The 57671-nt window shown below is 40.4% G+C and carries 59 protein-coding genes and 1 pseudogene (2 of these 60 only partly in view); 21 read left to right on the top strand and 39 right to left on the bottom strand.

Features of this window, described 5'->3' with window-relative positions:
- The 5 genes from rho to ABC371_RS06660 all read right to left on the bottom strand — a co-directional run.
- Positions 1 to 183: the beginning of a transcription termination factor Rho gene (gene rho / locus ABC371_RS06680; protein WP_116351984.1), read on the bottom strand. The gene continues 1110 nt to the left of window position 1, outside the view; 183 of the gene's 1293 nt are visible here — the first part of the coding sequence; its start codon is at positions 181 to 183; the stop codon falls past the left edge of the window.
- Positions 184 to 609: 426 nt separating this feature from the next.
- Positions 610 to 1572, bottom strand: a complete 963-nt coding sequence (gene glpX / locus ABC371_RS06675) for a class II fructose-bisphosphatase (protein WP_412896078.1) — start codon at positions 1570 to 1572, stop codon at positions 610 to 612.
- A 355-nt stretch (positions 1573 to 1927) separates the two neighbouring features.
- Entirely contained in the window at positions 1928 to 3214 is a 1287-nt protein-coding gene (gene murA / locus ABC371_RS06670) for a UDP-N-acetylglucosamine 1-carboxyvinyltransferase (RefSeq protein WP_412896077.1), read from the bottom strand.
- A 676-nt stretch (positions 3215 to 3890) separates the two neighbouring features.
- Positions 3891 to 4748, bottom strand: coding sequence for a class II fructose-bisphosphate aldolase (locus ABC371_RS06665; protein ID WP_412896076.1), 858 nt, complete (start codon positions 4746 to 4748; stop codon positions 3891 to 3893).
- A 342-nt stretch (positions 4749 to 5090) separates the two neighbouring features.
- Positions 5091 to 5462 carry a response regulator gene (locus ABC371_RS06660; RefSeq protein ID WP_136381208.1) on the bottom strand — a complete coding sequence of 124 codons (372 nt, stop codon included), beginning with the start codon at positions 5460 to 5462 and terminating at the stop codon, positions 5091 to 5093.
- Positions 5463 to 5737: 275 nt separating this feature from the next.
- On the opposite strand from ABC371_RS06660, the gene ABC371_RS06655 reads away from it, so the two are divergent.
- The gene (locus ABC371_RS06655) at positions 5738 to 6271 is read left to right on the top strand and encodes a DUF2529 domain-containing protein (RefSeq protein WP_412896075.1); all 534 of its coding nucleotides are present in this window, start codon (positions 5738 to 5740) and stop codon (positions 6269 to 6271) included.
- Positions 6272 to 6310: 39 nt separating this feature from the next.
- On the opposite strand, the gene ABC371_RS06650 is transcribed toward ABC371_RS06655, so the two are convergent.
- The 12 genes from ABC371_RS06650 to ABC371_RS06595 form a co-directional block, all read right to left on the bottom strand.
- Complete coding sequence (locus tag ABC371_RS06650; protein WP_412896074.1) at positions 6311 to 6640, bottom strand: hypothetical protein; 330 nt, start codon at positions 6638 to 6640, stop codon at positions 6311 to 6313.
- Positions 6633 to 7160 carry a hypothetical protein gene (locus tag ABC371_RS06645; protein WP_412896073.1) on the bottom strand — a complete coding sequence of 176 codons (528 nt, stop codon included), beginning with the start codon at positions 7158 to 7160 and terminating at the stop codon, positions 6633 to 6635. The genes ABC371_RS06650 and ABC371_RS06645 overlap by 8 nt, the downstream gene beginning before the upstream one ends.
- A gap of 3 nt (positions 7161 to 7163) precedes the next feature.
- Positions 7164 to 7364 (bottom strand): helix-turn-helix transcriptional regulator, encoded by a 201-nt coding sequence (locus ABC371_RS06640; RefSeq protein ID WP_412896072.1) that lies wholly within the window; start codon positions 7362 to 7364, stop codon positions 7164 to 7166.
- 152 nt (positions 7365 to 7516) lie between these two features.
- Positions 7517 to 9124: a CTP synthase gene (pyrG, locus tag ABC371_RS06635; RefSeq protein ID WP_412896071.1), complete on the bottom strand. Its 1608-nt coding sequence runs from the start codon at positions 9122 to 9124 to the stop codon at positions 7517 to 7519.
- Between the two features lie 284 nt (positions 9125 to 9408).
- Entirely contained in the window at positions 9409 to 9981 is a 573-nt protein-coding gene (rpoE, locus tag ABC371_RS06630) for a DNA-directed RNA polymerase subunit delta (RefSeq protein ID WP_412896070.1), read from the bottom strand.
- A 196-nt stretch (positions 9982 to 10177) separates the two neighbouring features.
- Positions 10178 to 13438: a fused isobutyryl-CoA mutase/GTPase IcmF gene (icmF, locus tag ABC371_RS06625; RefSeq protein ID WP_412896069.1), complete on the bottom strand. Its 3261-nt coding sequence runs from the start codon at positions 13436 to 13438 to the stop codon at positions 10178 to 10180.
- 21 nt (positions 13439 to 13459) lie between these two features.
- Positions 13460 to 14080: a TetR/AcrR family transcriptional regulator gene (locus ABC371_RS06620; protein ID WP_412896068.1), complete on the bottom strand. Its 621-nt coding sequence runs from the start codon at positions 14078 to 14080 to the stop codon at positions 13460 to 13462.
- A gap of 89 nt (positions 14081 to 14169) precedes the next feature.
- A complete protein-coding gene (locus ABC371_RS06615; RefSeq protein WP_412896067.1) occupies positions 14170 to 15309 on the bottom strand; it encodes an acyl-CoA dehydrogenase in 1140 nt (379 codons plus the stop codon).
- Positions 15310 to 15527: 218 nt separating this feature from the next.
- On the bottom strand, positions 15528 to 16661 hold the full coding sequence (locus tag ABC371_RS06610) for an acyl-CoA dehydrogenase (protein ID WP_412896066.1): 1134 nt from the start codon (positions 16659 to 16661) through the stop codon (positions 15528 to 15530).
- A gap of 69 nt (positions 16662 to 16730) precedes the next feature.
- Positions 16731 to 17585 carry a 3-hydroxybutyryl-CoA dehydrogenase gene (locus tag ABC371_RS06605; RefSeq protein ID WP_412896065.1) on the bottom strand — a complete coding sequence of 285 codons (855 nt, stop codon included), beginning with the start codon at positions 17583 to 17585 and terminating at the stop codon, positions 16731 to 16733.
- A gap of 265 nt (positions 17586 to 17850) precedes the next feature.
- The gene (locus ABC371_RS06600; protein ID WP_412896064.1) at positions 17851 to 19029 is read right to left on the bottom strand and encodes an acetyl-CoA C-acetyltransferase; all 1179 of its coding nucleotides are present in this window, start codon (positions 19027 to 19029) and stop codon (positions 17851 to 17853) included.
- A 207-nt stretch (positions 19030 to 19236) separates the two neighbouring features.
- Positions 19237 to 21357: a (Fe-S)-binding protein gene (locus ABC371_RS06595; RefSeq protein ID WP_412896063.1), complete on the bottom strand. Its 2121-nt coding sequence runs from the start codon at positions 21355 to 21357 to the stop codon at positions 19237 to 19239.
- A gap of 291 nt (positions 21358 to 21648) precedes the next feature.
- On the opposite strand from ABC371_RS06595, the gene cls reads away from it, so the two are divergent.
- Positions 21649 to 22854: a cardiolipin synthase gene (cls, locus tag ABC371_RS06590; protein WP_412896062.1), complete on the top strand. Its 1206-nt coding sequence runs from the start codon at positions 21649 to 21651 to the stop codon at positions 22852 to 22854.
- Between the two features lie 87 nt (positions 22855 to 22941).
- Here the strand turns inward: cls and argS are convergent, their stop codons facing one another.
- The 6 genes from argS to speE all read right to left on the bottom strand — a co-directional run bounded on the left by argS (position 22942) and on the right by speE (position 27808).
- Complete coding sequence (gene argS, locus ABC371_RS06585; protein ID WP_412896061.1) at positions 22942 to 24612, bottom strand: arginine--tRNA ligase; 1671 nt, start codon at positions 24610 to 24612, stop codon at positions 22942 to 22944.
- Complete coding sequence (locus ABC371_RS06580) at positions 24613 to 25044, bottom strand: YwiB family protein (protein ID WP_412896060.1); 432 nt, start codon at positions 25042 to 25044, stop codon at positions 24613 to 24615.
- A gap of 117 nt (positions 25045 to 25161) precedes the next feature.
- Positions 25162 to 25539: a heme-copper oxidase family protein gene (locus ABC371_RS06575; protein WP_412896059.1), complete on the bottom strand. Its 378-nt coding sequence runs from the start codon at positions 25537 to 25539 to the stop codon at positions 25162 to 25164.
- A 275-nt stretch (positions 25540 to 25814) separates the two neighbouring features.
- Positions 25815 to 25955 carry a hypothetical protein gene (locus tag ABC371_RS06570; protein WP_412896058.1) on the bottom strand — a complete coding sequence of 47 codons (141 nt, stop codon included), beginning with the start codon at positions 25953 to 25955 and terminating at the stop codon, positions 25815 to 25817.
- Positions 25956 to 26084: 129 nt separating this feature from the next.
- A complete protein-coding gene (gene speB / locus ABC371_RS06565; protein WP_412896057.1) occupies positions 26085 to 26966 on the bottom strand; it encodes an agmatinase in 882 nt (293 codons plus the stop codon).
- Positions 26967 to 26980: 14 nt separating this feature from the next.
- Positions 26981 to 27808, bottom strand: a complete 828-nt coding sequence (gene speE, locus ABC371_RS06560) for a spermidine synthase (protein ID WP_412896056.1) — start codon at positions 27806 to 27808, stop codon at positions 26981 to 26983.
- A gap of 460 nt (positions 27809 to 28268) precedes the next feature.
- On the opposite strand from speE, the gene ABC371_RS06555 reads away from it, so the two are divergent.
- On the top strand, positions 28269 to 30335 hold the full coding sequence (locus ABC371_RS06555) for a transglycosylase domain-containing protein (RefSeq protein WP_412896055.1): 2067 nt from the start codon (positions 28269 to 28271) through the stop codon (positions 30333 to 30335).
- 393 nt (positions 30336 to 30728) lie between these two features.
- Here ABC371_RS06555 and ABC371_RS06550 read toward each other — a convergent pair whose 3' ends face one another.
- The gene (locus ABC371_RS06550) at positions 30729 to 31241 is read right to left on the bottom strand and encodes a YwhD family protein (protein WP_136381884.1); all 513 of its coding nucleotides are present in this window, start codon (positions 31239 to 31241) and stop codon (positions 30729 to 30731) included.
- A 58-nt stretch (positions 31242 to 31299) separates the two neighbouring features.
- Positions 31300 to 31980 carry a site-2 protease family protein gene (locus ABC371_RS06545; RefSeq protein WP_412896054.1) on the bottom strand — a complete coding sequence of 227 codons (681 nt, stop codon included), beginning with the start codon at positions 31978 to 31980 and terminating at the stop codon, positions 31300 to 31302.
- A gap of 87 nt (positions 31981 to 32067) precedes the next feature.
- On the opposite strand from ABC371_RS06545, the gene thmT reads away from it, so the two are divergent.
- Together thmT and ABC371_RS06535 are read left to right on the top strand one after the other, a co-directional pair.
- Entirely contained in the window at positions 32068 to 32256 is a 189-nt protein-coding gene (gene thmT / locus ABC371_RS06540; protein WP_335394167.1) for a 2-hydroxymuconate tautomerase, read from the top strand.
- A gap of 130 nt (positions 32257 to 32386) precedes the next feature.
- A complete protein-coding gene (locus ABC371_RS06535) occupies positions 32387 to 33019 on the top strand; it encodes a LysE family translocator (protein WP_412896053.1) in 633 nt (210 codons plus the stop codon).
- A 45-nt stretch (positions 33020 to 33064) separates the two neighbouring features.
- Here the strand turns inward: ABC371_RS06535 and ABC371_RS06530 are convergent, their stop codons facing one another.
- Positions 33065 to 33634: a DUF4256 domain-containing protein gene (locus tag ABC371_RS06530; RefSeq protein WP_412896052.1), complete on the bottom strand. Its 570-nt coding sequence runs from the start codon at positions 33632 to 33634 to the stop codon at positions 33065 to 33067.
- A gap of 31 nt (positions 33635 to 33665) precedes the next feature.
- Entirely contained in the window at positions 33666 to 34196 is a 531-nt protein-coding gene (locus ABC371_RS06525) for a hypothetical protein (RefSeq protein ID WP_412896051.1), read from the bottom strand.
- Between the two features lie 115 nt (positions 34197 to 34311).
- Here ABC371_RS06525 and ABC371_RS06520 point away from each other — a divergent pair, with 115 nt between their 5' ends.
- Together ABC371_RS06520 and ABC371_RS06515 are read left to right on the top strand one after the other, a co-directional pair.
- Positions 34312 to 34722: a hypothetical protein gene (locus ABC371_RS06520; protein ID WP_412896050.1), complete on the top strand. Its 411-nt coding sequence runs from the start codon at positions 34312 to 34314 to the stop codon at positions 34720 to 34722.
- Positions 34723 to 34839: 117 nt separating this feature from the next.
- On the top strand, positions 34840 to 36141 hold the full coding sequence (locus ABC371_RS06515; protein ID WP_412896049.1) for an NCS2 family permease: 1302 nt from the start codon (positions 34840 to 34842) through the stop codon (positions 36139 to 36141).
- 220 nt (positions 36142 to 36361) lie between these two features.
- On the opposite strand, the gene ABC371_RS06510 is transcribed toward ABC371_RS06515, so the two are convergent.
- The 3 genes from ABC371_RS06510 to ABC371_RS06500 form a co-directional block, all read right to left on the bottom strand.
- Positions 36362 to 36868, bottom strand: coding sequence for a YwgA family protein (locus ABC371_RS06510; protein ID WP_412896048.1), 507 nt, complete (start codon positions 36866 to 36868; stop codon positions 36362 to 36364).
- 25 nt (positions 36869 to 36893) lie between these two features.
- Positions 36894 to 38186, bottom strand: coding sequence for an HD domain-containing protein (locus ABC371_RS06505; RefSeq protein ID WP_412896047.1), 1293 nt, complete (start codon positions 38184 to 38186; stop codon positions 36894 to 36896).
- A gap of 210 nt (positions 38187 to 38396) precedes the next feature.
- Complete coding sequence (locus ABC371_RS06500; RefSeq protein ID WP_136381893.1) at positions 38397 to 38624, bottom strand: DUF1450 domain-containing protein; 228 nt, start codon at positions 38622 to 38624, stop codon at positions 38397 to 38399.
- Positions 38625 to 39118: 494 nt separating this feature from the next.
- On the opposite strand from ABC371_RS06500, the gene ABC371_RS06495 reads away from it, so the two are divergent.
- Positions 39119 to 39811, top strand: coding sequence for an RsfA family transcriptional regulator (locus ABC371_RS06495; RefSeq protein ID WP_412896046.1), 693 nt, complete (start codon positions 39119 to 39121; stop codon positions 39809 to 39811).
- A gap of 55 nt (positions 39812 to 39866) precedes the next feature.
- On the opposite strand, the gene ABC371_RS06490 is transcribed toward ABC371_RS06495, so the two are convergent.
- From ABC371_RS06490 to ABC371_RS06470, 5 genes are all read right to left on the bottom strand, one after another.
- On the bottom strand, positions 39867 to 41447 hold the full coding sequence (locus ABC371_RS06490; RefSeq protein WP_412896045.1) for an ABC transporter permease: 1581 nt from the start codon (positions 41445 to 41447) through the stop codon (positions 39867 to 39869).
- A 15-nt stretch (positions 41448 to 41462) separates the two neighbouring features.
- Positions 41463 to 42482, bottom strand: coding sequence for an ABC transporter permease subunit (locus ABC371_RS06485; RefSeq protein ID WP_412896044.1), 1020 nt, complete (start codon positions 42480 to 42482; stop codon positions 41463 to 41465).
- Positions 42483 to 42915: 433 nt separating this feature from the next.
- Positions 42916 to 43743, bottom strand: a complete 828-nt coding sequence (gene lipL / locus ABC371_RS06480) for an octanoyl-[GcvH]:protein N-octanoyltransferase (RefSeq protein ID WP_412896043.1) — start codon at positions 43741 to 43743, stop codon at positions 42916 to 42918.
- 98 nt (positions 43744 to 43841) lie between these two features.
- Positions 43842 to 44381 carry a CarD family transcriptional regulator gene (locus tag ABC371_RS06475; protein WP_412896042.1) on the bottom strand — a complete coding sequence of 180 codons (540 nt, stop codon included), beginning with the start codon at positions 44379 to 44381 and terminating at the stop codon, positions 43842 to 43844.
- 135 nt (positions 44382 to 44516) lie between these two features.
- Positions 44517 to 45050: a CarD family transcriptional regulator gene (locus tag ABC371_RS06470; RefSeq protein WP_412896041.1), complete on the bottom strand. Its 534-nt coding sequence runs from the start codon at positions 45048 to 45050 to the stop codon at positions 44517 to 44519.
- 141 nt (positions 45051 to 45191) lie between these two features.
- Between ABC371_RS06470 and ABC371_RS06465 the strand changes: the two genes are divergently transcribed.
- Complete coding sequence (locus ABC371_RS06465; protein WP_412896040.1) at positions 45192 to 45620, top strand: MarR family winged helix-turn-helix transcriptional regulator; 429 nt, start codon at positions 45192 to 45194, stop codon at positions 45618 to 45620.
- Positions 45621 to 45782: 162 nt separating this feature from the next.
- Here ABC371_RS06465 and pta read toward each other — a convergent pair whose 3' ends face one another.
- Entirely contained in the window at positions 45783 to 46754 is a 972-nt protein-coding gene (gene pta / locus ABC371_RS06460; RefSeq protein ID WP_412896039.1) for a phosphate acetyltransferase, read from the bottom strand.
- 297 nt (positions 46755 to 47051) lie between these two features.
- On the opposite strand from pta, the gene hemQ reads away from it, so the two are divergent.
- The 3 genes from hemQ (at position 47052) to gerQ (ending at position 48979) form a co-directional block, all read left to right on the top strand.
- Positions 47052 to 47804, top strand: a complete 753-nt coding sequence (hemQ, locus tag ABC371_RS06455) for a hydrogen peroxide-dependent heme synthase (RefSeq protein ID WP_412896038.1) — start codon at positions 47052 to 47054, stop codon at positions 47802 to 47804.
- 214 nt (positions 47805 to 48018) lie between these two features.
- Complete coding sequence (locus tag ABC371_RS06450) at positions 48019 to 48441, top strand: cell wall hydrolase (RefSeq protein ID WP_412896037.1); 423 nt, start codon at positions 48019 to 48021, stop codon at positions 48439 to 48441.
- A 52-nt stretch (positions 48442 to 48493) separates the two neighbouring features.
- Positions 48494 to 48979, top strand: coding sequence for a spore coat protein GerQ (gene gerQ / locus ABC371_RS06445; protein WP_412896036.1), 486 nt, complete (start codon positions 48494 to 48496; stop codon positions 48977 to 48979).
- 224 nt (positions 48980 to 49203) lie between these two features.
- On the opposite strand, the gene ABC371_RS06440 is transcribed toward gerQ, so the two are convergent.
- Positions 49204 to 49575 (bottom strand): DUF423 domain-containing protein, encoded by a 372-nt coding sequence (locus tag ABC371_RS06440; RefSeq protein ID WP_412896035.1) that lies wholly within the window; start codon positions 49573 to 49575, stop codon positions 49204 to 49206.
- A gap of 80 nt (positions 49576 to 49655) precedes the next feature.
- On the opposite strand from ABC371_RS06440, the gene pxpB reads away from it, so the two are divergent.
- The 3 genes from pxpB to ABC371_RS06425 are packed head-to-tail and all read left to right on the top strand — an operon-like array spanning position 49656 to position 52055.
- On the top strand, positions 49656 to 50378 hold the full coding sequence (gene pxpB, locus ABC371_RS06435; protein ID WP_412896034.1) for a 5-oxoprolinase subunit PxpB: 723 nt from the start codon (positions 49656 to 49658) through the stop codon (positions 50376 to 50378).
- Complete coding sequence (pxpA, locus tag ABC371_RS06430; protein WP_412896033.1) at positions 50365 to 51123, top strand: 5-oxoprolinase subunit PxpA; 759 nt, start codon at positions 50365 to 50367, stop codon at positions 51121 to 51123. Before pxpB ends, pxpA begins: the two co-directional genes overlap by 14 nt.
- Before the next feature lie 5 nt (positions 51124 to 51128).
- Positions 51129 to 52055, top strand: coding sequence for a 5-oxoprolinase subunit C family protein (locus ABC371_RS06425; protein WP_412896032.1), 927 nt, complete (start codon positions 51129 to 51131; stop codon positions 52053 to 52055).
- A gap of 85 nt (positions 52056 to 52140) precedes the next feature.
- On the opposite strand, the gene ABC371_RS06420 is transcribed toward ABC371_RS06425, so the two are convergent.
- Both ABC371_RS06420 and ABC371_RS06415 read right to left on the bottom strand, forming a co-directional pair.
- Entirely contained in the window at positions 52141 to 52428 is a 288-nt protein-coding gene (locus ABC371_RS06420; protein ID WP_412896031.1) for a YwdI family protein, read from the bottom strand.
- 385 nt (positions 52429 to 52813) lie between these two features.
- A complete protein-coding gene (locus ABC371_RS06415; protein WP_116351918.1) occupies positions 52814 to 53092 on the bottom strand; it encodes an HU family DNA-binding protein in 279 nt (92 codons plus the stop codon).
- Positions 53093 to 53349: 257 nt separating this feature from the next.
- Here ABC371_RS06415 and ABC371_RS06410 point away from each other — a divergent pair.
- From ABC371_RS06410 to ABC371_RS06385, 6 genes and pseudogenes are all read left to right on the top strand, one after another.
- Positions 53350 to 53628 (top strand): annotated as a pseudogene (locus tag ABC371_RS06410) (alpha/beta-type small acid-soluble spore protein).
- 16 nt (positions 53629 to 53644) lie between these two features.
- A complete protein-coding gene (locus tag ABC371_RS06405) occupies positions 53645 to 53785 on the top strand; it encodes a hypothetical protein (protein WP_412896030.1) in 141 nt (46 codons plus the stop codon).
- A 140-nt stretch (positions 53786 to 53925) separates the two neighbouring features.
- Positions 53926 to 54894, top strand: coding sequence for a sugar-binding protein (locus tag ABC371_RS06400; RefSeq protein ID WP_412899291.1), 969 nt, complete (start codon positions 53926 to 53928; stop codon positions 54892 to 54894).
- On the top strand, positions 54891 to 56360 hold the full coding sequence (locus ABC371_RS06395; protein WP_412896029.1) for a sensor histidine kinase: 1470 nt from the start codon (positions 54891 to 54893) through the stop codon (positions 56358 to 56360). The genes ABC371_RS06400 and ABC371_RS06395 overlap by 4 nt, the downstream gene beginning before the upstream one ends.
- Positions 56353 to 57186, top strand: a complete 834-nt coding sequence (locus ABC371_RS06390) for a response regulator transcription factor (RefSeq protein WP_412896028.1) — start codon at positions 56353 to 56355, stop codon at positions 57184 to 57186. The genes ABC371_RS06395 and ABC371_RS06390 overlap by 8 nt, the downstream gene beginning before the upstream one ends.
- 419 nt (positions 57187 to 57605) lie before the next feature.
- Positions 57606 to 57671: the beginning of an ABC transporter substrate-binding protein gene (locus tag ABC371_RS06385; RefSeq protein WP_412896027.1), read on the top strand. Its footprint extends 1206 nt past the window's final position; only the first 66 of its 1272 coding nucleotides appear in the window; it begins with the start codon at positions 57606 to 57608; the stop codon falls past the right edge of the window.

Genomic DNA, 57671 nt, shown 5'->3' with positions numbered 1-57671 from the left:
TTGGATAATCTCAAGAACACCCTCCATAAATAAAAGGCCATCCTGTTCAGCACGTGCTTTTAAAATCGCAAAAATTAACTCTTTCTTCGTTAATTTGCTGTAGTAGGAAACCTTATATTCACGTGCTAATTCATATAATTCTTTTAGCTTCATGTTTTCCAAGCTTGAAATTGTAATACTCATTGGTACACCACTCTTTGATTTTTAGTTTATTTCTCGTAATGCTTTCCAATTGATTTGCTTTAAATTATTCAGCAGATACGCAAAGCCGCATTTGATGATTGGTTCATTCGTCCATCATATAAAAGCGTTTTCGCATTTTCTCCTCTTAGCAGTAAAGAGACATTATGAAACATTTTATATGGATAATTATGGATGGAATGATTTAGAAGCATTCTGAGGATTGCATTGAAGTTTTAACCGCTTAACGGTTGTGCAAAGGAAATCCTTATTTTGAAATTTTTAAGAAGATATAATGACCAGTCTAATCTCCTTTATTTTACCCTATTCTCGTATTTTTAATCAATACCCTTATTTTGATAGAGTTATACGTTTTCGTGTTAAAAGGCTTGATTATAAAGAGAGCGAGTACAAAGACTCGCCTCTACTCTATTTAATTACTAAATTTGGTTTTTTCTTCAAGCTATGTCTACCGTCTATGAATCTAACAGTTCCAGACTTTGCACGCATAACAAGTGAATGAGTTGTCCCGATTGAGCCTTTAAATTGAACTCCGCGTAACAGCTCTCCATCAGTGACACCTGTTGCTGCAAAAATGGCATCGTCACCACTGACTAAGTCTTCCATACGAAGAACCTTTGTAACATCAAGTCCCATTTTTATACAACGAGCAATTTCTTCATCGTTTTGCGGAATAAGTTTCCCTTGAATTTCGCCACCTAAACATTTCAATGCAACCGCTGATAAAACACCCTCAGGAGCACCACCAGAGCCAAATAAAATGTCCACACCTGTATGATCGAATGCTGTATTGATTGCACCAGCAACATCACCGTCATTAATTAACTTAATACGAGTCCCTGCTTCACGTAATTGCGCAATGATATGCTCATGTCTGGGACGATTTAAGACAGTTGCCACAACGTCTTCAATATCCTTGTTTTTTGCTTTTGCAACCGCTTTTAGGTTATCGATAATCGGTGCGTTGATATCGATTAGCCCGACTGCTTCAGGTCCCACTGCAATTTTATCCATATACATGTCTGGGGCATGAAGCAAATTCCCATGATCGGCTACCGCTAACACAGAAAGCGCATTCCATCCACCAGATGCTAATATATTGGTTCCTTCCAGTGGGTCAACTGCAACGTCCACTCTTGGTCCATAGCCATTCCCCAGCTTTTCGCCTATATAAAGCATTGGGGCTTCGTCCATTTCTCCTTCTCCAATGACAACTTGTCCCTTCATTGGGATTGTGTCAAATACATCTCTCATCGCAGAGGTTGCTGCTCCATCTGCTTCGTCTTTTTTACCACGACCCATCCAACGAGCTGATGCCAATGCTGCTGCTTCTGTAACACGTACAAGCTCCATTGATAAGCTTCTTTCCATGATCCTTCCCCCTAGCTGGTAGTAGTCTCTTTCTGGCGTGTGTTTAACATTCTCATATCATAAAAACGCTTTCTCTCTACTTTTCCATCTGTCTAGTTCCAGCTCGCAGCGACTAGCGAGACTTCCCTCACCCTTCGTACGATAAGCTCAACATCGAACCGCTGCGCTCTTCGTGTTTCCTTTATCTCCTTAAGGAACACAGACTAAAATCGCCACGTCCTGTGGCAACGTCTGTGTGACCCACATCCTGTGTGCCTCAGTCCGTACGTCGCTAAACGCTCGCTTGCACTTTTCTTCTTAAGAATACATGAAAACTCCCACTTTTTGTAGTGGGAGTTTGGAAATTATTACTGAATTATGAATTTTGCAGCTGTTCAATTTCGTCTTCTGTTAGGCTTTCTCTCCAAATGGTTGCGCCTAATCCTGTTAATTTTTCTTCCAAATGGCTATAGCCACGGTCGATATGCTCTAGACCTGTAATTTCTGTTACACCTTCTGCCATGAGGCCAGCCACAACAAGTGAAGCACCTGCACGTAAGTCACTTGCCTTCACTTTTGCCCCTTGAAGTTGAACAGGTCCAGTGACAATTGCCGAACGACCTTCAACTTTAATTTGTGCATTCATGCGACGCAGCTCGTCGATGTGCTTAAATCTTGCACCATAAATCGTATCCGTTACAACACCTGTTCCACTTGCTTTTGTAAGTAAGGATGTAAAAGGCTGTTGAAGATCCGTTGGGAAGCCTGGATACACAAGTGTTTTAATATCAACAGATTTCAAATCTTTATTTCCGGCAACCCAGATTTGATCGTCGCTTGTTTCAACGGTTACACCCATTTCGCGAAACTTGGCAATCAAAGATTCTAAGTGAAGTGGGATGACATTATCAATTAATACCCCTTCACCCATCGCGGCTCCAATAATCATATATGTACCTGCTTCGATACGATCAGGAATAATGGTATGGCGGCAGCCCTGTAAGGAATCAACGCCATCAATGCGGATGACATCTGTTCCGGCGCCTTTAATTTTTGCACCCATGCTTGTCAATAATGTCGCAACATCGATAATTTCCGGTTCTTTCGCGGCGTTTTCAATGATTGTACGTCCCTTAGCACGCACTGCTGCTAGCATGATATTAATGGTTGCACCTACACTTACAACGTCAAGGTATATACGAGCTCCTCTTAGTTCATCTGCACGAAGATAGATCGCACCTTGTTCGTTTGTTACTTTTGCTCCAAGTGCTTCAAAGCCCTTAATATGTTGGTCAATTGGTCTCGGACCTAAATGGCATCCACCAGGCAAACCAATTACAGCTTTTTTAAAACGACCGAGCATCGCACCCATTAAGTAGTAGGAAGCACGAAGCTTTTTTACTTTTCCGTTCGGTAATGGCATGGACACAATATTGGTTGGGTCAACATATATTTCTTCTTTATTTATCTCTACATGGCCCCCGATTTCTTCAAGCAAATCACCTAAAATTTGCACGTCTGATATATCAGGAAGACCTTCAATTGTAACTGGCGTTTCGGCTAGGATTGTTGCTGGAATGAGGGCAACTGCACTATTCTTCGCCCCACTGATTTTTACAGATCCTTTTAGTGGATAACCGCCTGCTATTTTAAGTTTTTCCATAAGTGGCTCCCTTCTAGCGAAGATGACGGTTAGTAAGGGAAACCTTGAATTGCCACGGGTAGACGCTATCCGGTGAACACTACTGGATGAAATCTAGCTTGTTAGGCAGTTCTATTCCCTTATTTACCTAAAAATGACATACGGCACTTCACTCGAGTTGGTATATTTTAACATAAATTTACTGCGTGATTGTACAAGTTTTAATTTTAGTTTTCACGAAAATATAAAAATCATGTTTCATTTTATACCTTTTCGCAAAAACAATCAAATCATCCCATTAAAGATATTTCTTTAGGGAACTGTTCATAGGACCTAAGTGATACTTTTTTCTTTTGGTTTTTGAGATACAGTTTACGTGAAGTTTCGTGTTGTTGAAGTGAATCTTGTTGAAGGACTTTTTTCTAAGTTGTTAAGTTCGTCTATGTTTTTAATTGGGTAAAGTTCACAAATCAGCTCCTTCCACTTTTTATGTGTTGTTGATCTGTAATTACCCCTAGACTCCCATATTACTGGCAAGTTTTTTAAAAAATCGTCTTGCGCTTTTCTTATTATAACGCAAGAAAACCGCTAATTCCAAATCATGTTATATATAACAGGAAATTAGCGGCTTTTCTATATGGTTTGGAGACGAATCTCCAATCTATTTAATTAGACGTTCGAAATTCAAAAAGGTTTCTTACGCTCTTCCAGAAGAACCGAATTCACGCATTTTGCCTTGTACAGTTTCACGAATCGCATCGCGAGCAGGTCCTAAGTATTTACGTGGATCATACTCATTTGGCTTTGCAGCAAGTGTTTCACGTACTGCTTTAGCTGAAGCAATTTGGTTTTCTGTGTTTACATTGATTTTTGCAGTTCCAAGAGAAATAGATTTTTGAATATCTTTAGTAGGAATACCAGTTCCACCGTGAAGTACTAGTGGTAAACCAGTTTTGTTTCCGATCTCTTCCATTTCTTTGAAACCAAGGTTTGGTTCACCTTTGTAAGGACCATGAACAGAACCTAGAGCAGGCGCTAAGCAATCAATTCCAGTACGGGTAACAAGCTCAACACACTCATTTACATCCGCATAGATAACACCCTCAGCTATTACGTCATCTTCTTGTCCACCAACAGTACCAAGCTCAGCTTCTACAGATACTCCGTGGAAATGTGCAAGCTCAACTACTTTAGAAGTAATCTCAATGTTCTCTTCAAATGGATGGTGAGAAGCATCAATCATAACAGATGTGAATCCAGCGTGAATTGCTTTCGCACAATTCTCAAAAGAAGAACCATGATCAAGATGGATTGCAACTGGAACGGTAATCTTAGATTCTTCCATGATTGCTTTAACCATCGCAACTACTACTTTGAATCCACCCATATATCGGCCAGCACCTTCAGAAACACCAAGAATAACTGGTGAATTTTCTTCTTGTGCAGCTTGTAAAATCGCTTGTGTGAACTCTAGATTGTTTAGGTTAAACTGACCTACTGCATACCCTTCTGCTTTTGCTTTTTCAAGCATTTCTTTCATTGAAACCAAAGGCATGTGAATTTCCTCCTTTTGTACCGTTTTTATTGTGTAAAATAAGGAATTAGTCCCTATACACATAGAACCACGGCAAAGAAACGCCGGGGTTAATTGTATACCTATTCCAAAGATTTCGTATCACCTAATAGAATGACCGAAACAAAAACATAATATGTAGACTTTTAGATAGAAATTAACAGACAAAAAGCACACAAAAATGCCCTTTGTGTTAAGGAATAGCAACAATACAGTACTAAGCATATCACAAGATTTTGATTTCGCAAGTAACCATTATTTCATGATTTTATCATGAAGCGTTTTCATCTTACTAATAATGCGGTTTTGTATTTTTTGTGATTTTTATTCGGATTTTAATGGGATATTTGCTCTAACCGCTTCACGTAGTTCATCAATGTCAAAAGGTTTTGCAAAATGGGTAATTGCTCCCAAATCCTTAGCTTCTTGGATCATATCCAGCTCACCATAAGCTGTCATAATAATAACTCGAATGTCCTGATTGATTTTTTTAAGTCTTTTTAAGATTTCTATCCCGTCCATACCAGGGATTTTCATATCTAGTAAAACTAAATCTGGAGAGTGTTTTTGAACGATTTCGATTGCTTGTACTCCATTAGCTGCTTGGAATGTCTTGTAACCTTCTTTTTGAAAAACTTCGTTTAACAGTATTCGTATTCCGTATTGGTCATCCACAATTAAGATTTTCTCTGACATTCTTGTAAAAACCCCCCTTAAAATAGATAAAAAAATTAGAATCATTGCTTGGTTTTTTACGATCGCTATTATACGTTCGTTTTTTCGAATATTATTATATCGTTATTCATTTTTAATTCTACCAATGGCAACATTTTTCCTTATTTTTACGCAGAAAACTTTTATTTCCAACACCGAAACAAGTTTTCTCAACAGAAATCGACATGATTTCTTATTTTTTTCGTATAACGTTATAATGAAAGTATGAGGAAAACGAATAGAAAGGAATTACGTGTATGCTGAAAATTTTCACTACCCAACTTCAGGGTCATTTTAACAGAATTATGGAAAAAGAGGAAATGAATATGGAGGATGGCGCAAGGATTCTTGCCCAGTCTGTTATTAGCAATGGCTCCATTTTCGTTCATGGTTTCGATGAAATGGCTGCTGTTGAAACGGAAGCTCTGTTTGGCGCTGAACCATTAAAATTAGCTAAGCCTTTATTTACGAATGGAAAAATGAATGAAGTTGAGGGTGTTGACTCTGTTCTATTGATAACTCGTTTTTCAACTGATGAAGAAGCGATCAAGCTCGCGGAAGAACTTCGCGGCAACGGAATTCAAACGGTTGCGATTTCCGCGATTGTAAAAACAGAGGGTGAACGCACTCTTAATGAAATCGTAGATATCCATATTGATAGTAAGCTAACGAAGCCCCTTATTCCAGATGATGACGGGACCCGCTTCGGTTTCCCAAGCGTGATAACAGCCTTATATGCCTATTTCGGACTAAAATTTACAATCAAAGAAATGGTCGACGAATTTGAATAGAAAAAACTTGCCTACATACTGGCAAGTTTTTTATGAAATTTATTTAATTTTTCGAAACAGCTTATATTTATATCCATTAAACTCAAAACTTTTTTTACCAGACGCCACTTGTATGGCTCCTGATATATCTTGATGGGAGAGCTCTAGTGTTTTTTGGATGGTCACTAGTTCTGCCTTTTCTTGATTCACGACAAGATAAAAGGCCTCTTTCCTGTCCAATTGTTTTACAGCTGAGTCAAACGAAAATATTCCCTCTAATAAAAAATTAAATACTTTTCCACCATTACTGCGCACTTCACTTTGAAGCAACTCGAAAATCTCATCCTTTTCCTTGGCAAATTGAATAATTTTTTCATCATATTTATTCATGTTTGTCCTCCAACTCATCCAATTTTCTGTTGTATCTTCTTATATTGAACTCCTCCCATACATAGGAGATGGAAAAAAACACGAGTAACGAGATGACAAATTCAAGCGACAAAGTTACAACAATATTTGCGACTTCGCTCAATTGTGGGAACAAATATAAGTGTTGCCAATCTTTTTCGATAAAAAAGGTTGTAATAATCGTAAGGAACAACACAACAATCGCAAAACCTAATGAATCCAGAAAATAATATTTTTTTCTTTTTGATTGAGATTTTTTACTTAATCCGGTATCAATTAGATCCCCAGAAATCGTTTTAGGAATCGTTAAGCTTTCATCCCGACGTGCAAACCACGCAATGGATGCTGGTATCATAACAATGAACACTAGCTCCCAAGTGATGCTTGATATATCCTTCGTGCTCACATACTTCCAAATCGCGAAAACAAATAGAGACACATACACAACGCCTAAAGTAATCGCTAATCCCTTTGCAATCTGTTGCTGACTTCTTTCATCCATCCCTTATTCCTCCTCATATTGAAATATCTCTTCTATCCGTACATCGAAAACCTTTGCAATGTCCCATGCTAATTTTAGTGATGGACTGTAGTTTCCACGTTCGAGGTGCCCAATCGTTTCCCTTCTAACGCCTACCTTATCTGCCAATGTCTGTTGATTCATGTTATGTTTTGCACGAAATTCCTTTAGCTTTGTCTTTAACAAATGGCGCGTCCCCTCCTTTCGAAAATGTTATGTATTTCTCACATTGTGTTATAAATATATAACATAATTGTTTTATCGTCAATTGATATTCCATTTATAAAAAAAAGAAAATGGCGAGTGTTCATTTCACTCGCCATTTCTTTTATCACTTATTAATTTTTCTCCGCGTTTGTTAATGATGCTCGAATAAATTCTCTAAACAATGGTTGTGGACGGTTTGGTCGTGATTTAAATTCCGGATGGAATTGTGAAGCCACGAACCATGGGTGGTCTTTCAATTCGATAATTTCCACAAGACGTCCATCTGGGCTTGTTCCTGAGAAGACAAATCCTGCTGCTTCCATTGCTTGACGATAATGATTGTTAAACTCATAACGGTGGCGGTGACGCTCATACACCACTTCGTCATTATATGCCTCATATGCCTTTGTCCCTTCTTCAATTTTACAAGGGAAAAGTCCAAGACGTAGTGTTCCACCTAAATCTTCAATATCCTTTTGTTCTGGTAATAAGTCAATGATTGGATGTGGAGTATCCGGATTAAGTTCTGCAGAGTGTGCTCCTTCTAAACCAAGTACATTGCGGGCAAACTCAACAGATGCTAATTGCATACCAAGGCATATGCCTAGTAATGGCGTTTTTGTTTCTCTTGCATATTTCAGTGCGGAAATTTTGCCATCTACACCACGGTCACCAAATCCACCAGGAACGAGAATTCCATCTGCGCCAGCAAGAAACTCAGAAACATTTTCATCTGTTACTTCTTCCGAATTCACCCAGTTGATATTGATATCTGAATCAAATGCATAACCCGCATGCTTTAATGCTTCGGCTACAGAAAGATACGCATCCTGAAGCTCTACATATTTTCCAACCAACGCAATATTGGTTGTTTTAGTAAGGTTAGTCACTTTCTCAACAAGCTGGACCCAATCTGTCATGTCTGCTTCCTTGCAATCTAGTTGAAGGTGCTCGCATGCAATTTGATCAATACCCTGTTGTTGAAGTGATAACGGGATTGAATAAAGAGTTTCCGCATCGCGACTCTCAAAAACGGCTCTTGAATCAATGTCACAGAATAACGCAATTTTATCCTTCATCTCTTCTGAAATTGGCATTTCTGTACGGAGAACAATGATGTTTGGCTGAATTCCTAAGCTACGAAGCTCTTTTACACTATGCTGGGTAGGTTTTGTTTTCATTTCACCGGCAGCTTTAATGTACGGAACAAGCGTACAATGCACATACATGACATTGCGAGAGCCCACGTCACTTTTGATTTGACGAACAGCTTCTAAGAAAGGTAGTGACTCGATGTCTCCAACCGTACCACCGATTTCAGTTATGACGACATCTGCATTTGTTTCATGGCCAGCACGGAATACTCTGTCCTTGATCTCGTTTGTGATGTGTGGAATAACTTGCACGGTTGCACCTAAATAATCTCCACGACGCTCTTTCTTTAAGACAGTTGAATAGATTTTACCTGTCGTTACGTTGCTGTATTTGTTTAAGTTAATGTCGATAAAACGCTCATAGTGCCCTAAATCAAGGTCTGTTTCAGCACCGTCGTCGGTAACGAACACTTCACCATGTTGATATGGACTCATGGTTCCTGGGTCCACGTTAATGTATGGATCGAATTTTTGAATCGTTACATTCAATCCTCGGTTTTTCAATAAACGGCCTAAAGATGCGGCAACAATCCCTTTACCAAGGGATGATACAACCCCACCTGTTACAAAAATATATTTTGTCATCTTCCTCTTTTCCCCCATTCATGTAATTAGTTAAAGTTTGCTCAAATTTATGAAATTGTATAAAGGAATCTTTCTGGGTGCGGGGATTTGTCTTTTTTCACGTACGTACCTTTTTACCCTATAAAAATAAAAAAGCTCCACTTACAATATGTAAGGGAGCGAAACTTGTAATATGGTTTCGTAGATACTCTTTTTTTAGAGCCCAAAAAGTATTCTACCGAGTAAAGATTGAAAAGTCAATACGAAGTTTAAGTGGAATTTAGTTACCAGTATGTCTTCAGACTTTAGTCTTCTTCCTCTTCTTCTAGTTCTTCGTCTTCTTCATCGATCTCATATTCTTCGTCATCGAGAAGTTCATCCTCGTCGTCGAAATCCTCTTCCTCTTCGTCAATGTCATCGAAGTCTTCGTCATCCTCTTCCTCTTCGTCTTCATCGTCGATGTCTACTAGATCTTCGTCTTCTTCATCATAATCTTCATCGAAATCAAGATCATCTTCATCAAGGTCATCGAAGTCGATAAGATCGTCATCCTCTTCCTTCTTCTTCTTGCCCTTTTTTTTCTTCTTTGGCTTTTCAGTATGAGTAACCTCTTCATCGATTTGCTCATATGGATACCATGTACGAAGTCCCCAACGGTTATCACCTAATGTGATAAAACGACCATCGATATTGATATCTGTATAAAACTGAGAAATTCTTGCGCGAAGTTCTTCTTCGGAAAGCTCTAATGTTTTTACTACTTCGTCAACTAGCTCGTTAAATGCGATTGCATCTTTTCTCCCTAAGAAAATCTCATACGCTACTTCAAGCATTGACATTTCTTTTATTTGCTCTGGTGAGTATTGATTTAGACTCATCAAGGCACTCCCTTTCTATGTATGTAACTACAAATCTTGGTAAAAAACTTGAGTATAATGTTTAACTATGAACTACAATAAAAATAAGTTCTGTAAAATACATATCATTCATTATAAACAAAATCAACCACTTTATGCCAGTCAATACATTTTTTAAGGCTGAGTCAACCGTTTTTGACCCAGCCTCGATCATTTTCTACATATTTCTACGGTATTGTCCACCCACTTCATAAAGAGCCTGTGTAATTTGTCCAAGACTTGCAACCTGTACCGTTTCCATTAATTCCTCAAAAATATTGCCATTATTAACTGCAACCATTTTTAATTTCCTCAATGCTTCTTCTACTTTATCCTTATTTCGGTCTTGAAATTCTTTTAAATTTTTAATCTGAAGTTCTTTTTCTTCCTTTGTTGCTCGGGCAAGCTCGATATTGTTTAATTCCTCTTCTGTTGGTGGGTTCGGATTAAGGTACGTGTTAACCCCAATAATCGGAAGCTCTCCCGTATGCTTTTTCATCTCATAATACATCGACTCATCTTGAATCTTTCCGCGCTGATACTGAGTTTCCATTGCTCCCAGAACCCCACCGCGGTCATTTAATCGGTCAAATTCTTGTAGTACCGCTTCCTCAACTAGGTCTGTTAACTCCTCAATGATGAATGAGCCTTGTAACGGATTTTCATTTTTCGTTAAGCCATGCTCTTTCGTAATGATCATTTGAATCGCCATCGCCCGTCTTACGGATTCCTCAGTCGGCGTGGTAATCGCCTCATCATACGCGTTCGTATGAAGGGAATTACAGTTATCATGAAGAGCCATAAGCGCCTGTAAGGTCGTACGAATATCATTAAAATCAATTTCCTGAGCATGTAAGGAACGACCTGAAGTTTGAACATGGTACTTCAATTTTTGACTGCGTTCATTTGCCCCATACTTCTCTCTCATAACAGTTGCCCATATGCGACGAGCTACGCGTCCAATGACCGTATATTCAGGGTCCAAACCGTTACTAAAGAAGAAAGAAAGGTTAGGCGCAAAATCATCAATCTTCATGCCACGACTAAGGTAGTACTCCACATAGGTAAACCCGTTTGATAATGTAAAAGCAAGTTGCGAAATCGGATTTGCACCTGCTTCAGCAATATGGTAGCCCGAAATCGAAACGGAATAATAGTTACGAACTTTGTTGTCAATGAAATACTCTTGGATATCCCCCATCATTCTAAGAGCAAATTCTGTTGAAAAAATGCACGTGTTTTGACCTTGGTCTTCTTTTAAAATATCGGCCTGAACGGTACCACGAACAGTTTGTAAGGTTTTCGCGCGCACCTCTTGGAATTCCTCCACTGTTAACATGCGCCCAAGCTCCTGCTCCCGCTTTTCGACCTGTTGGTGAATCGCCGTATTCATAAACATCGCTAGAATAATTGGCGCTGGGCCATTGATCGTCATTGAAACTGATGTTGAAGGTGCACATAAGTCAAAGCCTTTGTACAGCTTTTTCATATCATCAAGCGTACAAACGCTGACCCCACTTTCGCCAACCTTTCCATAAATATCAGGTCGATATGCCGGATCCTCACCATACAGGGTGACAGAGTCAAATGCCGTACTTAAACGTTTTGCATCATCATCCTTCGATAAATAGTGGAAACGGCGGTTTGTTCGTTCAGGGGTCCCTTCACCAGCAAACTGACGCTTCGGATCTTCCCCTTCACGTTTGAACGGAAACACACCAGCCGTATACGGGAATGCCCCCGGCACGTTTTCTTTATATACCCATCGCAAAATTTCTCCAAAGTCCTTAAAGCCTGGTAGCGAAATTTTCGGAATCGATAAACCAGAAAGGCTCTTTGTCTTAAGAATCGTAACAATTTCTCGATCGCGGATTTTTGTAATGAATTTCTCGCCTTTGTAGGTTTCTTTCGTCGCTTCCCAGTTTGCCAGGATTTTTTTCGATTCACCCGAGAGTTTTGCTTCGTATTGAGTTTTTAAGTTTTCAAGGGTAGTGACGACTTCGGTGTTCCCAAGCTCCTTCACACTTTCAATGGTACCGCTAATTTGGAATAGCTTTCGCGCAATTTCGACCTGCTCAGCTGCTTTTTTATGATAATTTCGAACCGTATCTGAAAGCTCACGTAAATAATAACGGCGGTCATTTGGGATAATCACATTTTGTTTTTGAACATCTGCTGTTTTTTCAAAGGACGTTTCCCAATCTGTACCGATTTTTTCGTTAATTATAGCAACTAAATTAGCAAAAAGAGCGTTCGTACCAGGGTCATTGAATTGACTTGCTATCGTGCCGAACACCGGCAATTCTTCATAGTCTTTTTCAAATAATAGATGGCTGCGCTGGTACTGTTTTTGCACCTGACGCTTGGCATCCTCTGATCCCTTGCGTTCGAATTTATTAATGACAATGAGGTCGGCATAGTCAATCATGTCGATTTTTTCAAGCTGAGACGGTGCACCGAATTCACTTGTCATAACGTACATGGAGATATCACAAACCTCTGTGATTTCAGCATCCCCCTGCCCAATTCCGCTTGTTTCAACGATGATTAAATCAAAGCCCGCTGCTTTTACAACGGCAATGGCATCCTTAATCGCAAGGGATAACTCTGATTTTGAACCCCTTGTTGCAAGGCTTCGCATATAGACTCTAGGGTTAAAAATTGCATTCATCCGGATCCGGTCTCCAAGTAAGGCGCCACCTGTTTTTTGCTTTGTTGGATCAACGGACAGAATCGCTACCTTTTTATCATCCATTTCATTGATAAAGCGACGAATTAATTCGTCCGTTAGTGAGCTTTTTCCAGCTCCTCCTGTGCCTGTAATCCCAACAACAGGGACCTTTTTCTCAAGGTCTTTTATTTTTTGAATGATGGTTTCTGCGGCTGCGGCAGTCTCGGCTGTGCTACCAATGTGATTTTCAGCAATCGTAATCAGCTTTGCGATGGTTTTGTAATCTCCTGTTTGAAGTAACTCAAGCTCATCTGTTAGCTCCGTACTTGTTGGATAATCGCATTCTTGCAGCATATTGTTGATCATCCCCTGAAGTCCCATCACACGGCCGTCCTCAGGTGAAAAAATACCGGCAATTCCGTATTCATGAAGCTCCTTAATTTCACGAGGGATGATAACACCGCCACCCCCGCCATAAATGCGGATATGAGAGGCTCCCCGCTCCTTAAGAAGATCATACATGTATTTAAAATATTCCACATGACCACCTTGATAGGAGGAAATCGCGATGCCTTGTGCATCCTCCTGGATGGCTGCATTGACTACTTCCTCCACGGAGCGGTTATGCCCAAGGTGAATGACCTCTGCTCCACTTGCCTGTAGAATGCGGCGCATAATATTAATCGAAGCATCATGCCCATCAAACAAACTTGAAGCCGTCACAAACCGCACATGATGCTTGGGACGATAAACTTCTACCGTACTCATTTGCTTCTCCCCCAAACCCTTTTATTTTTCAATCCCTTTTAATAATAGCTCTGTTTGCATGTCAATATATTCTTCAAGTGTAAAAAGCTTGCGCATCGCCCAGCGGCGAAAGCCCCACATCTGGCCTAGCACAAAAATATTATGAGCAACAAGCTCAACCTGCTTCTTTGGCAATTGAAGTTCCCCTTTTGCAATACAGTCCTCAATTGCTTTTTCAAACATGCCGACCATTTCGACTTCTTTGTTAAGCACATATGGAAGCGCATCTTTCGAAAGAGATTTGGCCTCCTGATAGAGAACAAGAACCTCGTCTTGCATTTCATCCATGACAAGGAAATAATTGCGAATCGCAAGCTTCAAGCTTTCAATACTACATTCCTTCGTGTTGATCGCTTGCTGGAGTCGTTCCTGAACCTGGTCATAAATACTATCTACAACCAAATAGAGAACGTCCTCTTTTTTTCGAATATATTCATACAGCGTACCGATGCTAAAACCGGCCGCCTTAGCAATCTCCCGTGTTGTCGAGCGATGAAACCCTTTCTCCTTAAAAAGCGTCACCGCTCCTTTAATCATCTGGTCTCGCCGTTTCTTAATGAGCCGCTCATCCTTTACCGAAGCCGGCACATCATTCCTACGCATTCCTTCACCCCCTGCTGTGTTGGGACAGAGGGACAGGTTCATCGTCCCACCATTTTTTTCCTGGTCCACTCAGACCTCCCCATGTCCCACTATTTTGTTAGCATTCTAGAGATTACTAGACGTTGAATTTCTTGGGTTCCTTCGTAAATTTGGGTGATTTTTGCATCACGCATATAACGCTCCACTGGATAATCCTTTGTATACCCATAACCACCAAAGACTTGGACTGCGTCTGTTGTGACCTTCATCGCCGTGTCTCCAGCAAATAGTTTTGACATCGCCGATTCTTTACCATATGGAAGCCCCTCTGATTCTAACCATGCTGCTTGATAGGTTAAGAGACGTGCTGCCTCGACACTAGTTGCCATATCCGCAAGCTTGAAGCCCACCCCTTGTTGAGCAGCAATTGGTTTGCCAAATTGAACACGTTCCTTCGCATACGCAGTTGCTGCATCAAGTGCGCCTTGAGCAATTCCGACCGCTTGTGCGGCAATTCCGTTTCGACCACCGTCAAGTGTCATCATCGCAATTTTAAAGCCTTCTCCCTCTTCGCCAAGTAAGTTTTCTTTAGGTACACGACACTCTTCAAAAATAATTTCAGTTGTCGGTGATGAACGAATTCCCATTTTCTTTTCTTTTTTCCCTACAGAGAAGCCTGGGAAGTCGCTTTCAATGATAAATGCGCTCGTTCCTTTATGTTTAGAGGATGGGTCTGTTAGGGCAAACACGACATAAATATCGGCAATCCCGCCGTTTGTGATGAAGATTTTTGAACCGTTTAACACATAATGGTCACCTTCTACTCTCGCAGTTGTTCTCATTCCACCTGCATCTGAGCCAGAGCCAGGCTCTGTTAAACCATAGGCACCAATTTTTTCACCCTGTGCCATTGGTCGTAAATATTTTTGCTTTTGCTCTTCACTACCAAACTTGTAAATGGGCCAGCCTGCAAGTGATGTATGGGCAGAAAGAGTGACACCCGTTGATGCACAAACTCTTGAAAGTTCCTCAACGGCGATACAATATGCTAAATAGTCACTGCCAATGCCACCATATTCCTCTGGCCACGGAATCCCCGTTAAGCCAAGCTCTGCCATTTTATCAAAAATTTCACGATCAAAGCGCTCTTCTTCATCGCGCTCTGCAGCAGTTGGTGCCACCTCATTTTTGGCAAAATCACGAACCATTTTCCGAATCATTTCATGCTCTTCTGATAATTTAAAGTACATAGCTGGTACCTCCACTTTCATAGAATGTTAGTTTTTGTGATGAATTGCGTGTTTCTTGTGTTTTTTTATCGGCCCTGACAGGGAATTGCGCGATCTTGGATACGAATTGCGGTATCCGGGGCTCGAATTGCGCTTTACTGTCCACGAATTGCGCGATCCGGAACCACAATTGCGTTATCTCAATCCCGAATTGCGCTTTATCAAAATTTGATGATTTATTACAAATGCTTACTTATCACAATCCGTTGAATCTCGCTCGTGCCCTCATAAATCTCTGTTATTTTTGCATCTCGGAAGAATCGCTCCACCGGATAATCCTTCGTATAGCCATAGCCACCGTAGACCTGAATCGCCTCTGTTGTAACCTCCATCGCGGTTTTAGATGCAAACAGTTTTGCCATCGAAGATTCTTTGGCACACGGCAAACCTTGCTCCTGTAAAAATGCTGCCCGATAGACAAGTAGTCTTGCAGCTTCCACTGCAGTTGCCATATCCGCAAGCTTAAAGCCAACACCCTGCAATGAGGCAATGGGTTTGCCAAATTGATAACGACTCTTCGAATACTCCACGGCGTGTTCTAAGGCTGCCTCTGCAATTCCTAGAGCCTGAGCGGCGATGCCGATTCGACCCATATTTAAATTCGCCATTGCGACCTTAAAGCCTTCACCTTCAGCACCTAGAACATTTTCTACTGGCACCCTTACATCCTCTAATGTAATTTGCAGGGTCCGAGAACCATTGAGCCCCATTTTATGCTCATCTTTTCCGAACACAAAGCCCGGGGTATTTTTTTCAACAATAAAAGCCGTAATGCCCTTGCTGCCAGTTTCGGCAGGGTTTGTGCGGGCAAACACAATATACACATCCGCTTCCCCGCCATTTGTGACGAACATCTTTGAACCATTCAACACATAATGGTCATCCTGCTTCACGGCCCTTGTTTTTAAGCTTGCAGCATCTGAGCCAGCGCTCGGTTCAGTGAGACAAAAAGCCCCAAGATACTTTCCGCTCGCAAGTTTTGGAATGTATTTCTGCTTTTGCTCCTCTGTTCCGAAATATAAAATCGGATGCGTACCAACTGAAGTATGAACGGATAAAATAACCCCGATTGTCGCGCTCACCTTAGAGAGTTCATTGATCGCAATAATGTAAGATGTAAAGTCCATCCCGGCGCCGCCGTATTTTTCAGGGGTTGTAATTCCCATTAGACCAAGGGCCCCCATTTTAGAAAGAATTTCTCGCGGAAACTCGCCATTTTCCATGTGCTCTATAAATGGTGTGATTTCCTCTTTTGCAAAATCACGGACCATTTTTCGCATCATTGTTTGTTCTTCAGTAAAATGAAAATTCATGCTGTTTCCCTCCAACGTGGGATCTTGATGATGTGGGTTGTTTGTAAGAGTTGTCACTCAAATTCACCCCTATCCTTCATATGTGTAGAAACCTCGACCAGACTTTTTACCTAACCAACCCGCCTTGACATATTTACGAAGCAATGGACATGGTCTATATTTATCATCGCCAAAGCCTTCGTGGAGGGTCTCCATAATATAAAGACATGTATCAAGTCCGATAAAATCAGCTAAAGTTAATGGTCCCATCGGATGGTTCATTCCAAGCTTCATGACTTCATCAATTGCTTCTTTTGTGGCCACACCTTCATAAAGGGTATAAATGGCTTCATTGATCATCGGCATTAAAATGCGATTTGATACAAATCCCGGAAAATCATTCACTTCAACTGGAACCTTGTTTAACGTTTTGGTCATGTCTTCAATGACTTGATATACTTCATCGGCTGTTGCTAAGCCGCGGATAATTTCAACTAATTTCATAACTGGAACTGGATTCATAAAATGCATGCCAATTACTTTTTCTGGACGTTTTGTTGCCGCTGCTATTTCTGTAATTGGAAGTGAGGAAGTATTTGTTGCTAAAATAGTTTTCTGAGGTGCAATTTCATCTAGTTGTGAGAAAAGCTTTGTTTTGATGTCCATGTTTTCTACGGCTGCCTCGATGACTAGGTCAACATCAGATGCATTTTGTAAGTCAAGAGACGGGGTAAGTCTTCCTAATGTCGCAGCCTTGTCATCTTCGCTCATACGACCTTTATCCACTTGACGAGTAAGGTTTTTTGTTATCGTCGAAAAGCCGCGATCTAGATACTCCTGCTTTAAATCGTGGAGCTTCACGTCATAGCCTGCCATTGCACATACCTGCGCAATCCCTGAACCCATTTGCCCTGCACCAATAACCATTACCTTTTGTACATTCATCTAACATACCTCCTATTAATCAAATGCGCCTTGGCGTATTTGCGCCCAGACTTTTAGGCCCACAGGAAGTGGGTCATAAAGACGTTGCCACAGGATGTGGCGTTTTTAGTCTTTAATCTTACTGCTCGAAAATTTCCTCTAAAAATCTGAGGCATCCGCCGGAGGCTTTAACTTTTTCAGCCAGGTTTTAAGCCACCACTTAATTGATTACTTTTTTACACTTATCCCGTCACTTAAAAGAAGTAAGACCCACTGCTGAATAAAGTTATACTTGAACCATAATCGCATCGCCTTGGCCACCACCACTGCAGATGGCTGCAATTCCGATGCCACCGCCACGACGTTTTAATTCATGGATTAATGTAATGATAATTCTCGCTCCACTTGCCCCGATTGGATGACCGAGCGCAACTGCTCCTCCGTTAACGTTCACTTTTTCAGGATTAAGATTGGCAATTCTTCCACTAGTTAACGCAACTGCCGCAAAAGCTTCATTGATTTCAAACAAATCAATTTCATCAACGGTTTTACCTGTTTTCTTTAATAATTCATTGATGACAAGTCCTGGTGTCTTTGGGAAGTCCTTCGCTTCAACGGAAATTGCGGCATGGGCAAGAATCGTCGCAAGAGGCTCTTTTCCTTCCTGCTTTGCCCGCTCTTCACTCATCAGAACAAGAGCCGCTGCCCCGTCATTCACGCCTGGTGCATTACCTGCTGTGATTGTGCCGTCTGCATTAAAGACAGACTTTAGCTTTGCTAATTTTTCAAGCGTTGTATCTGCACGCGGTGCCTCGTCTTTGTCAACGATTGTAACCGTACCTTTACGTCCTTTTACTTCTACCGCCACAATTTCTTCAGCTAGTTTACCTGACTCTATCGCCGCAACCGCACGCTCGTGACTACGAAGTGCCCACTCGTCTTGTTCTTCACGTGATATGTCAAACTCTGATGCTACCTCATTTCCATAGGTACCCATGTGAACTCCTTGGAAGCTGCAGGTTAAACCATCATGAACCATTAAATCTTTTAAGCTTGCATCCCCCATTCGAAGCCCGGATCGTGCTTTTTGTAAAAAGTATGGCGCATTGCTCATGGATTCCATTCCGCCTGCTACAATGACTTCTTCATCACCAGCACGGATGATTTGGTCAGCAAGTGTAACACTGCGAAGTCCTGATGCACACACTTTATTAATGGTTTCTGTTTTTACTTCCCATGGGATTCCCGCGTTTCGTGCTGCCTGACGGGATGGAATTTGGCCTTGACCACCCTGTAAAACTGTTCCAAAGATCACTTCATCCACATTTTTACCTTCGATACCTGCTCTCAGTAACGCTTCCTTAATGGCCATTCCACCAAGCTCAGATGCAGTTAACGAACTAAGACTTCCTCCTAATTTTCCAAATGGAGTACGAACACCGCTGACAATCACTGTTTTACCCATGCTCCAACCTCCTAGATTTTATTCGAACAACCCAGATTAGAAACCGCTTACATATTTTCGACTGAACGCTCGCTCAACCTTGTCTGAAAGAGGGAGGCGTACCATCGCACACCTCTCCTTATCTGTTATTCTATTGTAAGTAAATTAAATGTTTCCTATATTCATATTTTACAACATTGGTAATGGAAGATAAATCATCTTTTGCCATTAAGATGCAATTTCTTTTTGTTCCCCAACAACTGATCGTTCAAGTATTTCAGCGATATCATATGTGCCAATTTGCTCTTCAACCTCCTTCGCCTTCGTACCATCGCTTAGCATTGTTAAGCAATATGGACAACCAGAACCAATTGTAGTTGGATTCACAGCAAGCGCTTGTTCCGTTCTTGCTACGTTAATACGTGTCCCTGTATCCTCTTCCATCCACATTAGACCTCCACCAGCTCCACAGCACATCCCTTTTTCACGGTTACGTTCCATTTCTACGAGTTTGACACCTGGAATTTGTTTTAAAATTTCACGAGGTGGATCATACACGTCATTGTAACGTCCTAAATAACAGGAATCATGCCAAGTGATGACTTCGTTTACTGCATGCTTAGGAACCAATCTGCCTTCTTTTACAAGGTCATATAAAAGTTCCGTATGATGGAAAACCTCAACACCCTCAAGCCCCATATCAGGGTACTCGTTTTTGAAAATATTGTAGGCATGTGGGTCGATTGTTACAATCTTTTTCACTTCTGCCTTTTCAAATTCCGCAATATTGTTTGTCGCAAGCTCTTGGAATAAAAATTCATTTCCTAGTCGACGTGGTGTATCACCAGAGTTTTTCTCCTTGTTTCCTAAAATCGCAAACTTCACGCCTGCTTCATTCATTAATTTTGCAAAAGAGAGCGCGATTTTTTGGCTTCGGTTATCAAATGCACCCATGGAACCAACCCAGAACAGGTATTCAAACTCTTCGCCTGCTTTTTTCATTTCTTTAACAGTTGGTACATGAACATCTTCACGTACATCACGCCAGTTTTCCTTTTCCTTACGGTTAAGGCCCCATGGATTTCCTTGACGTTCAATGTTCGTCATCGCACGCTGAGCATCCGCATCCATTTTTCCTTCTGTCAGTACTAAGTAACGACGTAAATCAATAATTTTATCGACATGCTCATTCATAACAGGACATTGGTCCTCACAGTTACGGCAAGTCGTACATGCCCAAATTTCCTCTTCTGTAATGACATCCCCAATTAAGCTTGGGCTGTAGGCTAATTCAGCTGTTGCAGCTGTTTCATTTGCTCCTTGGCTAGCCGATGCTAGTGCGAGCTGATTCCCCTTTGTATGATTAAAAGCAACTGCCGGTACCCATGGAACACGTGAAGTCACGACTGCACCTGTTTCCGTTAGGTGATCCCGTAATTTCACAATCAAATCCATTGGTGACAGCATTTTTCCAGTCCCTGTTGCTGGACACATATTGGTACAGCGACCACATTCGACACATGCATACAGGTCAACTAATTGTGTTTGCTTAAAGTCTTCAATTTTTCCAACACCAAAGGTTTCTTGTGTTTCATCTTCAAAATCAATTTTTTCAAGCTTTCCTGGGCTTGTTTGTCTGCTTAAATACACATTCGCGGGTCCTGCAATTAAATGTGCGTGCTTGGATTGCGGCACATAGACAAGGAAACTTAACAGGAAGATTAAATGAATCCACCAAGCGATATAGAAAATAACAATCGCAGCCGTTTCATTAAGACCACTTAAAGCAAGCGAAATGACGGATGCAATTGGCTCAGTCCATGATGGATCATGACCATGCCAAACGATTCCGGCGCCATTTCCAAGTAAAACGGACAGCATCAAGCCACCGATAAATAAGAGAACCAGTCCTGATTTAAAACCTCTTTTTAGACGTACCAGCTTTTCCACATAACGGCGATGAAATGCCCATACGACAGCAACTAAAATCATAAATGTGACGATCTCTTGGAAAAATGTAAAGCCTGGATACAATGGTCCCAGTGGAAGATGGGAGCCTGGCTTTAAGCCCTTCCAAATAAAATCAATCGCACCAAATTGGACAAGAATAAACCCATAAAAAAACATAACGTGGATGGCTCCACTCTTTTTATCCTTTAAAAGCTTTTTTTGTCCGAATACGTTAATCCAAATCCGCTCAAGGCGTTCCTTTACTTTCCCATCAAATTCGACCTTTTTGCCAAGCTTGATATAAGCAACTCTAGTCTTAATAAGGTAAACAAATAAATAAATTGCGTAAGCGGTTACAGTTAAGAATGCAAGAAGATTTATTACTAAGAGGATATTCATTTTCAAACTCCTTTCTTACCATTTTTAATAGAAATCAATTCGCCAAGGTGAATTGCGCCTAGATTTTTATCGAGGTTTCTCGATAATTTTATCTGAAAAATCTGTGGCATCCGCCATGGCTATATTTCATCTAGGTAATATTGCCTGAATGGAATATATTTTCTGACTATATAGTTCATATCTCCATTATATAATGAATGAGCATTCAGTCAATATTTTTCTTTTTAAATCTCAAATAATCATTCTAATTTTCGTATAAACTAAGTGAACGCCATTATAGGAGGGGTAATTTTGTTGCGAACTATTATCTGGATCGTCCTTATTATCATCATTCTATTACTGTTACTCCGCCTTGATTACAGTCTCGGAAGAAAAAGTCACTTAAAAAAACAAGTGAACGACGAGTTTCCATTGCGTAACAGTGATATTTCCCTTTATGCCACAGGGGAAACACTCTTCTCAGACCTTTTTACAGAGATTCAAAATGCAACCGAACATATCCATGTCGAGTTTTATATTTTGAAGGAAGATGACATTAGCAAGGATTTCGTTTCCCTTTTAGCCAAAAAAGCGGAGCAAGGTGTCGAAGTACGTTTCCTTCTAGATTGGGTTGGCGGCCATAATGTCACGAAGGAAATGGAAAAAGACCTGACCCGCTCAGGGGTTTCATTTTCCTATAGCAACAAACCGAACTTTCCTTATTTATTTTATAAGCTCAATGAACGGAACCACCGGAAGATCACTGTCATTGATGGAAAAACGGGGTATATGGGTGGTTTCAATATCGGTAAAGAATATCTCGGCGAGGATCCGAAATTTGGGTTTTGGCGCGATTACCACATGAGGCTAACGGGCGAAGGAGTCGCCGACCTTCAGACACAGTTTTTGGAGGATTGGTATCATGCGACAAAAGAAGCTGTTGATAATCGTGACAGATATTTTCCACCGCTCCATAAAGGAAAGTCCCAAATGAGGTTTATCGCAAGAAACGGGGTTTATCTTGAAGAGGATTTCGTCGGAATGATTAAGCAGGCTGAAAAAGAAATTATTATTGGATCTCCTTACTTTGTACTGAGTGATCAACTCAAACAGGAATTGATTGCCGCTAAAAAACGCAATGTGAAGATTCGGGTACTTTTACCAAAAAAACCGGACCATCCTTTTGTAAAAGAAGCTGCCATTCCATATTTAGACGAGCTGTCAAAGATCGGCATTCAGTTCAATATGTATACAAGAGGATTTTACCACGCAAAGGTGATTTGTATCGATGACAAGTTATGTGACATCGGCACCGCCAATTTTGATAAGCGAAGTCTTTATTCGAATTATGAAATCAATTGCTATATCCATGACAAGGAAGTCATTAAGGACCTTAAAAAGATTGTGGAAGAGGACTTTACAACATCAAATGTGCTTACACGTGACCGTATCAATGAATTGAAGTCGGAAAAAAAGGTCAAAATTAAAATCGCGACCTGGATTTCGCACTTTTTATAGGGGGATGGCGCGGGATAATGCCACTATCTTCCAGATTTACTGCCACTAACAAATTAGGCACCCGTAGCACGGGTGCCTTTTTGATATTTACATTTTCTCCGGTGCAGATACACCGATTAATTTTAATGAATTCTGCAACGTAATTTGGACTGCCTTCATTAGCGCAAGACGTGCTTTTGTTTTTTCCAAATTGTCTTGGTCGAGCACTTTCTCGGCGTTGTAGAAGCTATGAAGTGCCGCTGCTAGTTCATTGACATAATTTGTGATGCGATGTGGAATCCGCTTTTCAGCTGCTTCTGTTACAGCTGCTGGGAACTCACCTAGTTTTTTCAAGAGATCAACTTCTTTTTCAGAATTGATATGCTCAAGCGCATAGCTTCCGTCTAACGCAATATTCATTTCATCTCCAGAGCGCAGCATGCTACAAATACGTGCGTGTGCATACTGGGCATAGTACACAGGATTCTCATTTGATTGAGATACTGCTAAATCAAGGTCAAAATCAAGATGTGTATCAGAGCTTCTCATCGCAAAGAAGTAACGAACGGCATCTAAGCCAACCTCTTCAATCAAGTCACGCATCGTAACAGCCTTACCTGTACGTTTACTCATCTTCATTTTTTCGCCATTTTTAAAGAGGTGAACGAGCTGAATAATTTCAACCTCTAGTGTGTCCTTATCATAGCCCAATGCCTGAATCGCAGCCTTCATACGTGGGATATAGCCGTGATGGTCGGCACCCCAAACGTTGATTAATTTTTCGAAGCCACGATCAAGCTTATCTTGGTGGTAGGCGATGTCCGGTGTTAAATACGTATATGATCCGTCATTTTTAATCAGAACGCGGTCTTTGTCGTCGCCAAATGTTGTGGAACGGAACCATGTCGCGCCATCTTCTTCATAAATATGACCTGCTTCGCGCAGCGCATTAAGAGCTCGATCGATTTTACCGTTATGGTAAAGAGAAGTCTCTGAATACCATACATCAAATCGAACGCGATACTCTTCTAAGTCCTTTTTCAGCTTTTTCATTTCATATTTCAAGCCATATTCTCGGAAAAAGTCGAAGCGCTCTTTTTCATCCACATTGACATATTTATCGCCAAATTCTTCAGCAAGTTGCTTTCCGATTCCCACGATATCTTGGCCATGATAGCCGTCCTCAGGCATCTCGGCATCCTTGCCAAGTGCTTGCATATAGCGCGCCTCAACAGACTTCGCTAAATTGTTAATTTGGTTACCAGCATCATTGATGTAATATTCACGGGATACATCATAGCCCGCTTTTTGTAAAATATTACTTAATGAATCACCCACCGCTGCTCCACGAGCATGTCCAAGGTGCAAATCACCTGTTGGGTTTGCTGAAACAAACTCCACCTGAACCTTTTGCTTGTTGCCTACTGTTGTTTCACCGTACGCCTCACCAGCTGTTAAAATGGCCGGAATTAAGTCTGTTAAATAAGAATTGTTCATATAAAAATTGATAAACCCTGGTCCTGCGATTTCAATTTTTTCGATAGATGCCTTTGATTTATCGAAGTTTGCCACGATGTCTTCGGCAATCATACGAGGTGCCTTTTTCGCCACGCGAGCAAGCTGCATTGCCATGTTTGTCGCATAGTCTCCGTGTGCCTTATCCTTTGGAAGTTCTAATACTACTTCAGGAATTTGTTCTTCTGTAGCTAGTCCAGCCTTTAAAACTGCGTCTTTAACTTCCGCTTTCAAACGTTCTTTTACTTGATCAACAACATTCATCTAGTTTCGCTCCTTAAATGTAATGGTTATTTTATGTAATCCAGACTTTTCACCGTGAAGTGAAAGTTCATATGCTAAAAACAACGTCCCTTTTCGAGAGTTTTTGTACCACTTGTATTCGATATTATTCGTCTTAGCTGTGAGGTTAAAAGTTCCGATCTGATTTTGAAATGAGCCGTTTGTGGTTTCATTCTTTCGGTAAACCTGCCTCATTTTCACCTGTCCGGAACGAAGGATGAGAACCTCTTTTTCCGAGATTTTGATGACCGTTTTAACCGTCCCTGCTTCTTGCTTTTCATCAAACTGCAAGTATGTATTGTTGCCCTTTATGTAGTATAGACCATTTGCGTCAAAAGCAACGTTTTCTTTCCGCTTGCCGTCTTTAATTTCGGTTACAAATTTGAGGTCAATCGGTACTCCTGCTTGACTCATTTTTACACATCCCTATAAGTCGTTAACTTTACTAGTATACGGCATTTTGTGAGGGGATTTCAAATTAAAAAAGAAAACTCGGCGGATGCCGAGTAAGCGGTGAGTTTTATGAAGGTATTATTGTTTGGTGACTTTGACGTTCATGAAGATATTAATAGCAAATAGGATGATCGCGAGGGTTGTAACCGTACCGCCGACCGCAATAGCAGGTTCGACCGCTGGGTTACCGAGCAATAACATCGTGAGTCCAATCATCATCACCGGTAAGCCAATGTTATGAAGCCAAAAGTGAATCTTTCCAAGCTTTGATTCTCCAGCCTGCGGGAATAAATAATAGACAATTCCTGCAAGCCCCATAGATGCCCAACCAAGTAAGTTAATATGAACGTGAACTCCTGTTAAGGTGTACGTGTGTGACATTGACATACCCATCCCGATAAGAACACCAATCACAAAATACAATGCCGCCATTTTTAAAAAGCGAATCCCAACCATCGTATTCCTCCTTTTTCAGGTAAAAATGTAATTCAAAAGTATTATATTCACTACTCCGAAAGAATTGTCATAATTGTTAAAATATATTTCACATCGGGCTTTGGTCACGCAAAAACAAAACGGACAAGCTTAAGGTCGCTTGCCCGTTTCATTATTAATGTAATACTTTGTAACCAAGTTTTTCAATGGTAAGGTAAAGGCTACATTTAATTCCGAACATTTCTATTATTATTGTAAGGTGGTTTTTCATGACCTTCTTTGACCTAGGTCAAATTTTAGGCAGTTACGATTTTCAATCCGTGTTCCTTATTCATTGTTTTGCGATTGAAGCCCATTAACCTCATGGCATTCAGGATTACAAGCAGGACGCTTGCTTCATGGATGAACATTCCTGATGCTAGGTAGACAGTTCCCATGAGGACCCCTTAAGAAGTACAAAAGCTAAAATATTTGACCACCGTCAAAATTAGAAAAACTCCCCATTTGAGGAGTTCTAATCAGCAAAAAAGTCATGTACTCCTATTTGGAATCCATGACCCTTTTGTTTATTTATTTTTTGAGATCCACCCTAAAATCATCTCACGAATCAGCTTACTTGCTGTATTCGCTGTTTGCTCAGAAGCATCATAAATTGGTGCAACCTCCACCAAGTCTGAACCAACTACTCGGATATCAGATTTCGCAATTTCGTGAATGGCACCTAATAATTCCTTAGACGTAATTCCACCAGCATCCACTGTACCTGTTCCAGGTGCATGTGCAGGATCCAATACATCAATATCAATCGTTACATACACAGGACGACCCGCTAGCTTTGGAAGAATCTTTTTCAGCGGCTCAAGCACTTCAAACTTCGAAATATGCATGCCGTTTTCCTTTGCCCATTGGAACTCTTCCTTCATCCCTGAGCGAATACCGAATGAAAAGACATTTTCCGGTCCAATCAACTCTGCAATTTTACGAATGGGTGTTGAATGAGAAAGTGCCTCTCCCTCGTAATTTTCACGCAAATCAGTATGAGCATCCATATGGATTATCGCAAGATCTGGGTACTTTTTATAAACAGCCTTCATCACCGGCCACGATACGAGATGCTCGCCGCCCATGCCAAGTGGATATTTTCCAGCAGCCAATACTTGATCCACAAAATCCTCAATCATATCAATGCTGCGCTGTGGATTTCCAAACGGCAATGGAATATCGCCCGCATCATAATATTTCACTTCATCCAGCTCTTTATCAAGGTATGGACTATATTCCTCAAGTCCAATTGATACCTCGCGAATTCGGCTAGGGCCAAAACGAGAGCCTGGTCGGTAGCTTACTGTCCAGTCCATTGGCATGCCATAAATGACGGCTTCGCTCTCCTCAAAATTAGGATGGCTTTTGATAAACACATTTCCAGAATAAGCTTCATCAAATCTCATCGAACATCCCCCAATTATTTCGTTAAGTCAGCAACAAATTTAGGCAATACAAACGCTGCTTTATGGATTTCTTTTGTATAGTATTTTGTTTCGATCTCATGGAAGCGGTCGTCGCTTACTTCTAATGGATCGTATTTTTTCGAACCGATTGTGAATGTCCATAGACCACTTGGGTATGTTGGGATATTCGCAAGATAAAGACGTGTGATTGGGAAGATTTCTTTTACGTCGCGTTGTACATTCCGGATTAAGTCTGGAGTAAACCAAGGGTTGTCTGTTTGTGCCACAAATACACCGTCTTCTTTTAATGCCTTTGAAATTCCCGCATAAAAGCCTTTTGTGAACAGATTTACCGCTGGACCTACAGGCTCAGTGGAGTCAACCAAGATGACGTCATACTCGTTCTCACTCTCGGCAATATGCATAAATCCATCGCCAACCTTCACTTCTACACGTGGGTCTTCCAGCTTACCCGCAATTTCAGGAAGGTATTTCTTAGAGTACTCAATTACTTTTCCGTCAATATCAACTAGCGTCGCTTTTTTCACACTTGGGTGCTTTAACACTTCGCGGATTACTCCACCGTCACCGCCTCCAACGACTAGTACGTTCTCAGGATTTGGGTGAGTAAATAGAGGTACATGCGCTACCATCTCGTGGTACACGAACTCGTCCACTTGAGTGGTCATCACCATGCCGTCAAGAACAAGCATGTTGCCAAATTCCTCAGTTTCTATCATATCAAGCTTTTGAAACTCCGTTTGTTCTGTATGTAAGGTTTGTTTAATTTTCGCTGTGATCCCAAAGCTTTTTGTTTGTTTCTCCGTAAACCATAATTCCATGTGTATAACATCCTTTCGATTTAAGAATACGTGTTCAAAAAGGAGGACAAAAAGGACCAAGAATTTCGAGGCGGTGCAGCTTTGAGTAGCGGAGCGTATGTCTTTTATACGTGAGCAACGGAAAAGCAAGCCAACGAAGAAATTCGACGTGTCATTTTTACCGGACTTTTTGAACATCCTCTAACAAATTCAGAGATTCTATCCCTTTATCGTTCCCTAATCCTTCAAAAAAATTGATGTTTTTGCCTAATCTTGCTACAGGCAAAAGTTGATGGATAGCCTTGGCATACGTAAAAATAGCATCCGGTTTTTCTCTCAACTGAAAAAAGTATAGATGAAACTAGCGAAAATGCAAGAAAATTTTTCATCTTTTAGCAAATAAATGTTTAGAAAGAGGGATTTTTTTTCATACTGATTGATATATGCCTAAAAAAAGAGAAAAAAAGAGAGGTGAACCCTGGTGGAGCTTATTACAAATGATCGGTTAAAAATCGCAATTAAGATTTTGCGAGCTTGTCTTTTCATAGGCTTAATCGGCTGTGCCCTTATAACGGTGTGTATTTTAGGCGTGCTTTCCTACGCAAAAACCCAGGGCGCACCTCCACTAGCTGTGCCTTTATCGACCTTATTCTACGCGGAGGATGGAACATTAATCGGAGAAGAACGCCATCAGGGTGAGACCCGTTATTGGGTATCGCTTGATGACATGTCCGAAGCTATTATTGATGCAACGGTGTCAATAGAGGACCGGAACTTTTTTGACCATAACGGTTTTGATTATAAGCGGATTGGTGGAGCGGTCCTTGCCGACATTAAAGCAATGGCAAAAGTACAAGGTGCAAGCACTATTACTCAGCAATACGCCAGAAACCTATTTTTAGAACATGAAAAAACATGGAATCGAAAACTCACCGAAGCCCTTTATACGATTCGACTGGAGCAAAATTATTCAAAGAAAGAGATTTTAGAAGGGTATTTAAATACGATCTATTATGGACATGGTGTTTACGGAATTGAAGCGGCAGCAAATTACTATTTCGGAAAAAGGGCAAGCGAACTGTCAGTTGCTGAAGCATCCATGCTTGCGGGTATTCCGAAAGGCCCGACACATTACTCACCTTTAGTAAATGAAGAAAAAGCAAAACAGCGCCAAAATGTCGTTCTTCGATCCATGGTTCAAAATGGTGTCATTTCAAATATAACGGCAGAACAAGCACGTGCTGAAGAGCTAAATTTTACAGGCAACAAAGTTGTCGGACGTGAAGACATTGCTCCTTATTTTCAGGATGCTGTAAAAAAGGAGCTGCACTCTAAATTGAAGCTCGACCAAGAAACAATTGAAACAGGCGGCTTACGTGTCTACACGACACTAAACCCAGACCTACAAAAAATTGCGGAGGAAAAAGTTGAAGACTTTGTAAAAGAAGATTCCGGGATTCAGCTTGGATTTGTTGCGATGGACCCGAAAAATGGTGAAGTTCGGGCGTTAATTGGCGGGCGGGATTACGAGGAGAGCCCTTTTAACCGGGCCATACAAGCAAAACGGCAACCTGGTTCAACCTTTAAGCCCATTTTATATTACGCTGCACTTGAGAAAGGTTACACACCGTCCACCCAAATTCGAAGCGAACTCACGACATTTTCGTATGATGATGACCGTTCAACCTATACACCGCGAAATTATAAAAATTACTATGCGAATGACTCTATTACATTGGCACAGGCGATTGCCTTGTCTGACAATGTTTACGCCGTAAAAACGCATCTTTTCCTTGGTGATGGTGAACTAGTCGACACCGCGAAAAAGGTGGGAATCAAAAGCAAGCTTCAAGATGTCCCTTCACTTGCGTTAGGGACTTCTGGGGTGAGTGTACTTGAAATGGTCAATGCTTACGCCACTTTTGATAACGGTGGGACACGACACAAGCCCATTTTTATTACGAGAGTTGAAAATTACAAGGGTGAAATCATCTATGAAAATGAGCCCAAACCTAAAAAAGTGCTTGATGAAGATCTCGCGTTTGTGACAACGCAGTTGATGACAGGGATGTTTGATGAAAAATTAAATGATTATACAGCGGTAACGGGAACTACCATTAGCGATAAACTGACCCGCTTTTATGCTGGAAAATCGGGTTCAACTGACACGGATAACTGGATGATTGGATACTCACCACAGCTTGTCGCCGGTATTTGGACGGGTTATGACAATAATGAGCCCCTGACAATTGTCGAAGAAATCCATTATGCAAAAAATATTTGGGCTGGGTTCATGGAGGAAGCTCATCAGGATATTGCACCCAAACCCTTCAAACCGACAGAAGGGGTTGTCGGGGTATATGTAAATCCGGACACCGGCTTGCTTCCTACAAAGGATTGCCCGGTTTCCAGGCTGACTTATTATAAAAAAGGAACCGAACCAACAGAATATTGTTCAAAGAGTGGGGACGTGAAAAAGGATAAACCAAAGCAAAAAGAAGAAAAAGAAAAGAAAGGCTTCTTTAAGCGCATGTTTGATTGGTTTTAATGGTGGGACATAGGGACAGGTTCCTTGTCGTCCCACGGGAGATATGAGAGTTACTTATGAAGAACGTTTTGAAGGGATTTTTCATTCAAAACGGGCTTCATCACGCTTATGAAGGACTTTTCGAGCGCGATTTCCACTCAAAATGGGCTTCATCCATCTTTCGTACGTTTAAGAATCGCAACTTCCTATGAACCATAAAAAATCAGAAAGGCAGATATGCGAAAGACACATTTAATTTAAACAAAAAAGCGAAACCCCCAGGATGTGTGATCCTGGGGGTTTCTGTGTCCTAGTTTCAATGTGTGTACATTGTAAATTTAGTGTACTTTATTTTATTAAAAAAGCTCAAGCTAAAGTACGTTTGTTCACCAAAATGTCACAATTGGAAGAGCCCTATTCGACCTTAAGCCCCTCTTTTAACTCGTCACTTGAGTTATCCCAAATTTCTTTGTTGTGGTTGATTAAAAAGTCAGCCAATAGCTTTTTGGATTTATCGTCCATAAAGTCAACCATGATGTGGCGTTTTAATGATTTATCCATTTTGTTGACATGCTCTGGTAACGATTTGTATCCACGACGGATTGAACGGTCAACTGTCATTTCACATGCTGTGACACCCGCATAATATGGTCCTTCTTCCCTTCGATCAATCGTGACCCAAACTAACCAAAATGGCTTTCCATTCGGAACGTCTTCTTTATTCGGAAGAAATTTAATTCCTTTCTCGACGACGCTTCTCGCATGCATCGCACCGACATCAACGAAAACATCTTCCTCTTCTATATCGATGAATACCGGTGAAATATTTTCAAGGCTAAGTGCCCCAATGCCATATCCTTTGTGACCATCTGTTGGATCATTTTTAATGATATTAAAAGCAACCTTTTTCTTATTTTGATCCACCATACATCCACCTTTCCCTTTTTACTCATTACCTACCATTTTATCATATGAGTGTCTGATTTTATAATTGGAGGATTGGTTGAAAGAGCGCAACCAATATTTCTGTGACACCATAAACTCCTTTATAAAGAAATGGGAACAAATATCGCCCCCCAAGTGGTGTAATGACAAGCACTAGGAATAACACAATTCCCAATCCCTCATATTGCGTCAATCTAGGACGAATCCGTGCTGGAACAAGGTCTTCAATGATGCGGTACCCATCAAGCGGCGGAAACGGCAATAGATTAAAAAGAAAAAGCATAATGTTAAGGCGTACAAATAGGTTAAAGAACCTTTCAAAACCATCTCCTACTGTCTCTGGAATGGCAGCAAACACTCCTACCCGGATAAGGATGATATAAATGAGCAAACCTAATGCTGCAACAACAAGGTTACTTAACGGGCCTGCGACCGAAACGAGAATCCCAGCAAGTCGTGGCTTTTTAAAGTAAAAACGATTTACAGGGACAGGACGTGCCCAGCCAAATCCCGCTAGAAAAATAAGGATTGTACCAAATGGGTCTAAATGAGCAATCGGGTTTAACGTTAATCTCCCCTGCCGCTTCGCCGTGTCATCGCCAAACTTGTATGCCACATAGGCATGCGAAAATTCATGAACCGTAAATGCAACCAAAAGTGAGATGACAACATACGGAATTAAGCTTACGTCATAATGTAGAAATCTACTTAATTGTTCCACCAAATTTCCCCTTCTTCTAGAAAAGTTATTATTTTCAGTATACAATACTCTTAAAGCATTATAAAACATAGATTGGAGAGATTCATTGTGCCATACGTAACAGTTAAAATGCTAGAAGGACGCACTGAAGAACAAAAAAAGGCGCTCGTTGAAAAAGTAACTGCAGCGGTATCTGAAACAACAGGAGCATCAGAAGAGAAAATTGTTGTTTTTATCGAAGAAATGACAAAAAACCATTACGCAGTAGCTGGTAAACGTTTAAGCGACCAAGAATAGAAGGTGAGAAACCCGTGGCAAACGAACCACGGGTTTTAACTTTTATTTTTAAATTTTTGTTCAATTAGCAACACCATTTATATATAATACTGAATAAGAATTACATATTGAAACAGAGGGGATGCATAAAGTGGAGAACTTTTATCTGTTTGTCTTTATGTGTGTGTTGCTGATTATTTTACCTGGTCCCGATACTGCCATTGCTACGAAAAACACTCTCACTGTTGGGAGAATCGGAGGTCTTAAAACAGCTTTAGGAACTTGTTGCGCCCTTCTTATCCATACTTCTGCTGCTGTATTCGGATTATCGGCGATCATTGTGAAGTCAGCCTTATTATTTTCTGTCTTTAAATACGTTGGGGCTATCTACTTAATCTATCTAGGGGTTAAAACATTATGGGCCTTACGGAAAAAAGAAGTAGCTGCAAGCGTGGAGATGAACACAGCAAGCCAATTTGAAAACAAATCTTGTTTTAAACAAGGATTTTTAACCAATCTCTTAAACCCTAAAGTTGCCGTCTTTTTCTTAACTTTTTTACCTCAATTCGTGGACGCTGGAAGCAATACCTTTGGACCGTTTCTTATCATGGGTTTCACCTATACGGTATTGACTGCCATTTGGTTTTTCCTTTACGTCTATTTACTTAACCAAATTAGTACTTTTATGAAAAAACCGAAAGCACAAAATATGATCGAGGGAATCACAGGTGCTATTCTGATTGGTTTTGGTATCAAACTCGCTTTGGAAAAGGCCCATCATTAATATTAAAAAAGAGGATTGTCCAAATCGTGAACAATCCTCTTTTGTTTAGATCCTAAGTACACCTCGGAACCCTCTCGCAGCATAGTAAGAATCTGCCCCATTGTGATATACAAAAACAGTGTCATAACGACGATCACAAAAGATGGCCCCACCTAGTTTTCTTATTTTATCTGGGGTTTGCACCCAACTTGATGACTTCAAATCAAATTGACCAAGCTCCTGCAATGCTCGATATTGCGCTTCTGTTAACATCTCAATGCACATGTCATTTGCCATATCAATCGCGCTATTTTCCGGTGGGAATTTCTTTCTGGACTCCAGTGCTTCCCTGTCGTAACATATACTTCTACGCCCTTTAGGACTTTCTGCTGAACAATCAACAAATATGTATTTGTCCATCTTTTCATCATACCCCACAACATCTGGTTCGCCTTCAGTTCTCTCCATCTCATTGAGCGACCATAGTTTTTCAGGATTAGCCGCTAGCTTCTCTTCAATTTTTTCCCATTCAAGCCCTTCATGACGGTGTGGATTTTTCTCAAAACGGGCTTTCAGTACTTTTACTAATTCTTCGCGTTGTTCCGATGACAACTCCTTGTTACTTTCCTTTGTCACGTTTGTTTCCTCCTATTTGTTTTTCTTATTGCTAATAAAACATAATATCATTCTGAATAAATTTCTGTTGTATTTTATTCAGTTCTTGAACATATTGTCTATTTATTTCTAGTGTTTCCTCTTCACCATTTTCCAAAATTAAATGGATTCTTTTAACGGGTTCCTGGGTTTCATTCATATAAGCTGCTTCTTTAATTTCATCCCATTTATAAATGGTTTCGGACATTGATTTCTTAAATGTAATCTCGTTATTAGAGATAAGTGTATAGTTTCCAAAACTAGCGTAATACCCCATTGCAATTGAACATACTAAAAATAGTATCCCAACATAATTCCATATTTTATTTTCAACTATCATACCAATGCAAAACACAATAAAACAACCAACAGCAATAAACATTAAGATACTTGAAATGGAAGGGGTTAAAACTAAAAAGGTGTCACCGTGTTTAAAGAAAATGTGATGGAATAAGGTAGGGCCTATAAAACCAACTATCACACCCAAGATTATACTAATGATCAATAATACTACCCAATATGCTTTATCAATTCTTTGCAACATACACTATCCCCCTAGTCATATTAGTATTTACGAATAATGATAAGGAAAAGTTTCACTTTTCTAAAAATACAAATACTGACTTGTTTTTGGGAACAATACCTAAGAGGTGGTTCAAATGTTAAAAAGTGTTTTACTTCATATCTTTATTTTTCAACTATTGTCAACAAATGTGATGGCCCAAACTCAGGAAATACAAATATTCGATATCAGTCAAGATATGGTTATAAAACATGTACCAATAAGTACCGATATCCAGCAAGAAGTTGAGTTCCTTCTTAAAGGTATCAACGGCGTATATGTTAAATACAATCCGATTCCAAATACAGGATTAATGATAAGAATTCCTTTAGAACCTACTATTATGGTGAGAAATCAATGGTTTGATGACCTAGTAGATGAAGTAACGCTTATTTTCACCGATCATGAGAGTCCATATTTAATGATGTTTGACGACGAAAACAAACCCTATTTCTTAACATTTAAAGGTGACACTATAAAATTATTGACTTTATTAAACTTTAGCTAAAACCTTTTCTAAAAAACTATCCGAAAACAATTTTAAATATGTCTTGCAGTCTTGAACAAAAACGAATATTATAGAAAAGGATTTTTTAAATCGTTCGCCTTTTGGAGGTACACAACTATGTTTAAGTTATCAGAATTAAATACAAATGTAAAAAAAGAAGTTCTTGCAGGGATTACGACCTTCTTAACAATGGTGTATGTTGTTGTCGTAAACCCCGTTATTTTATCAGATGCAGGTGTTCCGTTTGAGCAAGTATTTTTAGCAACCATAATCGCAACTGTTGTTGGAACACTTTGGATGGCACTGTTTGCAAATTATCCAATTGCGATTGCTCCAGGAATGGGCTTAAATGCCTTTTTCGCTTATTCCGTTGTTGGCGCAAATGAAAACATTACCTACCAAACGGCATTTGCCGCTGTATTTGTAGCAGGTATCATTTTTGTGATATTGTCGTTAACGCCGTTTCGTGAAAAATTAATTGAAGCCATTCCGCCAAACCTAAAGCACGGAATCACAGCTGGAATCGGTTTATTTATTGCCTTTATCGGTCTTCGACTGACTGGAATTATTACCGCACATCCAACAAATTTAGTAACTCTAGGTGATTTACACTCACCATCGGTCATTTTAGCGCTTGTCGGATTAGCGATTACCCTCATTCTCATGGCACGTAACATAAATGGCGCCTTATTTTTCGGAATGATCATCACTGCCATTATAGCTTATTTTACTGGTCAGCTTGAATTTAAAGAAGGATTGGTAAATACACCGTCACTTCCTGAAGGTTTAATTATCGCAAACCCTTTAACTGCCATAGGTGATGTAATTCAGTACGGACTATATGCTGTTGTCTTCTCCTTTTTACTCGTTACTATTTTTGATACAACAGGAACGATGATCGGGGTTGCCGAGCAGGCTGGGCTCATGAAAGGAAATGTCATGCCACGTGCTAGACAGGCCTTACTTGCGGATTCAGTAGGTACAACGGTTGGAGCGATGTTTGGAACAAGCCCTACCAGTGCGTATATTGAATCTTCAACAGGGGTGGCTGCCGGTGGAAGAACAGGTTTAACTTCAGTTACCGTTGCAGGACTCTTTATTCTAGCTGCCTTTTTTGGACCGTTAGTGAGTGCCGTTTCTGGGATTGCGGCCATTACAGCACCTACCTTAATTATTGTAGGATCTTTAATGATGGGTAGCATTAAGGACATCAGGTGGAATGAGATTGATGAAGCCTTTCCTGCATTTTTAATCATACTGAGCATGCCACTTACATCTAGTATCGCGACCGGGATTGCATTAGGCTTTATTTCATACCCATTGATGAAGGTTGTCAAAGGAAAGTGGAGAGAAGTACACCCACTCGTTTATTTATTTGCAGTATTGTTCTTCTACCAGCTTGCCTTTCTACCGCATTAAACAGCGTGTGCAAGCGAAATGAACGTCTACTAACTACTGCCACGTCCTGTGGCAAACGCAGACGTCAGAACGTCCTGTTCAAGTCCAACTAGCACAAGACGAGCCGGCCAGAAGGTCGCATTTTGACCTTCTTGACGGAACGACTTGTGACCTCGAGGGGCTAGGCGCTGGAACCGAACTAATACAAAAAACTCGGCAGATTTACCTGCCGAGTTTTCTTTTAATGTTTTACTAAATCGCGAAGAGAATCAATATATTGGTAAGCCTCGTCAATTTCTTCCTCTGTATAGCGTTGCTTTGCTTTAAGTGTAAATACTTTTTCTTTGACTTCTTCCTTATCCAGTCCCTCGAAGTATAAAACGGTGGACACCAGTTCTAAAAAGCGGGCAGACTGACTGTTTAAGGCTTGCATACAGCCATCTAATGGGGGCATGTCCAATTGATAGTGGCCTAAAAACTGTTCGCCTTTTTCAGTTAAAGAATAGCGATACTGATAATAGCCACCCTTTTTCTCTTTCACCTCATCTAAAAATCCAAGGTTACAAAGCTCCTCCACACGTAAGGTTAACTCCTCTGAGTATGGTCCGTAAAAATGGAAGTTGTACTTTTCATAAAACGGATAATCAATCTTTTTCGCAATATAAATCATTTTTTGCAGTTTTTTCCGACCTGTGATTTCCCCTGCAGCAGCGAATGCCTTCATTACTTTTGCATGTTCTGTTAACAAAACCCCTTCATCTCCTCACCCAAACTTATATACCTAGTACTTCTTTTATCTTCTCTTTGAATGTTTCTGGTAGTGTTTCAATTAAATCTTGTGGAAAATAAAGTTTATGATCGGTTCGCCTTTTACCGGAAATGGCGTCCACAATTTCAGACTGTCTTGATAACTCACGAATCTCACCATTAGGCATTAAGAGGTTAATTGGAAGTCGTTCCTCTTCTTCTCCTGGTCGATAAAAATCATATGGTAAATCAGATGATGAATCGACGACTAAATAATAAGTCGGATCAATCCCCGCTTCCTCAAAAAGCGTTCTAAGCTCCATCATCTTCATCATTTGTGTACTTGGATCAAACTCTACATATTTAAACAGATTGCGATTAAGAAAACGACGGCAAAGGTCACTTAAAATCGAATCATCCTCGTCCTGCCAAACTTGAAAATAGAAAGAGATAATTCCTTCATCAAGCTTCACATAATCCTTTAATGTTAACGTATCTTCGAAAATGGATCTAAAATGAACAGGAGCCGTTTGAAATGCGTAGTTTTCCTTATACAACTGTTTGGCACGATGGAGAATTTTCGATAAAATAACCTCTGCGCTCCGTGTAACAGGATGGAAATAGATCTGCCAATACATTTGGTATCGACTCATGATGTAATCTTCAACCGCATGCATTCCACTGCTTTTAAAAACAACCTGGTCTTCCAGTGGTCGCATCACACGCAAGATCCGCTCCATGTCAAAGTTTCCATAGCTAACGCCGGTATAATACGCGTCACGCAATAAATAATCCATACGGTCTGCGTCAATTTGACTGGAGATGAGGCTCACAACTAATTTATTTTTATATGTTTTCGCAATTACTTCGGCCACTTTTTTCGGAAAATCATCCCCAACTTGCTTAAGGACTCGATTTACCTCCGTATCCCCGACAATGATGGCCTGTGTAAATTCCTCATGATCATAATGGAATACTTTTTCAAACGAATGTGAAAATGGCCCGTGGCCAAGGTCATGCAAAAGAGCCGCACAAAGGCATAATAAGCGCTCCTCTTCATCTAAAAAAGATCGATCACGAAACACATCATCAATAATTCTTCTAACAATTTCATATACACCTAGTGAGTGGTTGAAACGACTATGCTCCGCCCCGTGAAAAGTAAAATAGGTTGTCCCTAATTGGCGAATTCGTCGTAGTCTTTGAAACTCTGCAGTTGCAACGAGCTCCCAAATCACTTGATCCTGAACATGTACGTAACTATGTACAGGGTCTTTAAAAACCTTTTCTTCACTTAATTTCCCATTGGAATTTGTCATCTATTCAACCTCTTCCATACTGGCATGCTATTATTATATCTATTTATTTCTGACAAAAAAACCTAAAATTCACCAAAAATCGGTTTAACCAAGTCATATCAATGGTTGGAAAATTTTTCGACATGAATAAAAGTTTCGAGGAAGGATTTGGAATATCCTGCTTTCGGAGTATAAAAAATCACCTTTTCTCTTAAAGAGAGAAAGGCGATATTAGTCCATTTTAAGCTTCTTTTTAATCTTTTCGATTAATTCATCTTCTGTAGGAGCTGATACCGGACGATTGTTAACAAATGTGAATGATTTTTTTCTACCTGGGCCGCAGTATGATTGGCACCGAATGTCAATTGTTGCCTCTCCATCAACTTCCTTTAAGCGTGGCACTAAGGTTTTGATATTGGTTGCCTGGCAATCATCACAAATGCGAAATTCGTTTGCCATTTTGCGTACAATCCTTTCATCTTGTAAATTCTAAATGGATTCATATTTGAACCGGTCATGTTTAGCATGCCGATTTAGCTATTTAAATACACTAAACGGTATTTTACTCCTCCCCTACAGTATTTGCAAGGGAACAAAATAAGTTTCAAAAAATCTCCACAAGTACGAGTTTGCGATATTGAAATATTTTTAAGTAAATTAATCTATTATCCTTTTTATGATTTTGGTATAAAGTTTGAAACAATTGACCAATATATGTAATAACCTAACGGCAATATCAAATACGCCTTTGCGTATTTACGCCCAGATTTTTTCGCGCTATCGCGAAAAGTTTCCTTTGAAAATCTGCGGCATCCGCCGGAGGCATCAACTTTATTCAGCCGTGGGATGAACCACTACAACAGTTTATACTCTTCCTGCACTCATCCTCCACTATATTAGTAGAGGACTTCTGCTGAATAAAGTTAAACGTATATATTGGGAGATGAATCAATATGAAGGAAAGACAAGACGCTTGGACAGAGGAAAATGACCTCTTATTAGCTGAAACTGTACTAAAACACGTTAGAGAGGGTAGTACGCAATTAAATGCATTTGAAGAGGTTGGCGACCGATTAAATCGTACTTCTGCTGCATGTGGTTTCCGTTGGAACGCGGTTGTGCGCCATAGCTATGAGAAGGATCTACAACTAGCAAAAAAGCATCGGAAACAACGCCAACGTGCGCTCGGTAAGAATCAGCCTGTGAAAAAACAACTTTTGTATACACCACCAACACCAAGTCTCGAAGAATTTGCGGACGAGTTTCCGCTATTTACATCTGAATCTACCAGTGTTCGTCAGGAAGTGAAGACGCCACAATACTCTACTCCTAAACCAACATTAACAATGGATTCCGTGATTTCCTACCTTCAATCCATGGGCAGCACAAGTCTCGGAATGGAAGCACTGAAATCGGAGAATGAGAGATTGAAAAAAGAAAAGAATGAGATACTTCGTAAAAATGAAGAACTACAAAAGAAAATTACTCAGCTTGAACAAAGCGCAGTGAACATCCAAGAAGATTACGAAACACTAATGAAGATTATGAATCGTGCACGAAAGCTCGTCTTATTCGAAGAGGAAGAACGTCCTGCTAGTACTTTTAAAATGGACCGCAATGGCAATTTGGAGAAGATGGCGGAATAAATCAAAGGAACCCCTGACTGTTTGTGTAACCTGACAGTTCAGGGGTTTGAATCTTTTATCGGTAGCCGATTTCGATTTCGACTTGTTCGACTATCTTTTCCGGTGTTATGTGCATAATAACTGCCAGTTCACCTAAACCATAGTCAGTGTTTATCCAATGATAGCTGTCTTTCAACATGGTACTTGTTACATTATAAATGTATTCACTATCATTTTTGTGCCATTCATTTTTTATCGTAGCATCAGTTGGCAAATGATCGAGGATTAACTGGTAGGCTTCGTTCACTGTTGAAACGGGTTCTTTAAATGTGATCATGGGTTTCTCACATCTTCCCGTTCCAATTGTCCTACACCTCAATGTTAATGTTTCAGTATCAAAATCTCGATCCGTTTTTTTCACCATCTGGGACTCAAGGAATTCTAGCTTATCATAATACCCACCTTTTGTTGTGGTTGCTATCGTCTTTGCCTCAAGTGTTTCATTGTAATAGGTATACATCCCATCACCATATGGGTCATCTTCATTGATTTCCTCTTCCTCTCCTACTTCTATCTCTTCCTCAACTGGCGCATCTGCTTCAGTTGAATTATTCATAGTACCGGTTAAAATAATAGTGCTTATAGCTGCCACAAACACAACAAGTGTTATTACACCCACCATTTTACTTGCAACCAACGCCTCGCCTACTCGTTCAGCTACTCGGTGCACGACCCTATTTTTCCCACTCGACATCTGCCTTTCAAACAACTTCCTGAACCCTTCACTTAGCAATTGGAATGTTAGAAGGAGTATCGTTAGGGCTATCGCCGGGAATAACGGAATCCACACAGCTTTCATTACCTCGTATCGTGCCGCCGACAATAACCCTGGCCAGGTAAACAATCCTGTTAAAGAGTTATATCCAGCTTCATCATGAAAAACCCCACCACCAGGAATAAATTCAATCGCATGCTCAATAAAGTATTGGAATATGGCAAGCTGTCCTAATAATAAAGTGACCCTCGCCAAATCATTAAAGAAGTTGACGACCAAACTCTGGGCAACGGAGGGCAGATAATGCATCACTGATAATTGAAACGGGGTACTCCCCACCGTCACGCTTGCTTGGACAAACTCTTTTTGAGACACCTCATAAATTTCATGTGCAAAAATATAGCTAACCCTTCCGACTTCGATGAGCGCTAATAATAGGACATTCCAATACACAGCGTTTTCAAGCCCGTCTGTCTGGAAAATTTCCAATAGTAAAATCGCTGCAAAAATCGTGGGGATACTTCCAAACAAGGAGTACCAACCATTGGAAACCATGTAAGCAATACCTTTTTTCGTGGAGGCCAAAAAAGCCATTGGAATCGCAATGATGTAGCGAATCAATGTGATTAACACAATAACTTTTAGCGTGTCCTTTGCTCCAAGAATAAGCATACTTAAGATGTCCCTGGCTTCACGATCTGTTCCAAGTGGATCTTCCTTTGAAGGTGGGAATGGCGCCCTTCCAAGTTCACCTCCATCGTAAAATCTCATTCTATGCTCGGGAGGAGTGTGCTCAATAAACGAAAACTGTGGTCCAACAAAGCTAATAAATAACATGAGTCCAAAAAGTATTAAACCTGTCCAAAGCGACCAATTTTTCATAAGCGCTCCTCCTTCCTAGTATCCTACCTTTAAGTACGAAATAATAAAAAGCACAAAAACCCAAATAAAGGAATATTGAACAATCACTTTTGCAATTCGGGTCCAAACGTTACGCTTCTCTATTTCGTACTTGTTTTGCCAAATTACACTAACGATTTGGGTGATGAATAGAAGCAAGACAAAACAGAAAGAAATTTCTACGATTAAACCTATTTCCGGATAATCTGCATAGGGTTGGCTTAGTGGAATTTTTAAATTCAACCGATTAATCGATAACATCATTCGCCAAGCAGCACCCTTATATGCCATCAGCCACTCAACAATTAATAGATTGGAAACGACATACGTCATGACAACACCAATATGCTGTAAGATCGAGCGAATGCATTTTTTCAGGATGTGCTTATGTATAACAAACCTCTGAGTTAATCCTTTTGCACGGGCATATTGGATATACATCTCCCCATCCTCACTGGCAAGGGCAGTAAACGTAATTCTAGCAAAATACATCATAGGGTATAGAGATACAAGAATCCCCGGCAAAATAAAGTTAAACCACTGGTCATGACCAAATACGTCGATAAAATTAAAGTGAATCATAATCACCCATTGGAGAACGATAATCATAAAAAAATCTGGTAAAGAATTGAGCATCGAGGTTACCCCTGTCCCAAAAAAATTCAGGTATGTATAACGATTTCGATAATCAAAGATCCCCTTTGCTATCCCCAAAGAAACCGCTAACAAAAAAGCTGTTGCAATTACTGATAAACTTCGTGGAAAATATTCAAGGACGATCCCTTCATACGGCTCCTTATTTTTTGTTGCACCAAGACTTCCTTCGGTTTGTAGATTGCTGATTAATTGCTTGATTGTATCCCAGCTCTCAGAAACAGGTAGCATTGTTTTAATCGTTGAGAAAAACTTTGCAACATCCCTCTCCCCTAAAAAATAAGCAATCCCAAGAACAACAAGGCCGAAGTAAAGAATCGAAATCACATCTCGCCCACTAAACACTCTTACTCTTTTAAGCAACCAAATCCCCCCTTACCAAACTTCCAACTGTAAAAAACAGGAACATATACCTATAGACTACCATATATGTTATTTTCAGAAAATAACCATTAAATGAGACGTAAGAACCTACTGAAAGGTTTCAGCGACTCGGGAACTTTAATGGGGAAAATTATGTGGAGTTACAAAAGTCTGGCTTTGGGCGTAAATACGCGGGAGTGACGTATATTTGGGGGACTTGACGCAAATATCTGGAATTCGACGCAAATATTCGAACCTTGACGCATGTGCCCGACTATGGAGCAATTATCATTTTTAAAATGCAATTCCGTCCTGCTATAGCGCAATTATCAAAATCAAAGCGCATTTCCAGCCAACTAAAGCGCAATTACCCACGCACCCTATCCTATTTTTAACACAAAAAAGGGACCAGGAGAACCGTCCCCCTGGACCCTTATAATACCTTGTTATTCCGTTCGAGCACTCGCAAAAGGTTCTGTTCAAATAATGGCATTTCTTCTTCGGTAAGTTGTGAAGCGAAGATTTTTTCACTTTCGGTTTTTAGTGTTTGAAGTAGTAGCAGCATGACATTTTGTACAGTAAGGTTAGGGTCAATCAATTCTGCTAAGGACGCCATTGTTTCAGGCTTTACACCCGGATAGACAAATTTCGTCTCTGCCCCTTGCAGGCCCACCTCGTAAAATTGGCGAATGATTTCCGCGCGCTCTGCTCCACTACCGGTCACACCTAAATAAATTTGGACCGCCACCCCGTTACGAAGGCGACGTTGGGAGATCCCTGCAAACTTTTTCCCATCTATACTTAAATCATAGCTTCCAGGACAATATGAACCGACAACCTCACGTGCTACAATGTCGACTTCATAGCCTTCGAGCATTTTTCGAATCAACTCAAGCATTGTATCGTAGCCACGGTTGATATCAATGCCTTTTTCTGTTTCAGGAAAGATAAGCGAGATGTTCAGTACTCCCTCATCAAGAACCACGGCTAGACCACCTGAATTCCGTACGATTGCACGATAGCCCATTGATTCAAGGAGCTCTATCCCCTCCTCAAGAAAGGGGAGTTTCGTATCCTGAATCCCAAGCACAATGGTCTGATGGTGAACCCATGCACGTGCAGTAGCTGGCGAAGCTCCTTTTCCTACAAATGAACAAAGCGTGTCATCTATCGCAAATGATTGTAATGCATCAAATTGATAGCCTAGGCTAGATTGATCTATAATCCGCCAGCTTGGCTGGTGTAAGAGACTTTCAGTCATACGTCATACTCCTATTACATAAAAAGTACTTTTTTATATTCGTAAATGAACCCTAAAAAACCAGGCGTTGCCTGGTTTTAACATTCCCTATTTTACCGTTAATTGACGAAATTTGCTACCTCGTGATGAGAGGTCTTGCTCATTTTGTGGGCGATCATCCGATTAATATCTTTCTCGATGGCCTTAACCGTCGTATCCAACGTAATGGCTAACTCTTTAAAAAGTATTTTTTGAATATGAAGAAGAAGTCTACGGTCATGTTCAGATAACTTCTTATCAATCATTTCAAATTCATATTTTTTACTCATTAATGTATTTAAAATACTCGAAATTTCTTTTCTGTCACCAGATGAAGCTATATCAGAATATGTTCTATGGCGTTCCGATCCATTGTCAATCCACTGAATTCCCGGTAGCTTAAACGAGTCCAAAATCTCCTCCGACTCACTTTTCCCAATAATGCCTCGCATTAAAATGCGGTCGTTGTCTACTGGGTTTTGGATCGTTAAAGTGCTATCCTCAATTGGGCTCATTATATAATAGTTTCGAGTAACCCCAGAATATGTTTTTTCACATATATCATCGATTCGGCAGATTCCCATATTCGAATAAATCACTAGATCCCCAATGTTAAACATGTACCATGCTCCTATCCAACGGATTGTCAACTTAGTTGACTATACTCATCATACTCTATTTTACACAAAATGTCAACTTGGTTGACATTAAAGTGTTTCATCACTAAGGATTTCCAGAAAGACAATCCCTTCACTTTACTTTATCGTTACCCCTTCACTTAATAAAAGACCAATCTTATTTTTAATGTTTCTATCTACCTCACTCGCTATTTTCTCAAACGTAGTGTCCAATGAAATAGCTAACTCTTTGTACAAGATATTTTGAATATGTAGAAGAAGTCTGCGGTCGGGTTCACCTAATTTTTTATCGGCCAACTCCACTTCATATTTCCTACACATCAATGTATTTACAATCCCCGCGATTTCCTTTCGATCGCCAGACATCACGATCTCGTGATAGATTTTCTTTCGGTCATTACTTTTTTCAACCCAAGCAATTCCAGTACGTTTAAAGGATTCTAGCATATTTTCTGCATCCTGACGGTTAATAATTCCTAACATAAGGACTTTCTCATTATCAACTGGATTACGGATAGTTAGGTTTTTCTCTTCAATTGGGTGTAAAATATAATATTTTCGGGTCCTACCGTAATATGTTTCATCACAAATCTCATTTATTTTACAAATTCCAAGAGATGAATAGATAACCAAATCCCCAACTTTAAACATTCTTATTACCCCCATCCCGACGATTGTCAACCAGGTTTACAATCTTTAATTTACCTTTTGTTTTACATTTTGTCAACTTAGTTGACAACTTTAATCGTTTTATGTATAGTAATGACGATTATAAAAACGGGAGTGGAATGTATGGATCCTGTACTTCAACAATTAGATGTAATTGACCTTATAAGTGAAAGGCATGGTCAACTTCGCGGTATTGCAGAAAAATTATGGAACGAAACGAGCGACATTGCGATTTCAAATTCCGAATGGTACATCATGTCGAGAATATATAAAAAGCAACCAACGATTGCATATGTGTCAAAAAATGTAGACATCTCAAGACAGGCTACTCATAAGTTTATAAAAAATATGAAGGCTAAAGGGCTCGTTAACGTAATGGATGTCGAACACAATCGGAAGGAAAAATCAATCGAACTCACACCATTTGGTGAGGAATGCTACGAGAAAAATGAGTCTCTTAAAGCGAAGATTGAAAAGCAACTAGCTGAAAAAATCGGAGAAGATCAAATTGAACTTCTGAAAAACGTATTAAAAATGGATTGGGGACTCTAATTTATTTATTTTAAGGGCCCGGGATGAGGATTTACTGCCACTATTTCTGAAATACTGCTACTAATTCAAAAATACTGCCACTAATTAAGATTTACTGTCACTAGCCCCCAAATAAACAACCACAAAAAATGGCCATGTTCTCGACATGGCCATTTCTCATACCTATAAAGCTTGTGCTGCTGTGATTAAAGCAAGCTTATACACATCTTCATCATTACATCCACGGGAAAGGTCGTTTACCGGCTGATTTAAGCCCTGTAAAATAGGACCGACCGCTTCAAAGTTTCCAAGGCGCTGTGCAATTTTGTACCCGATATTACCCGCTTCAAGACTTGGGAAGACAAATACATTTGCGTCACCCTTAATCACGGAATCTGGTGCTTTTTTCTTCGCAACAGATGGAACGAATGCCGCATCAAACTGGAATTCTCCGTCCAATACCAATGCTGGATTCATTTCTTTTGCAATCTTTACTGCGTCTACTACCTTTTCCGTTTCAGGAGATTTCGCAGATCCCTTTGTTGAGAAGCTTAACATTGCCACTCTTGGCTCAATATCGAACATTTCTGCTGTATTGGCACTCTCGATTGCGATTTCCGCTAAATCCTGGCTGTCTGGTGCAATATTGATCGCACAATCCGCAAATACATATTTTTCATCTTCACGAACCATGATGAACACACCAGAAGTCTTTTTCACACCTTGTTTTGTTTTAATGATTTGAAGAGCAGGGCGAACTGTATCTGCAGTAGAATGTGCCGCACCACTTACAAGTCCGTGTGCCTTACCTGTGTATACAAGCATCGTTCCAAAGTAGTTCTCATCCTTAAGAATTTTACGTGCATCCTCTTCAGTTGCTTTTCCTTTACGTCTTTCCACAAATGAAGCAACAAGTTGATCGAACTCTGGGTAGGATTGCGCATCATAGATTTCCACACCATCAAGTGAAACGCCTACTTCTTTTGCTTTGCTTTCAACTGCAGATTTTTCACCAATAACGACTGGTACAAGTACCTTTTCACTTGCTAAACGGCTTACTGCTGTTAAAATACGTTCATCTAGTCCTTCTGGAAATACAATTTTCATGTCCTTCCCAGATACCTTTTCTTTTAATTGAGTAAATAAATCGCTCACTATTATTCCTCCTAAATCTAGTGCATTTCCATGCATTTATGTAAATTGGGGTATCCTCACCCTGCAAAACTGCCAACCATAAGGATACGGCTTTTTTCACAAAATGAAAACTAAAAAGCTTTATAAATCCTGTGACAGTATTATGACACTATCTTCAATTTTCCCAACAACCATACAAATTACTCACTCTTGCTTATGTTCACAAAATTGTTCCGAGTTTACTAAGTTGGCTATAGGAGAAACTATGATATAGTAGTGGTTGAATACATAATCAATGTTATACGAGGAGTGATAGTAATGGCGGAAGCAGCACAAACGCTTGATGGCTGGTATTGCCTTCATGATTTCCGTTCGATTGATTGGACATCTTGGAAGACCCTTTCAAGTGACGAGCGCCAAGCAGCAATTCACGAATTTCTGGGTCTAGTGGAGAAGTGGAATAAGACACAAAGCGAAAGCCAAGGAAGTCATGCATTATACACAATTGTTGGTCAAAAAGCTGACTTCATGATGATGATCCTTCGTCCAACAATGGAAGAGTTAAATGAAATCGAAAACGAATTCAACAAAACAAAGCTAGCTGAATACACAATTCCTACTTATTCTTACGTTTCCGTTGTTGAATTAAGTAACTATGTGGCAGGCGAAAGCAAAGAGGATCCATACCAAAATCCTTATGTACGTGGACGCTTATATCCAATCCTTCCAACAAACAAATATGTGTGCTTCTATCCAATGGACAAGCGCCGTGAGGGCAATGACAACTGGTACATGCTTTCAATGGAAGAGCGCAAGGAGCTTATGCGAAGCCACGGTATGATTGGCCGTCAATATGCTGGAATCGTAAAACAAATCATTACTGGCTCTGTTGGCTTTGATGATTACGAATGGGGCGTAACCTTATTCTCTGACGATGTACTTCAATTCAAAAAGCTCGTCTATGAAATGCGTTTTGACGAAGTAAGTGCACGTTACGGTGAATTCGGTGCATTCTTTGTAGGAAACATTTTAACCGAAGAAAAAATTCCACAATTTTTACACATAAACTAAAAAAAGAGAGGGCTTCCTCTCTTTTTTTTCATCCATATTCATAATCCTTTTTCCTCTCTCATACAATTCATTGATGAATCCACAAAACATATCCACCAGAAATCTAATAGTATATCCCAAAAACGAATCAAAAAGTAGGAACCCATTTTTCACCTTATCAATACGTTAATAAAGAGACTTTCGACATGTCTTCTTTTTTAAGTGAGGTGAAAAAATGGCAGTCGTTGCGCACACGGAGGAAGATGTAAAGCTATTAGCAAGGCTGTTGCGAGCTGAGGCTGAAGGCGAAGGCAGGCAAGGCATGCTATTAGTAGGGAATGTTGGGGTAAACCGTACGAGATCTCGTTGCCTGGATTTTAAAGACATTAACAGCATTCGAAAAATGGTCTTTCAAAGTCCTGGAGGCTTTGAAGCAACGCAAAAGGGCTATTTTTACCAGGCCGCTCGACCAACGGAGATCGCACTTGCTCGAAGGGTACTAAAAGGGGAAAGATTTCACCCTGCCAGGTTTTCATTATGGTTTTTTCAACCATCAGGAAGCTGTCCGGCACAATGGTATAACCAGGGGAACGTAGGACGGTATAAAGCACATTGCTTCTACCAACCTACTCAGGAGGATTGTCCTGGCGTGTTTTAAGGCAATTCGCCTTTTAGAAAGAAAGTAAAACATAATCTGAGGAGGGCTTACATTGAGTAAAGACAATCAACAATCGCAAAATCCATATGAAGCTTACGGGTATAACCCTCAAAGCTATGGGCAGTATGGATTCTACATGGATCCACGCCAATTCGGATATACGTATCCGACTCAACAGCAACAAGGGGGCTTTCAGGTACCACAAACACCAACTTTCGCTCAAACGGGTGGTATCGCGCAAAATATACCAGGTATGCTTCCACTTGAAGAATCCTATATCGAGAACATTCTACGCCTGAACAAAGGAAAGCTTGCAACTGTTTACATGGGCTTTGATAACACGAACCAACAAAAGGTATTCAAAGGGCTTATTGAAGCAGCAGGACGTGACCACTTGATTTTAAGTGATCCACAAACAGGCGTGCGCTACCTATTATTAATGGTGTACCTACAATACATTACATTTGACGAAGAAATCGAATATCAATATCCATTTGGCGGTGGAGGCCAAGGCCTAGTCTCTTACCCACCACGCTAAAAAGAAAGGAGTGTCCGTGGACGCTCCTTTTCGCATTATTGTCTAGCTTCAGGCGCCATCGGCTCTCTGGTCTAAGCCAATCGCTTCGGAAGGTAAAATGCACCTTCTGTCAGCGCTTGTCTTATGCTTGTACTTGCACAGGATGTGCTGACATCGACGTTCGCCACAGGACGTGGCGGTAGTTAGTCGATGTTCCGCTACCAAGGCGCCTTGCGCTTTTCTCATTATAAATGTTTTACGGCAGCCACCATCAATAAAACCCAGCCTAGCAAAAAGGCTACGCCACCAAGTGGAGTGATGGCACCTAGTATTTTAATTCCAGATACACTCAATACGTACAAGCTTCCTGAGAATAAAATAATCCCAACAAACAAACTCCAACCGGCAGTTGTAATCATGCTTACCTGTGAAAACTTGTCCGCTAAAAACGCTACAACAAACAAGCCAATGGCATGAAACATTTGATATTGTACAGCTGTGTTCCATGTTTTTAAATATTTTTCGGTTATCTTACCTTCTAGTCCATGCGCACCAAAAGCACCAAGTGCAACCGCCAAAAACGCATTAATCGCTCCCAATATTAAAAATAGTTTCATTTCGTTCTCCATCCTTTTTTGAAAATTCCTATTTCATTTTAACATATTCGATATAAGATAGTAGTAAGAGGTGTTTTGTTATGGACCTAGACATTTTACCTGTCGGAGATATGGCCCTGCAGATTTTCTACAACAGACCGGCATCCAAAAACTTGCAGAGACAAATTCAGCTAACAACTAAACAAATTGAAAAACTGAGGTTACAAGGAGTCATCGAGCTTGTCCCTGCTTTTCAGTCTATCACGATTTACTATAATCCCATTCTCACTTCCTATAAAAATCTTTCTGAGCAGGTTTCAGAGATTTGCAGAGAAATATCTCCAATCGAGAACGCCACTTTAAAAGAGGTAATCGTGATTCCAACCTGCTATGACGGGGAGGACCTTGAGAATGTGGCTCTTAGTTCAGGGCTATCAACGGAAGAAGTCATATCCATACATAGCGGTGTTGACTACCTCGTTTATATGATTGGCTTTTTACCTGGCTTCCCTTATTTAAAAGGGCTTCCAAATAGGCTTGCAACGCCACGTCTTTCAACCCCTAGACTTAAAGTTCCTAAAGGGGCAGTTGGCATCGGCGGTGACCAAACTGGCATTTATCCACTCGAATCACCAGGAGGGTGGAATCTCATTGGTAGAACGCCGGTACCACTATTTGATCCTAAAAAAAGCGAACCATTTTTACTGAAAGCAGGGGACTTTCTACGTTTTACACCGATATCGGCTGATGAATATCAGGAAATTGAAAATCTCGTAAACGAAAATCGATACAAGGTCGAGGTGAAAATAATTGAAAACGATTGATTTGAATTGTGATTTAGGAGAAAGCTTTGGGGCGTATAAAATAGGCAACGATGAACACGTTTTGCCACATATTTCGAGTGCCAATATTGCTTGTGGATTTCATGCGGGCGACCCCCATGTGATGAATCAAACCGTTCAGCTTGCGAAAAATTATGGCGTTGCCATCGGTGCCCACCCTGGGTTTCAGGACCTTGCAGGATTCGGCAGAAGAGCCATGGCTGTATCGCCGTCTGATGTCTATGATCTCGTTCTCTATCAAATTGGGGCTATTTCTGCTTTTTGCCAGGTTTATGATGTGGAGCTCACACATGTAAAGCCACACGGAGCACTTTACAACATGGCTGCGGTTGATATCAACTTAGCTGAGGCCATTGCAAAGGTCATCGCCAATTTTGACCCTACACTTGCGTTATATGGTCTTGCCGGTAGCAAACTAATCGAAGCAGGGGAAAAATACGGACTAAAAACGGTGTCCGAGGTATTTGCGGATCGAACCTATCAACCTGATGGAACCTTAACACCAAGAACCGAGTCAAACGCCGTTATTCATGACAGTAATGAATCCATCAGACAGGTCCTGCAAATGGTGAAAGAACAAACCGTCCAAACGATTACTGGCGAAGTCATTCCCATCAAAGCAGACTCGATTTGCGTTCATGGAGACAACTCCCACGCCCTCCAATTTGTACAACAATTACGGCATGCATTAACCAATGAAGGCATCACAATTAAGGCAATCAGGTGATTAAAATGGGACAACCACTTTTTACCGTCCTTAAAAAAGGGCTATATACCACTTTTCAAGACTTAGGTCGCTATGGGTATCAACAATTTGGAGTTGTCACAAGTGGAGCAATGGATTCATATTCAAGCCAACTTGCGAATATTCTTGTCGGCAATTCGAAGGGTGAAGCTGTCCTTGAAATGACCATGCTTGGACCAACATTACGTGTTGAGGCAGACACAATTTCGATCGCAGTATGTGGGGCTGATTTAAGCATGACCGTTAACGGAAATAAAGCTCCGTTATGGAAATCCTTTGCCGTGAAAAAAGGGGACATGATCCGGTTTGGGAAACCAGTCTCAGGTAACCGTACATACTTAGCGGTGTCTGGTGGTTTTCATGCTGAGGAAGTACTCGGAAGCAAATCGTATTACCCGAAGGCAAAGCTTGGAACAGAGATCAAAGATGGGGACATTCTTTACGGAACTAGCAATCGTTTCCGAAAAAATATCGGGCTCTTACGTCATTTTATTCCAACGTTTGAAAAAGAGGTTACAGTCCGTGCCATTCCGGGGCCACATGAGGATTATTTTACAGAGAATACGATCGAACAATTCTTCACAGATCGGTATCGAGTTGTTCAAGGGGATAGAATGGGCTATCGATTACAGGGGACAACGCCGTTAAAGCATAAAGACAAAGCTGAAATCCCATCTGACGCCATCCCGCTTGGTGGCATCCAGGTTCCAAGCAGTGGTGAACCGATCATCTTATTAGCCGATCGACAAACGACAGGAGGCTATCCACGAATTGCAACTGTCATTTCTGTTGATATTTATAAAATTGCGCAACTGGCACCCGGTGGAACAATTCGCTTTGAGCGCTGCAGGATCGAAACAGCGCATGAACTCTACAGAAAAAGAGAAAAATTTCTTAAAAACCTCCAGGGATAACGTCACCCTGAAGATTTTTTTATTCATTTCGCGTTCAGGATATCGGACAAAGCCTAAAATCAACTCAAAAAAGGAAACTCTCTATTTAAAAATCAAATAGAGAGTCTCCGTTTGCATCGTCTTCTTCTAGTTTCGTTGAGTTTTGAATGGTCGTTGGTTGCATCGTCTGAATTGGCTGCACAACCTTCTGCATAGGCTGCACTTGCACAGTTTCAAGGCGTCTCGCCTCAGCAGGCGCCTCATCCAAGACAAGATCACATAATGTTCGAATTGCCATCAACCGTTCTCTCACCTTTTGTTCACTCGCCTCATTCTTTGCCACATGTAATTCTTGTTGCATTTTATCTAAAATCTTATCGACAGATATATTCACAAATTTCAACTCCTATGCCCGAATATCTACGTTGTAGGAAGGCTTCTGCTTCGTCTGTAGCTGCTTTTCTTCAAACTTCATACAATGTGCCCCTGAGGATCGAAACACCGTGAGAGAAGGCATCGCCTGCGTTTTAAAGTTGAAGGCACGACACCCACGAGGAAATTTCGGATCCCATGTCGTGTAAAAGTGTTTGCATTTTAAGCAATTGACTCTCTTTTGCATTCCTTCACTACCTTTTTTTAAAATCGATACCCTCATTTTCCCACGTAGGAGGATGCGCGTCAAACTCCCATTTTGTCAATCTAGCAATTTGGAGTCGAACCGTATGAAAAAACCCCTCAGATTGTCTCTGAGGGGCATTTGCGCAGATCATTATGTAAAATTACTTACCAGCAACTGCGTCTTTAAGAGCTTTACCTGGTTTGAATGCAGGTACTTTGCTAGCTGCGATTTCGATTTCTTCACCAGTTTGTGGGTTGCGGCCTTTACGAGCAGCACGCTCACGAACTTCGAAGTTACCGAATCCGATTAATTGTACTTTATCTCCGTTGCTTAATGCATTTTGAACAGCTTCAAATACTGCGTCTACAGCTTTTGTTGCATCCTTTTTAGATAGTTCTGCACTTTCAGCAACTGCACTGATTAGTTCTGTTTTGTTCATTGTTCAATCTCCTCTCCAAATAAGCACATATTCTTTTTACCACTTTTTTCATAGGTTCGCAAGATATTAAGCGAATTTTCCCTATTAAACTGTTGGTATAAGCTATTACATCACTAGATTAGCCAAAAAACAAGGGTTTCAAACTAAATTTCGATAAATATTTTAAAAATTTCTTGTTACTACCAAGTTTTACCGAAATTCTCGTTTTTATACTTGGAAATACTATTAAAAAATAAAGCATGAAAGGAGGGCTCAACATGGCTCGAAGAAAACGTTGACCACTTGTTCCAGAAGCAAGAGAAGAACTTGACCAATTAAAAGCGAACGTCATGAAAAAGCAAGGGTATAAAACAGACCCAACCAATCCCGACAGCGTAAAATATGAGGTCGCAAGGGATTTAGGCATCCCACTAAATGATGATTACAACGGCAACCTTACCTCCAAACAAGCCGGAAAAGTAGGCGGAAACATCGGTGGGAATATGGTCAAAGAAATGATCCGCATGGCGCAGGAAAACTTAAATAAACGTGGGTAAGGGGGCATTCCTCAAAATGGCAAAAAAGAAAAACCGTATCGGTCAATCGAATCACAGTCAGTACAAGGTCACAAAAGGGCCAAAAGCCAGCGAATCAGGCTATGAGGCAAGCTACGAGTACACAACAGGAAATGAGATAGGAAAAAAAGACCAATAATCGTAAAACTGCCCAAAACTACTTGGGCAGTTTTTCTTTTACACCCCAACCAATTATCGCTAAAATGGATATACAAACGCTTTCAAACTGGAGGTGAATTCGCATTGTCTGCCCTTTCAAAATTCCTATACAGCATTGGGATGTTGTTATTTCTCATTACCTTTTCGCTTACCTGCTATTATGCCTATCAAATTTTCCACTTTGGGCACAACGCTGCAAAAGCAACAAACGAAGCGCCTCGCTATCATTTCGTGCTTGTTCCACAAGAGCTAGATAATGATTATTGGCGACTTGTTGAAAATGGAGCAAAAGCAGCTGCTAAGCATTTCAATGTTGTCCTTGAATATACCGGACCAAAACAAGCAAATACAGAGGAGCATCTTAAGACACTGGAAATGGCCACTGCTTCAAGGGTGGACGGCATTTTAACACAAGGTCTTCAAGAAGATCAATTTACCCCACTGATAAACCAGATCGTTGAAAAAGGGATTCCTGTGATTACCGTTGATACCGATGCAGCAACAAGTAAGCGATTCGCGTATGTGGGTACTGATAATTATTATTCAGGCTTTATTGCGGGTCAGGCGCTTATTCAAGATACAGGCGGGAAAGCAAATGTTGCGATTGTCACTGGTCATTTCTACGCCTCTCATCAACAGCTGCGTGTTCAAGGTTTTAAGGATGCGATTCAGCATGAAGAAGGAATTCATATTATTGCTATTGAAGAATCAAATATCACACGGGTTCGAGCAGCGGAGGCTGCCGACAAAATCCTTAAAGAACATCCAGAGGTCACGGCCTTTTATGGAACGAGCGCCTTAGATGGCATCGGCATCGCACAGGTCGTTGAACATTATCAGAAACAAGATCAAATCTATATTATCGGATTTGATACCATTGAAGATACCCTTCACTATATGAAAAAAGGCACAATCGACGCTACCGTCATGCAAGAGCCTTATCAAATGGGATATCGTTCCGTGCAAATGATGATCGACTTACTTGAGGGACGAAATGTTCCGGATACAGTACATACAGAGACTAGAGTCATACGATCTCAAGACCTGCCACTTGATTCAAAGCGAATCATAAGGATGGATCCATCATGATTATTCGAATCCGTACGAAATTACTTCTTTATTTTATGATTGTCTTTATTATTTTGAATGCGGTTGCCTTTTTGTTTTATAAAAGCAGTGAAAAAATTGTTTCTGAATATGATGATAGCTTTGAAAAATTTCTTTTATTAAATGATATTTCACAGCAGGTTAATCTCGTCCATGAAAAAATGCAATCCTATATCGTTGAAGAGGAAGATACCTTCCTCAGTGAATATTTTCGCGCCAGAAAGCAACTTTTAACCTATCAGGGGCAGTTGACCAATAAGCTATCCAATGAAAATAACGCCATTACTCTATCGAATTATAAAAATATCATTAGTAGTTATATTGAAGCCACCGATCTAACGATTGGGATGTTCCAGAACAAAGAAATAAATCGATACTCCACACACCTTAATGAAGCAACGAAATTCGCTGGTTTTATTCAAGAGACAACGTTGTCATTAGTCAATAACGAACTAACCGATTATCAACTATTTTATGAAGAAATCGAAAAACAGAACCGCTATTTTAATTTAATGGGGATGTCCCTGTTTAGTTCAACATTTTTATTAAGTTTGCTTCTAGCCTTGTGGTTATCTGGCGGAATTACAAAACCAATTCGCCAATTATCCAACGCCGCCACTGAAATTTCAGAAGGTAATTTTTCTGGTGATGAAATCATGGTTACAACCAATGATGAATTAAAATTATTAACGAACACTTTTAATCAAATGAGACTTAATATCCGGCACTTGGTAAGTGAGATCAAGGAACAATCAGAGCTTGATAAGCTACTGAAGGAAATGGAATTAAAAAGCTTGCAAAACCAAATCAACCCACACTTCCTGTTCAATACACTTAATACGGTTTCTAAGATGGCTTACTTGGAAGAGGCTCAAAACACCTCTCGATTAATTGAAGCCATTGCTGCACTGCTTCGCTATAATTTGGGAGACTTACATAAATCTTCGACTCTCTTAAACGAAGTCAAAATTGTTAAAGAGTATTTCTATATCCAACGTACCCGCTTTGGTGAACGGATTGATTTTAAAATGGAGGTTGACCAGGATTGCTTAAACATCGAAATACCATCGCTATCCCTCCAGCCCATCATTGAAAATGCATTTATTCATGGAATTGAATCGGTCGAGGATGGTGGCATCATCAAGCTAAATGTGTTTCGAATGTCTGATCGAATATGTGTGGAAATTACAGACAATGGAGCAGGGATGGACGAAAACACACTAACTAAACTTAGGCAAATGGCAGATGGAACTTCACAAGAGGATAGTGCCCCGCTTGAAAAATCAACCGGCCATTCAACCGGGATTGGAGTCAAAAATGTCATCCAAAGACTTCAGCTATTTTATAAGCGAATGGATGTTGTAGAAATAGAATCAATAAAAGAAAGGGGAACCACCTTTCGACTTTTGCTTCCTTATGATCAAAAAAGGGGGACGGATCATGATTAAAGTGATGATTGTCGATGACGAATTATTTGAACGGAAGGCGATTACTAAAATCATTCAGACCGAATGTACAGATGTTGAAGTCATCGGTGAGGCTCCAAACGGAAGAGTAGCCATTGAGAAAGCTACACAACTCAAGCCAGACTTGATACTCATGGATATCAAAATGCCTGGGATTGATGGAATTGAAGCCGTGAAGCAAATTAAACATTTACATTCTGAGATAAAATTTATTATGGTATCCGCATTTAACACGTTTGAATATGCAAAAGAAGTGATGCAGCAGGGTGTGAAGGAATACATTTTAAAGCCGAGTCGTAAAGCTGACGTTTTAGCTGCCATTGATAGGGTGAAAACGGAGATTATGGAAGAAAGACGACAGGTCGAAGAACAAGCCGAGCTCAAAAATCGAATGAAGGAGTTGCTGGTCCTCGCGCAAAAGGAAGGCATCACATCGATCAGTGAGGATCATCCACATTCAACGGAACTATGGAAAAACAATCAACTCCATGGGATATTATCAAAAGCCAAAAAGTATATAGATTTGCGTTACTATGAATCTCTAACACTCGAGGAAGTAGCGGAATATGTGGAACTAAGTCCATATCACTTTAGTAAGCTTTTTAAAGAAAAAATAGGCGTCACATTTATTGATTATCTTACAACCGTAAGAGTGGATCATGCGAAAAAGGAAATGGATGATCCTAGTAAAAGCTTAAAGGAAATCTGTTACTCCGTTGGCTACAAAGACCCCAATTATTTTAGCAGGGTTTTTAAAAAATATACCGGGATGTCACCATCAGAATATCGAAGCATCACATTGAAATAACCCACAAAATCAGCTGAAGCTAGGCTGATTTTTTTTGGTCAAAGAGTTTATAGTTGTCTAGCTCCAGGCGCCATCGGCTCGAGGTCATAAGCCAATCGCTTCGGAAGGTAAAATGCACCTTCTGTCAGCGCTTTTCTTATGCTTGGACTTGCACAGGACAAGGAAGGCTTCGACAGCATAATCATCGCACGAAGAAAATGCATCGCATTTTCGAGGAAGTGCTGACATCGACGTTTGCCACAGGACGTGACGGTAGTTAGTCGATGTTCCGCTAAAAGGGCGCCTTGCGCTTTTCCTACTATCACAAAAAAGTGAAGGCATTCGCAAGAAAGTACAGATTGTAGTTTCTCTCCCTCCCTCTTATCCATGCTACATTTAAATTGTTAACGTTTTCATTAATAAACAAGGGGGATTATTACATGAAAAAAGGATTTCTTATGTCACTATTACTTGTATTTGTTTTCGCAATGACTGCATGTAGCTCT

Source organism: Bacillus jepli (genome assembly GCF_047238305.1).
Taxonomy (GTDB): domain Bacteria; phylum Bacillota; class Bacilli; order Bacillales; family Bacillaceae_L; genus Ferdinandcohnia.
Note: the sequence above shows the minus strand (reverse complement) of the source record. Positions and strands in the feature narration are given on the sequence as shown.

Coding starts and splice junctions, on each gene's coding strand:
- glpX (WP_412896078.1), bottom strand. CDS start 1,572: ATGGAAAGAAGCTTATCAATGGAGCTTGTACGTGTTACAGAAGCAGCA.
- murA (WP_412896077.1), bottom strand. CDS start 3,214: ATGGAAAAACTTAAAATAGCAGGCGGTTATCCACTAAAAGGATCTGTA.
- ABC371_RS06665 (WP_412896076.1), bottom strand. CDS start 4,748: ATGCCTTTGGTTTCAATGAAAGAAATGCTTGAAAAAGCAAAAGCAGAA.
- ABC371_RS06660 (WP_136381208.1), bottom strand. CDS start 5,462: ATGTCAGAGAAAATCTTAATTGTGGATGACCAATACGGAATACGAATA.
- ABC371_RS06655 (WP_412896075.1), top strand. CDS start 5,738: ATGCTGAAAATTTTCACTACCCAACTTCAGGGTCATTTTAACAGAATT.
- ABC371_RS06650 (WP_412896074.1), bottom strand. CDS start 6,640: ATGAATAAATATGATGAAAAAATTATTCAATTTGCCAAGGAAAAGGAT.
- ABC371_RS06645 (WP_412896073.1), bottom strand. CDS start 7,160: ATGGATGAAAGAAGTCAGCAACAGATTGCAAAGGGATTAGCGATTACT.
- pyrG (WP_412896071.1), bottom strand. CDS start 9,124: ATGACAAAATATATTTTTGTAACAGGTGGGGTTGTATCATCCCTTGGT.
- rpoE (WP_412896070.1), bottom strand. CDS start 9,981: ATGAGTCTAAATCAATACTCACCAGAGCAAATAAAAGAAATGTCAATG.
- icmF (WP_412896069.1), bottom strand. CDS start 13,438: ATGAGTACGGTAGAAGTTTATCGTCCCAAGCATCATGTGCGGTTTGTG.
- ABC371_RS06620 (WP_412896068.1), bottom strand. CDS start 14,080: ATGCGTAGGAATGATGTGCCGGCTTCGGTAAAGGATGAGCGGCTCATT.
- ABC371_RS06615 (WP_412896067.1), bottom strand. CDS start 15,309: ATGTACTTTAAATTATCAGAAGAGCATGAAATGATTCGGAAAATGGTT.
- ABC371_RS06610 (WP_412896066.1), bottom strand. CDS start 16,661: ATGAATTTTCATTTTACTGAAGAACAAACAATGATGCGAAAAATGGTC.
- ABC371_RS06605 (WP_412896065.1), bottom strand. CDS start 17,585: ATGAATGTACAAAAGGTAATGGTTATTGGTGCAGGGCAAATGGGTTCA.
- ABC371_RS06600 (WP_412896064.1), bottom strand. CDS start 19,029: ATGGGTAAAACAGTGATTGTCAGCGGTGTTCGTACTCCATTTGGAAAA.
- ABC371_RS06595 (WP_412896063.1), bottom strand. CDS start 21,357: ATGAATATCCTCTTAGTAATAAATCTTCTTGCATTCTTAACTGTAACC.
- argS (WP_412896061.1), bottom strand. CDS start 24,612: ATGAATGTTGTTGATCAAGTAAAAGAACGTTTGAAAGCGGAAGTTAAA.
- ABC371_RS06580 (WP_412896060.1), bottom strand. CDS start 25,044: ATGAGTCAAGCAGGAGTACCGATTGACCTCAAATTTGTAACCGAAATT.
- ABC371_RS06575 (WP_412896059.1), bottom strand. CDS start 25,539: ATGGTTGGGATTCGCTTTTTAAAAATGGCGGCATTGTATTTTGTGATT.
- ABC371_RS06570 (WP_412896058.1), bottom strand. CDS start 25,955: ATGGGAACTGTCTACCTAGCATCAGGAATGTTCATCCATGAAGCAAGC.
- speB (WP_412896057.1), bottom strand. CDS start 26,966: ATGAGATTTGATGAAGCTTATTCTGGAAATGTGTTTATCAAAAGCCAT.
- speE (WP_412896056.1), bottom strand. CDS start 27,808: ATGGAATTATGGTTTACGGAGAAACAAACAAAAAGCTTTGGGATCACA.
- ABC371_RS06550 (WP_136381884.1), bottom strand. CDS start 31,241: ATGGTGGATCAAAATAAGAAAAAGGTTGCTTTTAATATCATTAAAAAT.
- ABC371_RS06525 (WP_412896051.1), bottom strand. CDS start 34,196: ATGTTGCAAAGAATTGATAAAGCATATTGGGTAGTATTATTGATCATT.
- ABC371_RS06520 (WP_412896050.1), top strand. CDS start 34,312: ATGTTAAAAAGTGTTTTACTTCATATCTTTATTTTTCAACTATTGTCA.
- ABC371_RS06515 (WP_412896049.1), top strand. CDS start 34,840: ATGTTTAAGTTATCAGAATTAAATACAAATGTAAAAAAAGAAGTTCTT.
- ABC371_RS06505 (WP_412896047.1), bottom strand. CDS start 38,186: ATGACAAATTCCAATGGGAAATTAAGTGAAGAAAAGGTTTTTAAAGAC.
- ABC371_RS06500 (WP_136381893.1), bottom strand. CDS start 38,624: ATGGCAAACGAATTTCGCATTTGTGATGATTGCCAGGCAACCAATATC.
- ABC371_RS06495 (WP_412896046.1), top strand. CDS start 39,119: ATGAAGGAAAGACAAGACGCTTGGACAGAGGAAAATGACCTCTTATTA.
- ABC371_RS06490 (WP_412896045.1), bottom strand. CDS start 41,447: ATGAAAAATTGGTCGCTTTGGACAGGTTTAATACTTTTTGGACTCATG.
- lipL (WP_412896043.1), bottom strand. CDS start 43,743: ATGACTGAAAGTCTCTTACACCAGCCAAGCTGGCGGATTATAGATCAA.
- ABC371_RS06475 (WP_412896042.1), bottom strand. CDS start 44,381: ATGTTTAACATTGGGGATCTAGTGATTTATTCGAATATGGGAATCTGC.
- ABC371_RS06470 (WP_412896041.1), bottom strand. CDS start 45,050: ATGTTTAAAGTTGGGGATTTGGTTATCTATTCATCTCTTGGAATTTGT.
- ABC371_RS06465 (WP_412896040.1), top strand. CDS start 45,192: ATGGATCCTGTACTTCAACAATTAGATGTAATTGACCTTATAAGTGAA.
- hemQ (WP_412896038.1), top strand. CDS start 47,052: ATGGCGGAAGCAGCACAAACGCTTGATGGCTGGTATTGCCTTCATGAT.
- ABC371_RS06450 (WP_412896037.1), top strand. CDS start 48,019: ATGGCAGTCGTTGCGCACACGGAGGAAGATGTAAAGCTATTAGCAAGG.
- ABC371_RS06440 (WP_412896035.1), bottom strand. CDS start 49,575: ATGAAACTATTTTTAATATTGGGAGCGATTAATGCGTTTTTGGCGGTT.
- pxpB (WP_412896034.1), top strand. CDS start 49,656: ATGGACCTAGACATTTTACCTGTCGGAGATATGGCCCTGCAGATTTTC.
- ABC371_RS06425 (WP_412896032.1), top strand. CDS start 51,129: ATGGGACAACCACTTTTTACCGTCCTTAAAAAAGGGCTATATACCACT.
- ABC371_RS06415 (WP_116351918.1), bottom strand. CDS start 53,092: ATGAACAAAACAGAACTAATCAGTGCAGTTGCTGAAAGTGCAGAACTA.
- ABC371_RS06405 (WP_412896030.1), top strand. CDS start 53,645: ATGGCAAAAAAGAAAAACCGTATCGGTCAATCGAATCACAGTCAGTAC.
- ABC371_RS06400 (WP_412899291.1), top strand. CDS start 53,926: ATGTTGTTATTTCTCATTACCTTTTCGCTTACCTGCTATTATGCCTAT.
- ABC371_RS06395 (WP_412896029.1), top strand. CDS start 54,891: ATGATTATTCGAATCCGTACGAAATTACTTCTTTATTTTATGATTGTC.
- ABC371_RS06390 (WP_412896028.1), top strand. CDS start 56,353: ATGATTAAAGTGATGATTGTCGATGACGAATTATTTGAACGGAAGGCG.